The sequence below is a fragment of the Bifidobacterium choloepi genome (genome assembly GCF_010667615.1).
Taxonomy (GTDB): domain Bacteria; phylum Actinomycetota; class Actinomycetes; order Actinomycetales; family Bifidobacteriaceae; genus Bifidobacterium; species Bifidobacterium choloepi.
Genome location: NZ_VYSG01000002.1, coordinates 288356 through 346026, shown reverse-complemented (window position 1 = coordinate 346026; position 57671 = coordinate 288356). Strand labels below are relative to the sequence as shown.

The following is a 57671-nucleotide window of genomic DNA, read 5'->3' as shown; positions in this document are numbered from 1 at the left end:
AACCGCAAACCGGAAGGCTGACCAACGACATCTGTACAATGGAAAAGTTCAATCGTCCGGCCGGCGCCGTCCCGGCGCCACGGACGCACAAGGATGACGGCGAGGCACGATGGCAGACGACATGGACCGCAGGGAACCGGTCGACCTCCTCTTCGACGAGGCGCAGTCGAATTCGGAGAATTCCGAGGGGCTGTCCTGGTGGTTCTCCGGCGACGTCTTCGAGCGCGAGGCCGCCGAGGAGAAGCGGGCACGCAAGCGCAGCTGGACCTATCGTCTCAATTCGCATCCCGGCCGCCTGACGACGCTATACTTCGTCCTGCTGATCACCGTCGTCACGTCGCTGCTGATGCTGCCCTGCGCCACGCAGCCCGGCGACGCCACGCCATTCCACACCGCGTTCTTCACGGCCGTCTCGGCGCTGTCGACGTGCGGCATCGCGATGGTGAACACGACCACCCACTGGACGATGTTCGGCCAGGGCGTCCTGATCTTCGCCGTCCAGCTCGGCGGCCTCGGCGTCATGACGTTCGCGTCGCTGATCGCGCTGGCCGTCAACCACCATCTCAAGGCAACGCAGCGGCTGCTGACGGCCAGCGAGCTGGGCACGAACAAGCTGTCCGAGATCCGCGGCGTCCTGACCGTCGTGCTCGCGACGTCGTTCTCGATCGAAATCATCACGTTCATCGCACTGCTGCCCGGCCTGCTGCACGTCAACAACAACAATGCCGGCAAGGCGCTGTGGGAGTCCCTGTTCTTCGCCGTCATGGCGTACAACAACGCCGGCTTCACGCCGGACGGCGCGGGACTGTATGTCGACAACTGGGCCGTCGGCATGCCGATCGTCCTGTCGGCATTCTGCGGCACGCTCGGCTTCCCGGTCATCCTCAACATCCTGCGCACGGCGCGCAAGCACCAGTCCCCGCGCCGCTGGAACCTGCACACCAAGGTCACGCTCGTCACGACGTTCGCCATCGTCCTGTGCTCGCTTGTCTGGTTCCTCGTCGTCGAGTGGAACAACCAGACGCTGTTCGCCAACGCCGACGTCGAGGCGCACCTGCGCCGCGCCGTCGTCGCCGCCGTCATGCCGAGGTCGTCGGGCTTCGACCTGTCGTGGGTGCCCGAAGTCGGCGAGCCGACGAAGGTCTTCATGAGCGCCGTCATGTTCATCGGCGGCGGCTCGACGTCGACGGCCGGCGGCATCCGCGTGACGACGTTCGCCGTCATGCTGCTCGTGTGCAAGACGTCGTTCTCCGGCCACACCGACATCACCGTCTTCCACCGCCGCATCCACACGAAGGTGATCATGACTGCCGTCTCGATCACGACGGCCTGCTTCGGTCTCGTCTTCGTCGCGTCGCTCGCGCTCATGCTGATCACCGGCGCGTCGTTCACGAACGCGCTGTTCGATTCCTGCTCGGCGTTCGGCCTCGGCGGCTACTCGATCGGCGTGGACACCGCCACGCATCCGGCCGCGCTGTACATCATGGCGGCCACGATGGTCGTCGGGCGTCTCGGCCCGATGACGCTCGCCTACGCGGTCAGCCGCCCCGGCAACATCGAGGCCGTGCGCTATCCGACCGACGAGATCGTCGTCGGCTGAATCGTCGACGGCCGGCCCTGTCCATCCACTTCCTCTTCAATGTCGAGAACCCGGGCTGACGGCCCGGGTTCTCGACATCCTGGAAAGAGTTTGCGTTCGGAAGACTAGCCGCGGATGAAGTTGTCGATCTGGTCCTGCTTGCCCATGATGATGAGTTCGTCGTTGCGGTGCATGACGAGGTCGCGCGAGCCGTATTCGAATTCGTGGCCCGGCGACTTGATGCCGACGACGGTGATGCCGTAGCGCTCGAGGACCTTCGCGTCGCCGATCGTGTAGCCGATCAGGTGCACCGGCGTGTGGATCTTGACGACGTTGTAGGCGCCCTCGAGCTCGATGTAGTCGAGATAGTTGCCGGAGACGAGGTGGCCGACGCGCTTGCCGGCGTCGGTCTCGGCGTTGACGATGTGCCGGGCGCCGATGCGCTGCAGGATGCGGGCGTGCTCCTTCGAGACCGACTTGGCCCAGATGTCGGAGATGCCGGCGTCGAGCAGGTTGCCGGCCGTGATGACGGACGCCTCGACCGAGTCGCCGATGGCGACGACGGCGGTGTCGAAGTCGGAGGCGTTGAGCTGCTCGACGGCGATGACGTCGGTCATGTCCGCCTGGACCGTCGGGATCTGCGACGACCAGCGATTGACGAGCACCGGATCCTTGTCGACGGCGAGGACGTCCTGCCCCATCGAATCCAGGGTGGTCGCCACGGCGCTGCCGAATCGTCCCAGTCCCACCACGAGTACGCTTCTACTGTCGGCCATCGCCAGTCCTTTCGTCGGTTCCTGTCATCTAGTATTCTCCCTCCCCTGCACGATTCGCGCGACGGGCCGCTATTGTCCGTCCTGCGGCTTGCGCACGAGCATCAGGTATTCCGCGTTGCCGTGGGTGCCCTCGATCGGGCTCGGAGCCGTGGCGAGGACTGTCAGTCCGTTGGCCCTGGCGCAGGCGGTCACCTTGTCGAGTGCCGCCAGTCGGCACGATTCGTCCGTCACGATGCCGTTCTTGCCCAGATGCTCGCGGCCGACCTCGAACTGCGGCTTGACGAGGAAGACCATCTGCGCGCCGTCGGCGGCGATCGCCGCGGCGACGGGCAGCACGTAGGTCAGCGAGATGAACGAGACGTCGGAGACGATCAGTTCGGGACGGTACGGCAGGTCGCCGGCCGTCACGTCGCGAATGTTGACGCCGCTCATCTCGATGATCCTGGCATCGCCGGCGATCCTCGGATCGAGCTGTCCGTGGCCGACGTCGAGCGCGATGACGGACACGGCGCCCCGTCGCAGCAATACGTCGCAGAATCCTCCGGTCGACGCGCCGATGTCGAGGCAGCGCAGTCCGGCCGCCGGCTTGAGCGCGTCGGCGGCGGCCAGTTCTCCGGAGGCCTCCAGCGTGCCGCCTTCGCCGAACGCGGCGAACGCGCCCTCGAGCTTCAGCGCGCCGCGGGACACGTAGTCGTCGCCCTTGTTGACGACGAGGTCCTCGGCGGCCACGACGTTGCCGTCCGAGTTCACCACGAGCAGCACCTTGGCCGACGGTTTCGTTTCCACGCGGCCGTCTGGACCGCCGACGCGCACGGCGCCGGCCCTGACGAGGCGCTGCGCCTTGGCGCGCGTCCCGACGAGTCCGAGGTCGACAAGCGCGCAGTCGAGGCGGACCGTGCCGGCAACGGCTCCGGGCAATCCGGTCGGTTCAGTCATTGGGCTCCAGGATGAATTCGGGCAGCGTCAGCGCGGCGACGTCGAGGCCGGCGTCGGCCAGCTCCCAGCACAGCGCGCAGGCGGCGCGCAGGCCGTCGACGGAGTGGGCGTCGGAAACGACGACGGCGCGATCGGCGGCGACGAACGTCGCGCGCGCGTCGCGGCATGTCCACGAGACGCCGTCCATGCCGCTGTCGAGCGAGCCGGAACCGGCGTCGCGCGCGACGGCCGGCGCCGGATCGTTGAGGCCGTCGAGGTCGAGCGAGATGTAGGTCGGGCGCAGCTTCGGCGGCGCCGTCATCAGCATGGCCGGCGACGTGACGCCGGTCAGCACGCACAGCGAATCGTAGCCGCCACGGTTGCCGGCCTCGATGTCGGTGTCCAGCCGGTCGCCGATCGCCAGCGACTGGGCGACCGAGACGAGGTCCTCCCCCGGCGCGGCGGCCAGTTCGCGGGCCTCGTCGTACATCGCCGATTCGGGCTTGCCGGCCGACGAGACCGGTTCGACGCCGGTCGCGTTGACGACGGCCTGGATCATCGAGCCGCAGCCCGGCGCGATGCCGAGCTCGCGCGGAATCGTCAGGTCGCGGTTCGTCACGTAGTAGCGCGCGCCGGCCTCGACGGCGTAGGCGACCTGCGCCATCTGGTTCCATGTCATCTCCGGATACCATCCCTGGATGGCCGCCTCGATGCCGCTGGCCGTCGCCGGGTCGTCGTCGCCGGCCAGCGCGACGGGGTCCTCGAGGCCGTCGACGACGACGAGTCCCTGCTTGCCCACTTCGTCACGCAGGTGCTCCGCGCCGAGGACCAGCACCTTCGCGCCGGGCGTGCACGCCTTGGCGACCATGCGGGCCGCGACGACGGACGACGTGATGACCTGGTGCGGCTCGACGTCGAGGTCGAAGCCGCGCAGCTGGTCGGCGACCGTCGCCTGCATGCGCGACGAGTTGTTCGTCGTGTATTCGATCGTCATGCCGAACGCCTCGGCGGTGCGGATGTTCTCGGCGGCGCGCGGCACCGGGTTCTTGCCGCGGTAGACGACGCCGTCGAGGTCGAGCAGCGCCAGCCGGTACGTCAGCGACAGCGGCTCGTCGGTCGATTTCAATGCCATGTTGTGTCTCCTTGGTCCGGACGGCGTCGGCGGCCGTCCGGCATGCGACGGCGGCGACGGCACGTGCCGTCGCCGCCTCGCGGTCGTGGTCCGGCGGCAGCCGCCGGATATCGTCGAAAACTACTCGAGCTCTTCCTTGATCTGCTCCTCGACGTCGCCGACTTCCGCTTCCTGGCGGATGTCGTCCTCGTCGGACAGGTCGGGATCGCCCATCGTGCCTTCCTCGTCCATCTCGTCGTTGTCCTCGGCCATCTTCGCCGGTTCCTCGTCGAGTTCGGCGCCGGCGAGCTGCTCTTCCTCGTCGTTGCGCGTCTCGTCGTCCATGTTGACGCCGGACTCGTTGTCGAACGGGGCGTACTGCGCGTCGTCCTTCGTCACGCCGAGCTTGGCCTGCAGGTCCTCGGGCAGGTCCTCGACGTCGTAGTCGACGACGAACGTGTCGTCGTTCTCGTCGGGTTCGACGTCGGCGAACTGGTCCTCGAACTTGTCGAGCATCTCGTCGAGCGCGACGGCCTCGTCGGAGCGGCCGGACTGCTCGAGGAAGTACTGCTCGGCCTGCAGCGCGCGCATCTTGTATTCGCCCGGCAGTCCCTTCGAGTGGACGAGCTTCGAGACGATCTCGATGGCCTGGTTCCACATCTCGAGGTCGGCGAGTGCGCCGGCGTAGACGAGGAACATCTCGACCTTCGCCTCGCCCTGCAGCTTCTTCGCGTCGTCGGACTGGGCCAGCTCGATCGCCTTCTTCGGTTCGCCGAGGCCGCGTTCGCAGTCGGCGATGAACGGCAAGTAGTCGAGGTAGCCGTTCATGCGGTAGGCGGTCTTGAATTCGCGCAGCGCGAGCTTGTAGTCGCCCTGGCGGTAGGAGACGAGCGCCAGCGTCTCGCGGGTGAAGTCGATGCGGGAGGCCTGCTGCGCCGCCCACTTGGCATGCGCCAGCGCCCAGTCGGGGTCGCTTTCCTCGAGCGTGAACGCGGCGAGGATGTGCAGGCCGATGTTCTCGGCGTGTTCCTTCGACAGGCCGCGCAGGCGTTCGCGTTCGTCCTTGCTCAGCATGCTCCATTCGAGGCCGGCCGGCATCTTCGGCTCGCCCTGGCGACGGTCGGTGTACGGATTCTGCGACGGGAAGCTGACGGTGCCGTCGGAGTTGCGACGCGAATGCGACATGTACTCGTGGCGCTTCTGCTCGCGGTACTGCTGCTTCTCCTCGGAAGTGAACTCGCGGCGCTGCGGACGATCGCCATGCTCGTTGCGGCGGTCATTGCGACGGTCGTCGCGACGGTCGGAACGACCGCCGCCCTTGCCTCCGCGGTAGCCGCCATTGCCATGATCGTTGTAGTGGCGGTTGCCGCCATTGGAGTGGCCGCCGTAGGAACGGTTGCCGCGCTCGTCGCGACGGTCGCGGTCGCCGCGGTTGTAGTCGCGGCCACCGTCACGACGGTCGTCGCGGTTGAAGTCGCGGTCGTCGTGACGACGCGGGCCGCCGTGGCCGTAGCCGCCACGACCATTGCCGTTGCCGTAACGACGGTTGCCGCCGCGGCCGCCGTTCGAGAAGTCGCGGTTGCCGCGGTTGCCGTACGGACGGTTGCCGTAGGAGCGGCGCTGGCCGCCCTCGCCGTCCTCGGAAGCCGAGTCGCCGCGCTCGTCGCGACGCTGGCCGTTGTTGCGCTTGAAGCCGCCGCCGTTGCGGTGGAAGTTGCCGCCGCGGCCGGAGCCGTTGCGGTTGCCGCCGAACTTGCGGCCGCCGTTGCCGCGACCGCGGTAGCCGCCGTTGCCGCGACCGGAGCCGCCGTGACCGTTGCCGTACGAACGGCGACCGCCGTTGCCGTTGCCGTGACGTCCGCTTTCCTCTGCCATGATGTTCCTTACGTTCTCCGGTGCCGTCCTGGTCCCGTCGCATCCGCGGGGGCCGGCGCCGTCATTGACTTGCTGTAAAACCCTGTGGTTGCCAGTTTAGCGATTCGTCCCGTCACCACGCCGTTTTGCGCGATAAAGGGAACGGCCGGTCGGCCGGAAGAATCGTGTCCGGCGGCAACTGCCGGACAATCGTCGAACGATTCGACGCAAGCCGGGGCGGCCCGTCCGCATCGGCGAACGGACCGCCCCGGCCAATGGTCCGCTCAGAGAGCGGGACCGAACTCGAGGGCGCCGAGTGCCTTCTTGCCGCGGCGCAGCAGCGCGAAGCGGCCCTGCAGGAAGTCGCCGTCGGCGAGCACGGCGTCGACGTCCTCGACGCGCGTGTTGTTCAGGTAGACGCCGCCCGACTTGATGAGCTTGCGGCCGTCGGAAATCGACTTGAACAGTCCGGCGCGCACGCCGGCCTCGGCCACGCGCAGGCCCGGCTCGGCCTTCGCGAAGGCCTTGACGCCGGCCTCGTCCTCGACCTTGAGACCGTCGAGGGCCGCCTCGAGCGTGTCCGCGTCGATCGACGCGAGATCGCCGCGGCCGAACAGCGCCTGCGACGCCTCGATGGCCGCCTCGGTCGCCTGCTCGCCGTGCACGAAGCTCGTGACTTCCCAGGCGAGCACTCGCTGGGCCTCCCTGGCGCCCGGGTTCGTCTTGCTCTCGCCGACGAGACGTTCGATCTCGGCCTTCGGCAGGAACGTGAACGCCTTGAGCAGGCTTTCCATCTCCGCGTCCGGACGGTTGTACCAGAACTGGTAGAAGCGGTACGGGCTGAGCATCGAGCCGTCGATCCAGATCGCGTTGCCTTCGGACTTGCCGAACTTCTTGCCCTGCGCGTCGGTGATGATCGGGCTGGTGAAGACGTTGACGTCGACGCCGCGCACCTTGTGGATGAGATCGAGGCCGCTGGTGAGGTTGCCCCACTGGTCACTTCCGCCGAGCTCGAGCGTGCAGTGGTATTCGTCGTACAGGTGCAGGAAGTCGTTGCCCTGCAGCACCTGGTAGCTGAACTCGGTGAACGAAATGCCCTCGTCCGAGTTGAGGCGGCGGGCGACGGTGTCCTTCGCGAGCATCGTGCCCATGCGGAAGTTCTTGCCGACGTCGCGCAGGAAGTCGATGACGTTCATGTTCGCCGTCCAGTCGTAGTTGGAGACGAACTGGACCGGGTTGTTGCCCTCGGTCTCGAGGATGCCGCCGATCTGGTTCTTCAGGCGCGCGGCCCATTCGGCGACGATGTCCTTCGAGTTGAGCACGCGCTCGCCGGACTGGCGCGGGTCGCCGATGAGACCGGTGGCGCCGCCGACGAGGGCGATCGGATGATGGCCGGCCGCCTGCAAGTGGCGCATGTTGATGAGCTGCACGAGGTTGCCGATGTGCAGCGACGCGGCCGTCGGATCGAAGCCGCAATAATAGGTGATGGGCTCTCCGTTCAACGCCGCGGCGAGTCGTTCCCGGTCGGTCGACTGGGAAACCAACCCGCGCCATTCCAGTTCGTCCAGCAGGGAGTCGAACCCCGCCTCCTTGAAATCGATGACGTGAGCCATGAGTGATGTACCTCTTGTTTTGTTGTAAATCGGGCGGCCGGAACGTCACGTTCCGGCCGCCCCCATTGTGTCAGAGACAGTTGACAGTGTCCGCGCGCCTACTTGAGCAGGCTTTCCGGCGTCTTGTAGGCGCTGCCGTCGCTGCTGCCCTTCGCGAAGACGCGCAGCTGGTCGACTTCGTTGCGGGCGGCGGCGATCTGTTCGCGCACGCGCTGCGGCGACGTGCCGCCCTTGCCGTTACGGGCGGCGACGGAGCCTTCCGTCGACAGCACCGAGCGCACCTGGACGGCCGTCTCGGCCGGCAGGAAGTCCCCGAACACGGAGACGTAGTCGTCGTCGGTCAGGTCCCACAGTTCCACGCCGCGGCCCTCGGCGATCTTGACGCACGCCCCGGAGAGTTCGTGGGCGTGACGGAACGGGACGCCGTTCTTGACGAGCCATTCCGCGATGTCGGTGGCCAGTGCGAAGCCGGTCGGTGCCTCGGCCTCGAGGCGGTCGTGGTCGAAGACCATCGTGCGCACCATGCCGGTGAACGCCGGCAGGACGACCTCGAGCGTGTCCACCTGGTCGAAGACGGCTTCCTTGTCTTCCTGCAGGTCGCGGGCGTACGCGGTCGGCAGGCCCTTGAGCGTGGCGAGCAGGCCGGTCAGGTCGCCGATCAGGCGGCCTGCCTTGCCTCGGGCGAGCTCGGCGATGTCCGGGTTCTTCTTCTGCGGCATGATCGACGAGCCGGTCGAGTAGGCGTCATCGAGGCGCACGAAGGCGAATTCCTGCGTGTTCCAGATGATGATTTCCTCGGACAGGCGCGAGATGTCGACGCCGGCCATCGCGGCGACGAACGCGAATTCGGCGACGAGGTCGCGTGAGGCGGTGCCATCGATCGAGTTGGCCGTCACTTCGGAGAAGCCGAGTTCGCGGCCGACGGCGACCGGGTCGAGGCCGAGCGTGTTGCCGGCGAGGGCGCCGGAACCGTACGGGCTGCGGTCGATGCGCGCGTCCCAGTCGACGAGGCGCTTGACGTCGCGCAGCAGCGGCCACGCGTGGGCCATGAGCTGGTGCGCGAGCAGCACCGGCTGGGCGTGCTGCATGTGCGTGCGGCCGGGCATGACGGTGCGGCCGGCGGCCTGCGCCTGTCCGATCAGAGCGTCGACGAGGTCGAGGAGCTGGCCGGCGATGACGCGAGCCTGGCGGCGCAGCCACATGCGGATGAGGCAGGCGATCTGGTCGTTGCGGGAGCGGCCGGCGCGCAGCTTGCCGCCGAGCTCGTCGCCGGCGATGTCGATGAGTCCGCGCTCGAGCGCCGTCGCCTCGTCCTCGTCGTCCTCGATCGGCGCGAATGCGCCGGAGTCGACGCGGCGCTGCAGTTCGTCGAGCGCCTCCTCCATGCGCTGCAGCTCGTCGGCCGTCAGCAGCCCGGCGCGGCCGAGCGCGCGGGCGTGCGCGCGCGATCCGGCGATGTCGTCGTCAGCCAGGCGCCAGTCGAACTGCGTCGACTTGCTCAGCCGCGCCAGTTCGGGCGACGGGCCGGACGAGAACCGTCCTCCCCACAGTGCGAGGTGCTCCTGCTCGGCTGCATTGTCTGCCATCTCAAACTCCTTTGTTCCGGCCAGCATCTGGCGGAAGAATCGTTCAGTTCCAATACGGTCAACATGATACGGGCCGATTCCTCCGCGAGGAAGAACCGGCCCGCGCGTCGGGACGCCCTGCGGGCCGACGGCTACTCGACGGTGTTCTTCGGCACCTCGATGCCGTTGCCGAACTTGACGTCGCGGGCGGCGGCGACCTTGCTCGGCAGGCCGTAGATTTCGATGAAGCCGTTCGAGGCGTTCTGGTCGAACGAATCGCCGGAATCGTAGGTGGCGAGGCTGTAGTCGTACAGCGAGCTGTCCGAGCGGCGGCCGACGACGACGGCGCGGCCGCCGTGCATGACCATGCGGATCTCGCCGGAGACGTACTGCTGGGTGTCCTCGATGAAGGCGTTGAGCGACTTGACGGCCGGGGAGAACCACTGCGCGTCGTAGACGAGCTCGCCCCAGCGCTTGTCGATCATGCGCTTGATGCGGTGCTGCTCGCGCTCGAGGCAGCAGTTCTCGAGCTCGCGGTGCGCGGTGATCAGCGCGACGGCGCCCGGCGCCTCGTAGAGCTCGCGGGACTTGATGCCGACGAGGCGGTCCTCGATGAGGTCCACGCGGCCGATGCCCTGGGCGCCGGCGCGGCGGTTCATTTCCTCGATGGCCTGCAGCGGCGTGACGTCGCGGCCGTCGATCTTCACCGGGACGCCCTGCCTGAACTCGATGACGACTTCGTCCTCGACCGGCGGGAAGTCCGGATCGTCGGTGTAGGAGTAGCAGTCCTTCGTCGGCGCGTTCCACGGGTCCTCGAGGAAGCCGGTCTCGATGGCGCGGCCCCAGACGTTCTGGTCGATGGAGAACGGCGACTTCTCGGTCTGCGTGATCGGCAGGTCGTGGTCGTTGGCGTAGGCGATCTCGACGTCGCGGGTCAGCGACAGGTCGCGGATCGGGCTGATGGCCTTGAGCGTCGGGTCGATCGACTGGATCGAGACCTCGAAGCGGACCTGGTCGTTGCCCTTGCCGGTGCAGCCGTGCGCAATCGTGTCGGCGCCGAACTGGTGGGCGGCGCGCACGAGGTGCTTGGTGATCAGCGGGCGCGAGATGGCGGAGACGAGCGGGTAGACGTCCTCGTACATCGCGTTGGCCTTGAGGGCCAGCATGCAGTATTCGTTGGCGAACTCGTCGCGCGCGTCGACGATGTAGCTCTCGACGGCGCCGCAGGCCAGCGCGCGCTCCTTGATCGTCTCGAGGCTCTCGCCGCCCTGGCCGACGTCGAGCGAGACGGCGACGACGTCCTTGCCGGTACGGTCCTTGAGATACGGAATGGCGACGGAGGTGTCCAGGCCTCCCGAATACGCCAGCACAATGCGGTTCTTGTCGGTCATCATGTTCCCTTTCGGTATTGATATGCCAAACTATATACAACGCTGTGTATATTTATGCAGTCTTGGTAGTCCGTCGCCGGCGCGCGTCTACGCGATGTTGAGCAGCCAGTCGGCGCGGGCGGCGGCGACGTCGTCGTCGGAGCAGACGATCATCACCGTGTCGTCGCCGGCGATGCAGCCGAGGACGCCGGCGACGGTCTGCCGATCGATGACGGAACCGACGTACTGGGCCGCGCCGCTCGACGTGTGCACGACGATCAGGTTGTTCGCGCGGGCGACCGACGTCACCAGTCCGGACAGGACGCGGGCCATGTGCGCCTCGGCCTTCTCGTCGACGCCGGAGTCGGCGAAGCGCCTCGGCGGCTGGTCGTCGAGCGTGTAGGCGACGGTGCCGTCGGGCATCCTCGTCTTCGTCGCGTTCATCTCGTCAAGGTCGCGGCTCAGCGTGGCCTGCGTGACCTCGATCCCCTGCGCCGCCAGGATGGACGACAGCTGGGACTGCGACGTGACGACGTGCGTCATCAGCGCCTGCTCGATCGCGGACAGCCTCGCCGTCCTCGTGCCGGGCCGGCCGTTGCTGAACGCGCCGGCCGCAGTGGAGCCGTTCGCTTCCGTTGCCGCTGTCATGCTGTCCTTTCGTCGTCGGGAGTTCGTGGTGGATGTCCGGGCCGCGCCGGACGGATGAATCGTGAACGATTCTTCCGTCAGCTCAGCAGCGTGTCGTCGCCGCGCTGCTGGCCGATCAGCCATGTCAGCAGCGCCTTCTGGGCGTGCAGGCGGTTCTCGGCCTCGTCCCAGACGACCGACTGCGGCCCGTCGATGACGGAGGCGGTGACCTCCTTGCCGCGGTAGGCGGGCAGGCAGTGCTGGAACAGCGCGTCGGGCTTGGCGAGAGCCATGAGCTCGTCGTTGACCTGATACGGCCAGAACGGCTTGGAGCGGATGGCGTATTCGCCTTCCTCGCCCATCGAGACCCAGGTATCGGTGAAGACGCAGTCGGCGTCCTTCACGGCTTCCCTCGCGTCGGTGGTCACGAGGATCGAGCCGCCGTTCCCGTCGGCAAGGCGTTCGGCGTCCTCGACGATGTCCCTGCGCGGCAGGAAGCCGTTCGGGCCGGCCACGCGCACGTGCATGCCGGCGACCGCGCCGGCGAGCAGGTAGGAGTTGGCCATGTTGTTCGCCGAGTCGCCGAGGTAGGCGATCGTCATGCCCTCGAGGCTGTCGACGCCGCCCTTGAACTGGGCGATCGTCAGGAAGTCGGCGAGGACCTGGCACGGATGGAAGTCGTCGGTCAGGGCATTGACGACCGGCACGGTCGCGTACTTCGCCATCTCCTCGACGCGGGACTGCTCGAACGTGCGCCAGACAATGCCGTAGGCCATGCGCGTGAGCACGCGGGCGGTGTCCGCGACCGGCTCGCCGCGGCCGAGCTGGGAGCCCGACTTGTCGATGACGAGCGGATAGCCGCCGAGTTCCGCCACGCCGATCGAGAAGCTCGAGCGGGTGCGGGTGCTCGGCTTGTCGAAGATGACCGCGACGCCCTGCGGCCCCTCGAACGGACGATGGTAGAAACGATTCCCGCGGAATTTCATGCCGAGTTCGAGGATCTGCTTCTGCTCGTCGTGGTTGACGTCGTCGTCGCGCAGCATGTGGCGCAGCTGTCCGGCCATGTCATCTCCTTACTTTCTTCACATTCGTCGGAACGGCCATTATTTCGCGTTTCCCGCCGCGATGTCCGTTCCGTTCCAAAAAGGGGCCGCTTCTCCCCCGCCGACGGGCGGTCCCGTCAGTCGTCCGGCAGATCGGCCGGAATCCGGGACAGGATCGCGACGGCGGCGTCGATGTCGTCGGCCGTCACGATCAGCGGCGGGGCGAGGCGCAGCGCGCCCGGCGCGACGGCGTTGACGATGAGGCCGTGCTCGAGGGCCCAGTCGGCGGCGGCGTGGGCGCACGGGTGCGCCAGCACGATCGCGTTGAGCAGGCCGCGTCCGCGGACTTCCCTGAATAGCGGGTTGCCGCATTCGCGCAGCGCCGCGCGCAGCTGTTCGCCGCGTTCCTCGGCGTTGTCGACGAGGCCTTCGGACTCGATCGTGCGGATCGTCGCCAGGCCGGCGGCGGCACCGAGCGGGTTGCCGGCGAACGTCGAGCCGTGCGAGCCGGGCGTGAACAGGTCGGAGGTCTCCTGACCGAACGCGATGATGCCGCCCATCGGGAAGCCGCCGGCCACGCCCTTGGCGAACGAGACGACGTCCGGCGTGACGCCGCCGAGGTCCTCGCGCTGGAACGCGAACCACGAGCCGGTACGGCCGATGCCGGTCTGCACCTCATCGATGATGAGCAGCGCGTGGTTGTCGTCGCACAGCTTGCGCACGCCCTTCACGTAGTCGGCGTCCATCGGCAGCACGCCCGCCTCGCCCTGAACGAGTTCCATGATGACGGCGGCGACGGGTCCCTTGCCGTACGGGCCCTGTCCGGTCCGAGCGAACGCGTCGTGCATGGCGCAGAGCGAACCGGCCTCGACGAATTCGATGTCGGGAACGAGCGGCTGGAACGGGCGACGGATGGCCGGCTTCCACGTCGCCGACAGCGCGCCCATCGTGCGGCCGTGGAAGCCGTGCGTCAGCGCGAGGATGCGGGCCGGCTTCTCGCCGAAGTGCGGGGCGGCGTTGTCGAGCGTGCGGCCGTAGAGCTTGGCGAGCTTGAGCGCGGCCTCGTTCGCCTCGGCGCCGGAGTTGCCGAAGTAGACGTGCGAGCCCTCGGGCGCGCCGGCGATCTCGACGAGCTTGGCGGCCAGTTCGATCTGGACCGGCGTGGCGAAGTAGTTCGAGACGTGGGCGGCCTTGGCGGCCTGGTCGGCGACGGCCTTCACCCAGGCCGGGTGGGCGTAGCCGAGCGAGTTGACGGCGATGCCGGCGAGGAAGTCGAGGTATTCGTTGCCGTCGACGTCCCACAGGTGCACGCCCTCGCCGTGGTCCATCACGCGCAGCGGCGTGCCGAACACGTTCATGTGGACGTCGCGGTAGCTGCCGAGCCATTCGGCGCCGCGCTCGCCCGTCACCTCGATCGCCTCGCGCACGTCGCCGCCCGCGGCCGCGCCGCCGTCCATGCCGGCCACGTCGACGCCGGGCGCTCCGGTCGGTTCGGTGGGAATGTCGTTGATGTCAGCCATGTGGCCCCGCTTTCGCTTGTGTTGTCCAGATTGTCCTGCTGGTTGGTGTCGTTGGCCGACCGGCTAGTCGACGAGGTGCTGGTTGCGCATCTCGACGCCCTCGCCCGGCACGATCATCGTGCCGATGCCGCCGGTCGTGAAGATCTCGTTGAGGATGGAGTGCGGCTTGCGACCGTCGATGATGTGGGCCTGGCGCACGCCGCCGTCGATGGCGCGCACGCACGCCTCCATCTTCGGGCGCATGCCGGTCTCGAGATACGGCAGCATCTCGCGCAGGTCGTCGACGCCGATCTGGCTGATCAGCGAGCTCTTGTCCGGCCAGTCGGCGTAGACGCCCTCGACGTCGGTCAGGATGATGAGCTTGTGCGCGCCGAGGGCCGCGGCGAGCGACGCGGCGGCCGAGTCGGCGTTGACGTTGAGCACCTCGGTCGCGTCGTCCTCGTTCGGCGCCACCGACGAGACGACGGGGATGCGGCCGGCGTTGATGAGGTCCTCGACGGCCGAGGCGTCGACGGAGACGACGTCGCCGACGAGGCCGATGTCGGTCGGCTTGCCGTCGATGACCGGCTTGCGCTGCACGGCGGAGAACAGCGCGCCATCCTCGCCGGACAGGCCGACGGCGAGCGGGCCGTGCGAATTGATGAGGCCCACCAGCTCGCGGGAGACCTTGCCGGTCAGCACCATGCGCACGACGTCCATCGCCTCCGGCGTGGTCACGCGCAGGCCGCCCTTGAATTCGGAATGGATGCCGAGCGCCTTGAGCATGTGGGAAATCTGCGGGCCGCCGCCGTGCACGACGACCGGATGCATGCCGACCTGTCGCAGGAAGACCATGTCCTCGGCGAAGCACGCCTTGAGCCGGTCGTCGACCATCGCGTTGCCGCCGTACTTGACGACAATGCGCTGTCCTGCGAACTGCTCGAGCCATGGCAGCGCCTCGATCAGCACCTCCGCCTTCTGGTCCGCGCTCAAGTCGGTATGGACGTCGAGATGGTATCCCGGTCCGCGCATCTGTGGTGCCAACTTCCTCCCCTTTCACTGGCTGGCCGCATCTGTCGCGCCCCAGCCTACTCCTTCCATCATGGAGCGCCGGGGGCATGTCGGCCCGCGGCGCTCTGGACCGCCGTCAGCTTTCGTAGTCGGCGTTGATATGGACGTATTCGTGCGTCAGGTCGTCGGTCCAGACCGTCGCTTCGGCCTCGCCGGCGTTCAGGTCGATGTCGATGTCGATTTCCCGCGGCGTCATGTCGACTTCGGAGCGGTCGACGCCCGGCTTGCCGCCGTCGCAGATGCGCACGCCGTTGACGTCGACGGTCACGTCGTCCGGATCGTACGGCGCGACGTCGGCGGGCACGATGCCCAGCGACGAGACGATTCGTCCCCAGTTCGGGTCGTTGCCCGAGATCGCGCACTTGAGCAGGTTCGAGGAGGCGACGGCTCTGCCGCAGGCCAGCGCGGCATCGACGGACACGGCGCCGGACACGGTGATCCTGATGGTATGGCTGGAGCCTTCGCCGTCGCCGACGATCTGCCGGCTCAGCGAGGCGCAGCAGTCGGCGACCATCGCGTTGAACTCGTCCGGGTCCGGTTCCACGCCAGAGGCGCCGGAGGCGAGCAGCAGCACGGTGTCGTTCGTCGACATGCAGCCGTCGACGTCGATGCGGTTGAACGTGACGTCGACGCCCCGGGCCAGTGCGGCCTGGCACTGGCCGGCCGTGACGACGGCGTCGGTGGTGATCACGCACAGCATCGTCGCCAGCTGCGGGGCGATCATGCCCGAACCCTTGACCATGCCGCCGACGCGGAAGCCGGCCTCGCTCTCGCGCTCGACGGTCTTCGGCCTGGTGTCGGTCGTCATGATGGCGTGGGCGGCGTCCTGGCCGGCGTCCTCGTCGGCGGCAATCTTCGCGTAGGCGGCCTCGGCGCCGGCGAGAACCTTGTCGAGCGGCAGCAGCTCGCCGATCAGGCCGGTCGAGCAGACGGCGATCCTGTCGGGGTCGGTACCGAGCAGCTCGGCGACCTTCGCGGCCGTCGCGGCGCTCTGGTCGTAGCCGGCCTGCCCGGTGCAGGCGTTGGCGCCACCCGAGTTGAGGATGACGGCGTCGACCCGGCCGTCGGCGACGACCTTGCGGCTCCACTGCACCGGCGCGGCGCAGAAGCGGTTGGTCGTGAACACGCCGGCACCGACTTCCAGCGGGCCGCGGTTGACGACGAGCGCGAGGTCCTTCTTGCCCTCGACGGCGGAAATGCCGGCCTCCACGCCGGCGGCTTCGAATCCCTGTGCGAACGTGACGGTCACGGTGCCACTCCAATCTTCGTCAGGCCGGCGTCTTCCGGCAGTCCCAGTGCGATGTTGAGCGATTCGACGGCCTGTCCGGCGGTGCCGCGGTTGAGGTTGTCGATGGCGGCGAACGCCTGGAGATGCCCGCTCCTGCGATCGGTGACGACCTGGACGTGGGCGGCGTTCGAGCCGAGCACGTTTTCGGTGGCGGGCAGCACGCCCTCGGGCAGCAGGTCGACGAAGTACTGGTCGGCATAGGCCTTCGCGTAGGCGTCGCGGATCTCCGCATCGCTCATCTCGAGCGCCCTGTCGCTCATGACGGCCTTGACCGAGGCGAGGATGCCGCGGGACATCGGCGCGAGGATCGGCGTGAAGTTCAGCCTGAACTGGCTGGCCTCCCCCGCCGGCAGTCCGGCGGCACGGGCGAAGTTCTGCAGCACCTCGGGAATGTGGCGGTGCGTGCCGCCGACGCCGTACGGCACGGCGGAGTTCAGCGCCTCGGCGGCGAGCAGGTTCGTGCGCTTGAGCGACTTGCCGGCACCCGAATAGCCGACGACGAGGTCGGCGACAATGCTCGTCGGCTCGACGAGGCCCTCGGCGATGGCCGGCTGGAACGCCATCGTGATCGCCGTGACGTTGCAGCCCGGGCCGGCGATGCGCTTCGTGCCGACGAGCGCCTCACGCTGGCGTAGATAGGGGTCGGCGGACGAATCGGACGAATCGTTGGCGGAAACCTTCTTGCCGACGATGAGTTCCGGCATGCCGTAGGTCCAGTGCGGATAGAAGTCGCCGCCGTAGTAGTCGTCCCAGGCGGCCTGTTCCTCGAGACGGTGGTCGGCGCCGAGGTCGACGACGACGGCGTTGTCGTCGAGCGAGGCGGCCAGCGCGCCGGACGCGCCGTGCGGCAGCGCGAGAATGATGACATCGTGGCCGTTGAGGTTTTCCGGCGTCGTGTCGACGAGCGTCAGGTCGGCGAGCTGCGGAATATGCGGCATGAACTCGCCGAGCTTGTGACCGACCGACGAGTGGCCGGCCACGCAGGTCACGTCGAACGCCGGATGGGCGGCGAGGATGCGCAACGCCTCGCCTCCGGCGTATCCGGTGGCTCCCGCCACCGCTACCGTATACGGTTTCATGCGATGTCCTGTCCTTTCCCGGCCCTGCGCGCCACCGCGGGCGCCCGGAGAATCCGGAGCCTCCGCCGGCGCGTTGCCCGGCCGCTTGCCTGTGGGTTATCACACAGTATACACATTATGCAGACCAGTGCATATTTATACATCATGACCGTTCCGACGGGGACTGCCCGGTCCATTTCGCGAGACGGCCGGATATGAAAAAGCGGCGGCCAGTGCCGCCGCCGGCCGCTAGGCCTTGACGCTGTTTTCCTCCTGTTGCAGCCATGTCTGCATGTCGCCGAGCAACTCGGACGTGCTGATGCCGTTCTTCATCATCCAGAAGTAGAGAATCGTGTACAGGACGCTGATGACGAGCGCGGCGACGGCGAGGCCGAAGCCCTTCATGTGGAACTTCTTCGTGCGCCACATGCCGAAGATCGCCCACAGCGCCGGCACGATCGGCATCGGGATGATCAGCGCGAACACGAACGCGAAGATCGAGTTCGCGTCCCAGTGGTTGTAGAACGGGTTCTGCGCCGGGTCGTTCACGTCGATGCCGTGGTAGTACTTCGGCGTGTGGCCGTCGTGCGTGACCGGCATCTGGCCGTTGGGATACGGGCCGAACATGCCGAAGCCGAACGGGTACGGGCCGTTCGGGCCCTGCTGGCCGTTGTAGCCGTTCTGCCCGTTCTGGCCATTGCCGTAACCATTCTGGCCGTTGCCATACTGGCCATTCTGGTTGCCGTAGCCGTTGCCCTGGTTGCCGTAGCCGTTCTGCTGGCCGTTGTCGCCGTAGCCGTTCTGGCCATTCTGGCCGTTGCCATACTGGCCATTCTGGTTGCCATAGCCGGCATACGGGTTGAAGAACGGCCATCCGGGTGCGCCGTTGTTGTACCCGTTCTGGTTGCCGTTCGGGCCCTGCTGGCCGTTGTAGCCGTTCTGGCCGTTGCCGTACTGGCCGTTCTGGCCATTCTGGTTGCCGTAGCCGTTCTGCTGGCCTTGCTGGCCGTAACCGGCCTGGTTCGGCTGGCCGTCGGGCTGCGCGGCCTGCGGCTGCGGTTCGGGGTCCGGCTTGCCGTAGATATACGGGTTGTAATCCTTCGGGAAGTCGGAGTCCAGCGCGCCGTAGGCGAGCTTGTCGTCGCCGGAACCGGCGGACTCGGACGTGCGCTCGGAAATGTTGAGCGCCGCCTCGGAGTGGACGTCCTCGTCGTGCTTGCGGGCTTCCTCGACGAGTTCGTCGGACTGCTTCTCGGCGTCGGCGATCTGCGTCGCGGACGCGTAGACACCATAGTCGGGCGCCTTCTTGTAGTCGACGCCGTTGTAATGCTCGTACGGGTCGATCTCGACGGACGTGCGGTTCGGGTCGTTGACGATCTTCTCGTTCTCGAGTTCGACGGCAGACAGGTGCGGCTGGGACGATTCGTCCGCCAGGGCCGGCGCCTGCGACTGGGTGGCGGCCGGCACGGAGGAATCGTTCGGAGTCGGCGACGGGCTGTCGCTGGCTGGGGTCTGTGCTTGCTGGTCCGGCTCGGTCATGTCCATCCTCTTCTTGGCAAATCGGCAGGGTATCCGGATTCTACTCCGGGTACCCTGCCGCCACATCGGTCAGCATGTCGCCGCCGGCCAACCCAACGTTCCGGCCGGCGGGACTGCCGTATCTATTGCGTCAGGCGCGCAGCTGCGCTCCCAACTTGGCTGCTTCTTCGACAATACGCTTGCGCAGCGCTTCGGAATCCGAAGAGTCCAGCGTTTTGTCCGGTGAGCGGAAAGTCACCGCGTAGGCGAGCGACTTCTCGCCCTCGCCGACCTGGTCGCCGTGGTAGACGTCGAACAGGTCGATCGACTCGAGGTCGTCGCCGGCGCCGCGTTCGATGGCGTCGCGCAGCTGCCCGGCCGTCACGGTGTCCTTGACCGTGAAGGCGAGGTCCTGCTTGACGGGCGGGAACGTCGAGATCGGCCTGGCCTGCACCGGCTTGTTGTCGAGCGTGCCGAACAGCGTGTCGAGGTCGAGCTCGAAGGCCGCCGAGTGCTTCGGGAAGCCGAGCTTCTCGTTGACGGTCGGGTGGAACTCGCCCACCCAGCCGACGAACACGCCGTTGGCCATCACCTTGGCGGCGCGGCCCGGATGCCAGCTGGCCGGGATCTCGTCGCCGTCGATCGCGCCGTCGGCGTTGCGGGGCTGGACGAGCTCGATGTCGGCGCCCAGGCGGTCGGCGATGCGGTGGACCGCCTCGACGGCGTCGGTCCAGTCGACGGCGCGCTTGTCGCCGAGCCAGCCGTCGTCGATCGCGTGGCCGGTCAGAATGCCGGCGACGCGCAGCGGCTGCTTCGGCAGGCCGGCGTCGAGGGCCCTGAGCTGGTCGTTGGTCGGGCGCTTGCCGCCGGGCAGCGCCGGGATGGCCGGGGCGTCCGGATCCCACAGGTAGACGTGGCCGATTTCGTAGAGCTTGATGTCGTCGAGGCCGCGGTGGATGTTGCGCTGGACCGTCTGGGCGAGCGTCGGCATCAGGTCGCGGCGAAGGAACGGACGGTCGCCGGCCAGCGGGTTGACGATCTCGACGGAGACCTTCTCGATCGTCTCCTCGTCCTCGAGGAAGTTCCTGTAGTCTTCCTTGCCGACGAACGGGTAGCTCAGCGATTCGACCATGCCGTATTCGGCGAGCTCGTCGGCGACCTGGCGCTGGTGCAGCTGGTCGGCGGTCAGGCCGACATGGCCCTCGACCGGGACGGCCGGCACGGTGACCGGAATCTCGTCGTAGCCGACAATGCGGGCGATTTCCTCGACGAGGTCGCACGGTTCGTCGAGGTCCGGACGCCACGTCGGCGGCGTGACGGACAGCTCGCCGTTGCCGCCGCCGGCGACTTCGCAGCCGATGTCGGTCAGGATGTCGCTGACCTGGTTGATGTCGAGCTTGAGCGCGGTGAGGCGCTCGACCTCGCTCGAGCGGAAGTTGATCGGACGGCGCAGCACCGTGTTGTCGAGATCGCGCGGCGTGTCCGACGGCGTGGCCTCGCCGTATTTCTCGAGCAGGTCGCAGGCGAGCTGGGCGGCGGCCGGCTGCAGGCGGTCGTCGACGCCGCGCTCGAAGCGGCGGGACGCCTCGGACGGGATCTTGTGGCGGCGGGCCGAGCGGGCGATCGTGATCGGGTCGAAGTGGGCGGCCTCGAGCAGGATGTTCGTCGTCTCGGCGGTCACTTCGCCGTACATGCCGCCCATGACGCCGGCGATGCCGAGGATGCGCGAGCCCCGCTCGCCGTTCGGCGAGTCGGTGATGAGCAGGTCCTCGGAGTCGAGGTCGTGGTCCTTGCCGTCGAGCGTCTGGAGCTTCTCGCCCGGACGGGCGCGGCGCACGACGATCGGGCCGGCGACCTTGTCGAGGTCGTAGGCGTGCATCGGCTGACCGAGGTCGAGCATGACGTAGTTCGTCACGTCGACGGGCAGCGACAGCGAGCGCATGCCGGCGCGCGTCAGGCGGCGGCGCATCCAGTTCGGCGTCGGGCTGCCGGGCTGGTAGCCGCGCACGGCGCGGGCGTAGTAGCGGTCGCAGCCGACGACGCCGTGGATCGGGTTGTCGTCGTCGATGACGATCTCGATGTCGGAGCCGTCGGACGATTCGACGTGCGGCGCCCTGGCGTCGAGTTCGATGGCCGGGTCGCGGAATTCGGCGCCGGTCGAGTTGTGGTATTCGCGTCCGACGCCGCGGTACGAGAACGCGTAGCCGCGGTCCGGGGTGACGTTGATCTCGAGGATGGGCTGGTCGAGGTGCAGCAGGTGCATCAGGTCGTCGCCGGGCTTGAGGTTCTCGTACTCTTCCTCGGTGAAGCCGTAGTCCCTGAGCAGGATGATGCCGTCGTGGCTGTCGCCGAGGCCGAGCTCTCGCTCGGACGCGCACATGCCCTCGGAGATGTGGCCGTAGGTCTTGCGCGGTTCGATGCGAAAATCGCCGGGCAGCACGGCGCCTGGCAGCGTGACGACGACCTTCTCGCCGGCGGCCATGTTCGGGGCTCCGCAGACGATGCCGCGGGGCACCTTGTTGCCGTTCTCGTCGACGTCGTTGTACTCGTCGCCGACGTCGACCTTGCACCAGTTGATCGTCTTGCCGTTCTTCTGCGGTTCCGGCGTCGCCTCGACGACGTAGCCGACGACGATCGGGCCGGTGACCTGGGATTCGTGGATTTCCTCTTCCTCGAGGCCGACGCGCACGAGGTCCGCCGCCAGCTGTTCGTACGTCAGGCCCTCCGGGACCGTGACGTGTTCCTTGAGCCAGTCGATATCTACCATTGGCATGTCAGGTTCACTCCCCCATCACAAACTGTTCGCTGAATCGCACGTCGCCCTCGACGAGGTCGTGCATGTCGTTGATGTCGTGGCGCAGCAGTAGCGTGCGTTCCACGCCGACGCCGAACGCGAAGCCGGTGTAGACCTCCGGGTCGAGACCGGCGGACTTGAGGACGTTCGGGTTGACCATGCCGCAGCCGCCCCATTCGAGCCAGCCGGCGCCGCCCTTCTTGTCGGGGAACCACAGGTCGAGCTCGGCGCTCGGCTCGGTGAACGGGAAGTAGCTCGGGCGCAGGCGCGTCTTGGCCTCGGGGCCGAACATCGCGACGGCGAGCTTGTCGAGCACGCCCTTGAGGTCGGCCATCGTCAGGTTCCTGTCGACGGCGAGCGCCTCGACCTGGTGGAAGACCGGCGTGTGGGTGGCGTCGAGTTCGTCGGTGCGGAACACGCGGCCCGGGCAGGCGATGTACAGCGGCACGCCGCGGCCGATGAGGGCGCGGACCTGGTCGGACGACGTCTGCGTGCGCATGACCATGTTGGAGCCGACGAAGCCGGCGGCGTCCCTGGCCTGGTTGCCCTTGACGTAGAACGTGTCCTGCATCTGGCGGGCCGGGTGGTCGGGGCCGAAATTGAGGGCGTCGAAGTCGAACCATTCGGTCTCGACTTCGGGGCCGTCGGAGATCTGCCAGCCCATGCCGACGAAGAAGTCCTCGACGTCTTCCATCAGTTTCGGCAGCGGATGGCGGGCGCCGAGAGGCTTGCGCTTGACGGGCAGCGTCATGTCGACGGTTTCGGCGGCGAGCGCGGCGGCTTCCTCGGCCGCCTTGACTTCGGTTTCGCGGGCGCCGTAGGCGCGGCCGAAGTCGGCGCGCAGCTTGCCCATGAGCTTGCCGGCTTCCTTCTTCTGGTCCTTGTCGAGGCCGCCGATGGCCTTGCTGGCCAGCGTCATCGCCGACTGGGCGCCGGCGTACTGTGTCTTGATGGCTTTCAGCTCCTCCATCGTGGAGGCCTGTCCGATTTTCTCGATGCCTTCGGCGACCGCGGCGGTCACCTCGTCGGCGTCGAAGTGCAAATCTTGTGCCACTTCCAACCCTTTCCTGGTTCGGTTATGTCGTTGACGACAGAATCGGCGTGTAAAAATCGCAGAATTCCAACGTTTAGCGACTTCACATTGTTTCAAACGGCCTAGACGAAGCCGGCGGTTGCGCTCAGTGTTCGTGCATGGCGATCGTCATCAGCATGATCGAGGCGCTCATGGCGAGGTTGAGCGATTCGGCGTGGCCGTAGATCGGGATGGAGACGATGTCGGTGCAGCGTTCGAGCGTTTCGGGCTTGAGGCCGCGGGCCTCGTTGCCGAAGAGGACGATGCGTGGCTGCTTCGGGTCGGCGTCGCGCACGTAGTCGGGCAGGCTGACGGGGACGAGGTCGTCGGTGCCGTGGACGTCGGCGGCGACGATGCGGGCGCCGGCGGCGATGTCGAAGAAGCGGCGTTCGCTGACGTGGAAGACGGGCAGGTGGAACAGCGATCCGGTCGTGGCGCGCACGACCTTGGGGTTGACGGGTTCGACGCAGTCGTCGACGAGGAGGACGGCGTCGCAGCCGGCGGCGTCGGCGGAGCGGATGACGGTGCCGGCGTTGCCCGGGTCGCGCACCTGCCAGAACGCGGCGATCAGCGGGCCGTTGCCGTCGTCGTTGCCGACGAGCAGGTCGGCGATGTCGATGTCGTCGAGCGGGGCTTCGTAGTCGTCGAGGCTGGCGACGGCGAAGATGCCCTGGGCGTCCTCGCTGACGGAGTCGACGACGGCGCGGGTGGCCTTGTGCACGTAGATCGTGGCGCCGGCGCCGGCGTCATGGTCGGCGGCGTGGTCGGCGCCGGAATCGGAGGCGAGCATGTTGGCGGCCTGGAGGGCCTTGCCGGCGAGCCGGGCGACGGTCGGGTTGACGAACATCGCGTCGTCCTCGGCGCCGTCGACGGCGACGTAGACGTCCTGGACGATGTCGGGACGGTAGTCGAGGACTTCGCGCACGGCCTGGGGTCCCTCGACGACGAATCGCCGGTTCTTCTGGCGGCCCTTGCGGGTGAGGAGTTCGCGGACGCGGCGGAATCGCTCGGCCTTGGGGTTGGCGAGCACTTCGGAATACATAGGCATGGTTGCCATCGTAGCCGCCGTGCGCTATTTCGGCATGTTGGCGGCGACGGTCCCGGTGTTGCCGCGCGGCGGAAGCGGAACGGCGCGGGTAGGGTTGGGGGCATTACCGACGAATCGAGGCACGGACATGGGCAAGGCGGCGGACAGGCAACGCGAACACGAGCTGAGGGCCGGATCGAAGTTCTGGCGCGCGGTGGGCCTCAGGGAGGCGTTTCCGGACATGCCGGACAAGCGCGTGGACAACATCGTGCGCCGTTCGTGGCGCGAGTTCCGCACGAAGGACGACTACCGGCGGTTCCTGACGGCGGCACAATGGTTCGCCACGCACGACTGGAAGGGCCTGACGCCGCGGCAGATTCCGCTCGAGGGCACGCATGCGAAGTGGCTCAATCCGTCGCGGCTGTCGGTCATCGCCCATGCGATCGGCGTCCCGTCGATCGACCTCGAGGATCGTCCCGGCATGCTCGTGCTGCACTATGCCGACCCGGAGTGGCTGGATTCGGGCGGCCGGCGCGACGACCTGTGGACGACGCGCGACACCGGTTTCCGTCTGCCCTACCGGCCCCGCATCGTCGTCATCTGCGAGAACAAGGACTGCGCGCAGTCGTTCCCGCCGTTCGACGGCACCGTCGTCGTCGAGGGCGACGGCTATTCGGCCTCCGGCCTGCTGCCGCAGGTGCCGTGGCTGCAGGGCGCGAGGGACGGCGTCGACGCCGCGACCGGCGACGATGAACATCGGCGCCCGCTGCTCGTCTACTGGGGCGACATGGACGAGGCCGGCTACGAGATCGTCGCCAACCTGCGCCGCCGCGGCCTCGAGTCGGTGCGCACGATCCTGATGGATCCGGCCAGCTGGCAGGCCTATGCCAAGTGGGGCACCGACATCGACCGGCGCGGCGAGAAACTGCGCCCGTCGGGACGTCCCGCGCCCGAGGAGCTCACCGGGGACGAGCGCGCCGTCTGGCAGCTGATCCGGCACGAGGACCACGGCGTCACGCGAATCGAGCAGGAGCGCATCCCGAACTCCGCCGTCGTCGACGCGCTGGAACGGCTCTGATTCCTTTCGCCCGTTTCCGTTGCACGTCGTCACTGGCGGACAACGCAGTGTGCGGCGACCATCTGGCATGATGGTCGCCGCACACTGCGTTGGGGGGGTGTTCCGACTGGCAGGTGGAAAACGGTTACTGTCTGGCGGTCCTTCCGGGCGCCTTGCGGGCGGCGGGAGCCGCGTCCACGCGGGCCGAGGCGCGGCCGGCGGTGGCGCTCTTCGGCGCGGCCTTGCCGGCGCGGCGCACGCCGGCGCCCTGGCGCTTGGGCACCGAGTGGCGCAGCGGCGCCAGCTCGAAGACGACGTCGGAGGCCTTGGCGACGGCCGGCGAGTGCGTGACGATGATCACGCAGCGGTCCTGCTCGTGGGCCAGCTCCTGGAAGATGTGGATGATGTCGTCCTGCGTCGTCAGGTCGAGGTTGCCGGTCGGCTCGTCGGCGACGATGATCTTCGGGTCGTAGCTGAGGGCCCGGGCGATCGCGACGCGCTGCTGTTCGCCGCCCGACAGGTGCAGGATGCGTTCGTTCGCGTATTCTTCCGGCAGGTGCACCTCGGCGAGCAGGTCCATGACGATCTCGCGCTTCGGCGCCTCGTACTTCATGCCGCTGGCGTTCATCGACAGCTCGATGTTCTCGGCGACCGTCAGGCCCGGCAGCAGGTTGAAGCTCTGGAAGATCACGCCGATGTCGTGGCTGCGGTAGTCGTACCGGTTGAGCTTGGCCAGGTCGTGGCCGTCGTAGATCACGCGGCCCTCAGTCGGCGTCGTCAGGCCGGAGATCAGCGACAGCAGCGTCGTCTTGCCGGCGCCGGACGGTCCGGTGATCGCGTAGACCTTGCCGGTCTCGAAGTCGTACGAAATGTCCTTGATGACCTTCTTGCCGCCCTTGGTGTAGGCGTAGCTGACCTTCTCGAGCTTGAGGATGTCGAGTCCCGCCGCGGTCGGCGGCTGCTCGATCGGCGCCAGGTCGTTGATGTTCTCGTGTTCGCTCATCGTTGGTTCCTTCACGGTGATGAATGATTCCCGCCCCGGAATCCGGAGCTCGGCCCCGGCGCGGGAATCGTTCGAAATGTTCAATGGACGGCGGCCGTCACGACCGGTCCGCGAGGATCTGCAGTGGCTCGTAGCGCATGACGAAGATGACGGCAACGAGCGCGGAGACCAATGTCAGGCCGATGCCGATCAGCAACATCAGGCCGACGACGGTCAGGTTGACGGTGGCGTTGACCGAACTGACGTAGTTCGTCACCTGCTGGAAGCCGCCCGGCGTGTTCGTCGGCTGCGACGGCGCCGAATTCGTCGTGTCCGTCGACGACTGGCCGGACGAATTCGCGTCGGTGGACGCCGAGCTGTCCGACGAGCTGGACGAGGACGAATCGGTGCTGTCCGTCGACGACGAGCCGCCCATGTCGCCCGGCTGCATCATGTCGCGGCCGAACTGCGCCTGCTGGTTGCTGGCCGACGTCTCCTGCGCGGAGACCTGCGACGAGAGCAGCGAGTTCGAAACCGGCTGCGAGACGGCCGCGCCGATGCCGGTGCCGATGACCAGGCCGATCATCGTGACGATCAGCAGCTCGAGCGTGAACTGCGCGGCGACCTTCGACTTGCGCACGCCGATCGCCGTGAGCACGCCGATCTCGTACTTGCGCTCGCGGATGTTGAACAGCGTGAGCACGATCAGGATGACGGCGCCGACGGCCAGCACGATCCACAGCAGCGTCTTCGCGAAGCTCGCGAGGTTGTTGAGCGGGATGAGGCTGTTCTCGTACGTCTCGATGTCGGTGGAGGACACCGTGTAGTTGTCCGGCAGGCCGGCGGCCTCGACGTCCTTGACGAACTGGTTGTAGGCGTCCTCGTCGGCGAAGACGTAGGTGAACGACAGCGTGGCGGCCGCCGTCTTCATCGTGTCGCCCGAGTTGGTGGTCGCCTCGACAGTGTCGTCGGAGGACAGGCCGATCTTCTGCAGCGTCGCGACGGACGTGTAGATCGCGTTGGCCGGGTCGGACGAGGTGGAGCTCATCGGGCCGAAGGAACCGGTGGACGTCGTCGAGCTGTTCTTGTAGATGCCGACGACGGTGAACGTGTAGGTGGTGCCGGAGTCGTTGGCGTTCTCGAGCGTGATCGTGTCGCCGACCGAGATGTTGTTGAAGTCGGCCAGTTCCTGGCTGATGATGACGTCGTTGTCGTCGGAGGCGGTGTAGTCGAAGGCCTGGCCCTCGACCATCGTGAACGTGCCATTCGGCGCGTTGGCGAGGGCCTCGTCGGACGAGAAGCCGACCAGCGAGAAGTCACCGGACGTCGTCATGCCCATGCCGCCGCCCATGTCGCCGCCGCCCATGCCGCCCTTCATGTCGGCGGACGAATCGGACGAGGAGCTGTCGGAAGAGCTCGAGGACGACGAGGAAGAGGATGACGAGCTGAACGCCGACGACGTGGAATCCTCGACTGGCTGGAAGTCGTCGGTCTCGGCGAGCGACGTCGTCTCGGTGTAGTACGTCGACTTGACCGACGACGACGAGTCGGCGTATTCCTGATAGTCGGTCAGCGTCAGCGCGTCCGTGTTCAGGGCGTCGCGCATCGAGTCGAAGTCCGGCTTGGAATCCGAGCTCGACGACGAGCTGTCCGACGAGCTCGACGTCGACGACGCCGACTGCATCGCGTCCTTCGCGGCGCTGAGCATCTGGCTGCGGTCGATGCCGATCTGGGCCGTGATCGTCGTGTTCTCCAGTCCGGTGTCGCGCGCCTTGATGGCCGCCTGCTGGATGGCCAGGCCGATCGTCGCGGCAGCCGCGATGATGATGACGATGATGGAGATCAGTATGTTTCGACCCTTGTTGCGGGTCACGCTTTTCCACGCGTTCTTGAGCACAAACATGTTGGTCCTCATGAGAGTGATTCGGAACACTCGTTGTCTTGGCTCTCTTCCAAAACGTTCCCTATAGTGACGCAGCGTAAGGAGGCATCCTTGGGGCAACCCCCACAGTTTCCTTGCGCAGGTCTGGACAATTTCTGAAAAGTAGCTGAATTTACGTGATCTGTCCAGTATTCGACCAAACACTCGCCGACGGTGAACACGGCCTCGCTTGTTCGGCGCGGCGCTGTGGACGACCGTCGCGAACGGGACCGTTCTTCCCGGCAGTCCGATCTCGCTTCGGAATCAATCTTTCCTCGGGAAAGAACACCAGATTCCTTCACGAGGCGCCAGGCGTTACTTCATCGAATAGGAACAGTAGATGTACTTGTTCTCCCAGTCCACGTCTTCCTTCGCGACGACGGCGGGAGGATTTTCGGCGAGACTCTTTATTGGAGACACAAGATCCTGCGCCATTGTGTCGACAAGGTCACGCGCCTCGAGATTCGCAAGGAATTCTGCAGGGATGGCATCGACGCCCAGACGAGCGCCGAAGATGTTGCCGGCGACCGCGCCCGTCGAGTCGCTGTCGCCCCGGTGGTTGACAGAAGCCAGTACGCCGGCCCGAAAATCGTTTTCGTGCCTGACCGCGCAGAACACGGCGATCGCCAGCGTCTCCTCGGCAACCCAGCCTTCGCCGAGCTCGTGAATGGCATCGAGGTTGCCGTATGGGTCCGCGTTTTTCAGTTGCCGAAGAACGAGAACGTGCCGTTGACGGCGGTGGCGACGAGGGCGAGGACGGGGATGGCGAGACTCGCGGCGAGGAAGATCCAGTCGCGCACGTGGACTTCGCTGGCGCGGGCGTGGCTGCGTGGGCCGGTACCGCCGAAGCCGCGGGCCTGCATGGCGGTGGCCAGCGTCGTCGAGCGGCGGATCGACAGGACGAGCAGCGCGAAGGCCTGCGGGAAGAATTGCCTGATCTTGCTGTCGTCGCCGAGGCCGCGCGAGCGACGTGACGCCGTCAGAGCGGTCCAGTCGTCCTGGAGTACCGAGAACAGGCGCATGCCGGCGAGGCCGCCGTAGACGAACCGGTCGGGCAGGCGCAGCAGTTCGGAAAAGCCGTCGGCCAGGTCGGTCGCGTCGATGCCGAGCACGGCGATGATCGCAGGCATGCCGATCGCGACGATGCGCAGCGCCGTCGCGACGGCCAGTTCGGCCGAACGGTCGGTCACCAGCATCATCCCCCACTGCCACCAGACGTCGCCGCCCGACTTGCCATACAGCAGCACGGCGAGCGCCGAGCATGGCGCGCCGATGAACACGGGCCATGTCGAGCGGATGGCGCGCCATGGCCGGATGCCGATGGCGGCGAGGACGAGGAATTCGAGCAGGCAGGCGACGCCGGCGGAGACCCAGTCGAGGCTGAGCAGCATCGGCAGCGAGACGAGGAAGGCCCCACCGAGCCGGAAGACGGGGTTGATCGAGGCGAGGCAGGCGGAACGCGACGACGACTTGGGTTCCTCGTAGCGTTCGTTGACCTGCGTGACCGGCACTACCGTTTCCCGGCGGTTCTGTTTCCGGCTGTCCCGTCCGGGACGGTCTTGGCCGCCGGCCGCCGGGACCGGCTCGCGCCCGGCACCGTTCCATTCGGCCGTGCACTGTTCGGGAACGAGTTCGATCACCTTCGCGTCGAGTGCGGTGACGAGGTCGCGGTCGTGGGTGACGACGACGATGCTGACGCCGTCGCCGCGCAGTGAGTGGATGAGTTCGGCGATCTGCATCCAGGTGCGCCGGTCCTGGCCGAACGTCGGTTCGTCGAGGATCAGCACGCGCGGCGCGGCGGCCAGGGCGGCGGCGACGGTGAGCCGTCGCTTCTCGCCGCCGGAAAGCGTGTACGGGTTGGCCGCGGCGTACTGGTCGAGGCGGAAGCGGCGCAGCAGGCCGGTCGCCAGTTGCCGGGCGTCGGCTTCGGCCATGCCGGTGCGGACGGGTCCGAGCATGACTTCGTCGAGGACGGTCGACGTGGCGAACTGGTGTTCGGGGTTCTGGAAGACATAGGAAATGCGCGAGGCGAGCTGGCGGCTTGTCCAGTCGACGGGCCATGTGCCGCGGGCGCCGTCGGCGAGCGATGCGGCCGCGACGACCTCGCCGGTGACCGGTTCGAGCAGTCCGGCGAGCGTAAGCGACAGCGTCGACTTGCCGGCGCCGTTCGCGCCGACGAGCGCGGTGATCTGGCCGGCGCGGAATTCGAGGTCGAGATGCGAGGCGATCGGCTGCCCGTTCCTGCCGATCGCGAGGCCGGACGTCGTCAGGACCGGTTCGCCGGTGCCCCGCCAGGCCGGATAGTCGGGTTCGTCGGCGGTGTGGATGGCGCCGATGGCGTCGCCGGCGCGCCGGTAGCGTTCGGGCACCCAGATGCCGAGGCCGGCGAAGTCGATGGACGGGTCGGCGAAGATGTCTTCGGGCCGGCCGTCGGCGACGACGACGGTGCGGCGGCCGTCCTGTCCGGGAACGATTCCCGCGTCCCCGCCGCCTTCCCCGTCGTCGGTCGCACCGAGGACGACGACGCGGTCGACGAGGTCGATCCACGCGTCGGCGCGGTGCTCGACCATGACCATCGTCGCGCCGGTGAGCTCGAGGGCGTCACCGACGGCGGCGACGACCTGGTCGACGCCGTCCGGATCGAGGTTGGCGGTCGGCTCGTCGAGCAGCAGCACGTCGGGCTGCATCGCGAGCGCGCCGGCGACGGCGAGCCGCTGCATCTGGCCGCCGGACAGGTGCATGACGGAGCGGGTGAGCTGGACGCCGCGCATGCCGACGGCGTCGAGGGCGTCGTCGACGCGGCGCCAGATCTCGTCGCGGGGCACGTCGAGGTTTTCGGGGCCGAACGCGACGTTGTCGCCGAGGCGCTGGAAGACGGCCTGGGCGTCTGGATCCTGCAGGACGAGGCCGACCTTGCCCTGGGCGCGGTGCACCGGCACGCCGGCGACGGCGATCGATCCCTCGGTCACGCCGCCGTCGGCGTCCTCGACGGCCATGACGTCGCCTTCGTCGGTTTCTCGGACCGGCCCCTCGTCGTCGCCGAGCAGGCCGGCGGCGCCGCACAGGATCGTCGACTTGCCGATGCCGGAAGCGCCGAGCAGCAGCACGTGTTCGCCGGGCTGGACCGCCAGGTTCAGGCCCCGGACAGCGAAGTCGCGGCGTGACGCGTGCCGGTAGCCCCAGTTGCGGAACTCGAGCGCCGGCACGGCGCGACGGTGTCCGGCGGTTTTCGCGGAGCCGGCTTCCGCGACGGAGCATACTTCGTCGCCGTCGAGCATGGCGTTGGCGTCGCGGAGCACGGCGGCCGAATCGTCCACCGCCGCCGATTTACGGTCCGTCGGCGTCTCGGTGACGCCGGTCCACTGCTCACGAAGCTGGATGGTCATGATGTCCTTTCCGCGGCGCGGGGCGCCGGCGACGACGATGCGGTTCCGTTTTCCGGCCTCAGTTCAGGCCGCGCACTTCGCGGCCGGACGCGAAGTGGTCGAGCGCGCCGGTGCGTGCGATGGCGCGGTACAGGAACCACATGGCCAGGCCGGCGATCAGCATGCCGGAGATGACGGAGGTGAGCAGGTAGACGACGCCGTAGCTGCCGGTCACGTCGATGGCCTGCAGGTTCGTGAAGAACGAGTAGGCCCAGGAGGCCACGCCCGACAGCGCGCCGGACAGCAGCATCGTGCCGAGATTCCAGGCACGGTAGAGGACGAACAGGAAGGCGAGTTCGGCGCCGACGCCCTCGACGAGGCCGATGAGCACCGTCTCGCCGCCGCCCCACTGGTTGCCGAGCAACGCCTCGAGGACGGCGGCGACGAGTTCGGCGTAGATCGCGGCGCCGGGCTTGCGCACGATGACGGCGGCGAGCGGGCCAGCGAACAACCACAGGCCGTTCATGATGCCGGCGAGGCCCGGCAGGATCGCCTCGAGCAGGTTCCACGGCGCGGCCGTGACGAGCGCGACGCCCCAGTAGATCAGCGCCGAGGCGACGCCGATGACGGAGGCGACGGCGATGTCGACGACGCGCCACTTGAGGCGCGCCCGGGACGTCACCGTGACGGATGTGGCCGGAGAAGTCGGTGAAGTGGAAGTGGACATGATGGTGCCTTTCTGTAAGCGCGGGGCTTCGTCCGGGCATCTGTACGTCGTGGCGCATGGCGCCTGCGGCTGTCAACCCGACCCCGTCGTGGTGGTCAAGGCACGGGAAAGCTCGACGTCCGTGCGCCAGCATTGTCTGGATTCACGTTCAATCGGTCGGGACGGGATGTCCCTCTCAGCCGGTCGCGCGCCGGTAGTCCATGAATATGGTCCGGCAGGCGACAGCCCCCGTGTCAAGGCGCCAGTCTAGGGCGAGGGCGGAACAAGCGGCCCCGTTTGCCGGCGGTGATGTCCGGCATGCGGATGTGACGCCGCATTTCACGGGGCGTCGGACACGCCGTCCGTCACAGTGTCCGCACGGTGCCCTGGAGCTGCGGCGTGACGGTGCCGCGCCACTCGTTGTTCGACAGCGAGCCGCGCACGGCCCACGGGCCGTCGCCGGCCGGCATCGACTGGTTCCAGCACACGAGGTCGAGTCCCTCGTCGAGCCGGATCTTCAGGTGCTGGCCGTCGGCGCCCATCGTGCGCATGTCGTGGATGTCGTCGGCGTGGAAGACGACCTCGACGTCGGGTTCGGGCCAGCCGGGGCCGAACGGCGCGTAGTGGCGCAGCGCGGCCGGGAACTCGACGAACATGCGCCGGTCGGCGGCCGTGAACGGCATGCCGAGGTCGCCGCGGGTGTCGAGGAGAATGGCGGCGCGATCCTCCCCCGTCGCCGCGTCGTCGCCGGCGGGCCTGTGGTCGGCGGCGGTGCGGGCGATGTCGTCGGCGAGCGCGCGCAGCTTCGATTCGTCGGTCGTGAAGCCGAAGGCGTGCTGGTGACCGGCAAGGTCGTGGCCGAGCGGGTTGAGCGTGTCGATCGCGTCGTACCATTCGGGAGCGCGGCCGGATCCGCGCATCAGGTCGCGGTTGGCGACGAGGACAGGCATGCCGGTGTCGGCGAGGACCTTCGTCGCGATGAGGCCGATGATGCCGAGCGGCGCGTCGGTCAGGTAGAGGTTCGGGGCGTATGGCTGCTCGTCGACGCGCAGTTGCGCCACGTAGCCGGCGACGGCCCGCTTGCGCCGCATGTTGACGTCGTGGAGCCATTCGGCGCGGCGGTGCGCGCCACCGGGGTCGGCGAACAGGTCGAAGACTTCGCCGACGGGTTCGCCCATGCGCTTGGGCGCGTTGCACATCGGGGCGATGCGGAAGCCGACGAGCTGTTCGTCGATGCCGTCGGCCGAGTCGAGTTCGCGGTGGTCGGCCAGGCAACGCGTCAGCGCCGCGAGTCCGGTCATCGTCGCGTCGAATTCGCGGCAGCCGGTCGTCGCGTAGACGGCGGGGTTGTCGTGGTTGACGCGCAGCACCTGCAGGCCGTCGCGCATCAGCTGCCGGTTTTCGCCGCTCATGTCCATCTGGTCGCCGACGGTGCCGAGCGCCGCCAGCGCACGCAACGCGAACAGGTAGCGTCGCCGCTCCGGGTCGTACAGTTCGGCGTAGCGGTCGAGGACCATCCACAGCACGTGCGCGCCGCAGATGGACGGATGTTCGTACGATTCGCCCGTCGCGCACGGGTCGACGATGATGTCGGCCCCGAGCGGCCCGAGCTGGGTGTGGTGGTCGGTGACGAGCGTCTTCCATCCCCTGGCGCGGGCCGCGGCGACGCCTTCGTGGCACGTGATGCCGACATCGCAGGTCAGGATCGCCGCCGTGTCCGGGAACCGTTCGGCGATCCGGTCGATGTCCCAGGCGCCGAAGCCGTAGCCGCGCGTGGCGTCGGGGTGGTACAGGCGCACGTCGAAGCCGAGCATCGCCAGGCCGGCGCGTCCGAGCGCGCCGGCCGAGATGCCGTCCATGTCGAAGTCGGGCAGCACGGTGACGGCCGCTCCCCCGTCATGCAGTTCCTTCAATGCCGCGCACAGCTCGTCGAGCCTCGCGAGCGGCCGCGAACTGGGCCGTTCGATCGCGCGCCAGCTGTCAATGGTCAGTCCGCGGTTCCTGTGCCACTGGTCGATGAGGGGATTCTTCGCATTCACGGCCGTCCAGCATACTCGACGGCCCGAAAACTACAGGTTCGTCGGCTCCGGCTTGTGGGCGAGCTTGTCGAGCAACAGCGCCTCGGCGACGACGTCCTTCTCCAGGCCGGAGACGGAGACGCTCTCGTTGGGGCTGTGGGCGTTGGACTGCGGGTCCTCCGGACCGGTCACGAGGACCTCGGCGTCCGGGAAGATGCGCTGCAGTTCCGGGATGAACGGGATCGAGCCGCCCTGGCCCATGTTGACCGGCGCGGTGCCGAACGCCTCGGCCATCGCCGTCTCGGCGTCCTTCGTGGCGGCGCAGTCCGGATCCATCGCCCAGCCCATGCCTTCCTCGAGCATCGTGACCTTGACCTCGGCGCCGAACGGCGCGTGCTCCTCGCAGAACACCTGGATCGCCTCGAGCGCGGCGTGCGGCGCCTGGACCGGCGAGACGCGCACTGACAGGCGGAACGTGCATTCGGGCGCGATGACGTTGAACGAATCCTTCACCGGCGTGGCGTCGAAGCCGATGACGGTCATGCTCGGCTTCGTCCACAGGCGCGAGGCGAGCGAGCCGGTGCCGGCCAGCTCGTACGAGTCGACGACGCCGGTGTCGGCGCGCAGGCCGAGCTCGTCGACGTCGCGTTCCAGTCCGCCGATCGGCTCGCAGCCCTCGAGGCCCGGCACGGCCAGGTTGCCCTCGCGGTCGTACATCGACGAGATCAGCATCGCGGCGACGGTGTTCGCGTCGAGGATCGGTCCTCCGTACTGTCCCGAGTGGACGGCGTGACCGAGGACCCTGACATGGACGTCGCATGTCGCGTTGCCGCGCAGGCTCGTCGTCAGCGACGGGATGTCGGGAGCCCAGTTGCCCGAGTCGGCGACGACGATGACGTCGGCCTTGAATTCCCCGCGGTGGGCCTCGATGAACGGGATGAAGCTCGGCGAGCCCATTTCCTCCTCGCCCTCGATGAAGACCTTGACGTTGACGCCGAGGTCGTCGCCGAGCGCCTCGAGCGCGCCGTAGTGGATCGCGATGCCGGCGCCATCGTCGCACGAGCCGCGGCCGAACAGCCGGTCGCCGACGACGGTGCCGACGAACGGGTCGGTGTTCCATTCGGCCGGGTCGGGCACCGGCTGCACGTCGTGGTGAGCGTACAGCAGCACCGTCGGCGCGTCCGGATCGACGATCTTCTCGCCGATCACTTCCCACGCGCCCGGCTTGCCGTCGGCGCCGGTCGCCTGCTCCACGCGCGCGTCGACGCCGACCTTGCGCAGCGTGTCGGCGACGAACCGCGCGGATCGTTCCATGTTCTCGCCGGCGATGCCCTCGGCCGAGACCGACCTCAACGCGATCTTTTCGTCCAGCACGTCGACGATGCCGTTCCAGTCGGCCGCCACGCGGCGCCGCACTTCCTCCACAGACAGGCTCACTGTCCCCTCGCTTCCGTCATTCCGATGACCTAGTTGTGTGAATCTTGCTGGAAAGTTCCAATCAAGCGACGATTATAACTCGCCCTTTTTCCCGAATTTGCAACGATTCGCCCGACTCGCTGCGGCCCACGGCCGTCCAGTGCAATCCGTAGTCTTCCATTCATGGCTTTGAACAAGAAAGAAGAGCAGGAGCAGGCCGCCGTCAAGGGCGGCGGGACGGCGAAGGCGACGCAGGCCCCCTCCCCGGCGCCGACCCCGGGCAAGGGCAAGCCGACGCCGAAGCGCAAGGAAGCGCAGGCGAAGAACCTGAGGCCCCTCGTCCCGCAGGACACGAAGGCCGAGCGCAAGCGCGCCAAGGAACGCATCCGCGAACGCGAAAACGTCGAGTACGAGGCGATGCGCACCGGCAACGTCAGCAAGATGCCGAAGGCCGAGCGCCTGCCGTGGCGCGTCTACATCCGCGACTACGTCGACGCCCGCTTCAACATCGGCGAATACTTCATCCCCGTCGCGATCGTCATCCTGCTGCTGTCGATCCTCGTCTCGTTCCTGGCGCCGGGCGCCGCCTACCTGTCGCTGATCCTGATGATCGTCATGTACGTCTACCTGTTCGTCATCATCATCGACGTCGCCGTCATGTGGCACCGCCTCAAGAAGCGGCTCGCCGAGCGCTACGGCGAAAGCTCCGTGGCCCGCGGCTCGCGCTCCGGCACCTACGCCTGGTCGCGCGCCATCCAGCTGCGCCGCTGGAGGCTGCCGAAGCCGAAATACAAGAAGCGCAGCCAGTATCCGGCCGACGTGCGCGGCAAGTGAGCCGCCGCGAAACGCGAACGTTTTCCATCGACGGGCCCCGGTTGCGCAGCCAATGACATGGCTGCGCAACCGGGGCCCGTCGCGTACTGCCCGACATCGCCGCGCGATGTTCTCCCTCCGAGGAGGAGGTTTCGGTAGGGTGGTGACCGGTAACCGCCACATGAAGCGAAGGGGGCAACCGTGGCACAGGGGAACATGTTCGATCTCGTCATCATCGGAGGGGGTCCCGGAGGATATTCGACGGCATTGCGGGCGGCGGAGCTCGGCAAGTCGGTCGCCATCGTCGAGCGCGACGTCACCGTCGGCGGCACGTGCCTGCTGCGCGGCTGCATCCCGACGAAGTCGCTGATCGCGGCGACGAGGATCATCGACGACATGAAGCATGGCCGCGAAATCGGCATCGACGCCGACCTGCGCGACATCGACTTCGGCAAGCTGCGCGACTTCCGCGTCTCGACCGTCGACACGATGACGAAGGGGCTCGAGGGACTGCTCGCCCACCGCGGCGTCGTCGTCTTCCGCGGCGAGGCGGCGCTCGAGACTGGTGCGTCGTCGGAGGCGTCGGTCAGCGGCGACGATCCTTCCCTCGACTCGCCGGCCGTCACGCTTGGCGACGGCACGTTCGCCGACGCCGACGAGCGGCCCGTCACCGTGACCGTGACGCCGGTGGCCGGCCACGACGCCGTCGAGACCGGCAAGTCCGCCGCGCGGATGACACCGGTCGCCGAGGCCGTGGCCGCCGGCGACATGGAGGGCGCGGGATCCGATGGCCAAGGTGCCGTGCGGCTGCTCGACGACGGCACCGTGCGGCTGACGGCGCGCGACGTCGTCGTCGCGACCGGCTCGCGGCCGCGGCCGCTCGACGGCATCGGCTTCGCCGGCGCGCTGATTGACTCGTCGCAGGCGCTGTCGCTCGACACGATGCCGCAGTCCGCCGTCATCATCGGCTCGGGCGCCGTCGCCCTCGAATTCGCGTCGATGTGGAACGCGGCCGGCTGCGACGTCACGATGCTGATCCGCCGCGAGCGCGTCCTGTCGCACGCCGACCGGCGCGCCGCCATGGCACTGACCCGCGAGCTCAAGCGGCGGGGCGTCCATGTCGTCCCCGGTGTCCACGTCACGGCCGTCGACACCGGCGTCAACCTCGGCGCGACGGTCCATTACGCTGACGCCGACGGCCACGCCGGGCAGGTGTACGGCGAGATCGCGCTCGTCGCCGTCGGCCGCGAGCCGAACACCGACGAGCCGTGGTTCGCCGGCCGCGGCGACGACGGCCGCAGCGGCGGCGCCGGCATTGCGCTCGATGCCTCCGGCTTCGTCGTCACCGATCCGTTCGGCCGCACTTCCCTGCCGCATGTCTGGGCGGTCGGCGACATCACGGCCGGACCGCAGCTCGCCCATCATGCGTTCGAGCAGGGCATCGTCGTCGCCGAGGAGATCGCCGGCCTGGCACCGAAGCCCGTCGACGAGCGCACGGTGCCGACCGTCATCTTCTCGAATCCGGAGTTCGCGTCGGTCGGCATGACGCTGGCCGGGGCGCGCGCCGACGAACGCTATGCGAACGTCGACGAGACCGCGATGCCGGTCATGGCGAACGCCAGGATGCTGATCGCCGGGTCGAATGGCTCGTGCTCGGTCGTCTGCGGCGAGCTGGCCGCCAATCCGGGCGTGCGCATGGTCCTCGGCGTGCACATCGTCGCGCCGGACGCCAGCGACCTGATCGCCGAGGCGCAGCAGATTGTCGCCAACCGGGTACCGCTGTCCGACGCCGCGCGCAACATCCATCCGCATCCGACGTTCAGCGAGCTGCTCGGCGAGGCGCTGCTCAAGGCCGACGGCCGGCCGCTCAACACGAGGTGACGGCCCGCGGCCGCATTGTCGTCCGGCCGCCGTGTCGATCGGCACGGCGGCCGGCGCATGCGACGCCCGGGAATAATGGCGTCCCTGTTATGCTTGATTCCTGCCGTAACGACAGCAACGACGCCGACGACGGCACCGTTGCTGGTACAGTAGTGATGTTTAGTGATGTTCGAGACACCACATGAGATTCGAGTGAGGAAGTTCATGGCGAAGGAAAAGCAGGACAAGCCCAGGAAGCCGAAGAAAAAGGGCATGTTCAAGCAGCTGATCGAGATTTTCAAGTTCACGTATCGCGATGACAAGGCGCTGCCCTGGCTGACCGGCGTGGCCGGCATCGCCCCGATCGTCGTCTTCATCATCCTCGGCATCTGCCTGCACTGGTCGTGGCTCGGCTGGATCTGCTCGATGATCCTCGCCGTCATGATCGGCCTGCTGCTGTTCACGATCGTGCTGACGCGTCGCGCCGACGCCGTCGGCTACCGCCAGATCGAGGGCAAGCCGGGCGCCGCCGTCAGCGTGCTCGGCAACATGAAGAACGCCGGTTTCTCGTTCCCGCAGGATCCGCTGTGGGTCGATCCGCGCACGCAGGACGTGATCTGGTACGGCACGAGCTACAACGGCATCTACCTGATCGGCGAGGGCGACTACGGCCGCGTGCACAAGGCGATGGACCGCATCGAGAAGCGCCTCAAGGGCGTCACCGCCGGTTCCGACATCCCGATCTTCCGCATTTCCGTCGGTCAGGGTCCCAAGCAGGTGCGCATCCAGGACCTGCGCAAGAAGATCGTCGGCATGAAGGCGTACGTGCCGACCGAGCACAAGAACGCCATCGCGAAGAAGGTGCACGGCAAGCGCCGCTTCATGATGAACAAGTACCAGCTCGGCATCCTCAACGAGCGCCTGCGTACGCTGCAGAAGAAGAACATGATGGGCGCGCCGAAGGGCATGGACCCGAATCACCCGCCGAAGATGAGCCGCCGCGCGATGCGCGGCCGCTGACCGGCAAGGGCGCATTCCCGCCAACAGTCTTTCCGATGGGCCTCCGTTCCGACATGGACGGAGGCCCATCGGCATATTTGCGTACCCGATACCGGCTGCTCTTCACTGGCTGCTCTCCCCGCTCCCCGGATGTCGCCAGCACGAGCCGGGAGCTCGGGTTGGCGACATCCAGAAAACCGGCATCGAGACGGGTTCTGTCCAGTTGGCGATCGTGCGCCATGACGCGCGAATCGTCTCCGATATCCGCGAGAACATGGGTATTTCGCCGTCATGGGGGCATCGTCCGGCGATGACGAAACATTTTCGTAACCCAACGAACAATTCGGCGAAACTCGAGAACCTATTCTTTTATCCCGTAAGCAACTTTTGAAAGGAGCGGTCCCGTGGCAGAACTCAAGTCCAAGGAAGATGCCGAGGCCCTTATCAACACCGAAGGCATCGAGTATGTCTCCGTTCGCTTCACCGACCTGATCGGTGTCCAGCAGCACTTCACGGTGCCGGCCAGCGAGTTCCTCAAGGATGCGTTCGACGAGGGCATGCCGTTCGACGGCTCCTCCATCGAGGGATTCCAGGCCATCAACGAGTCCGACATGAAGCTCGTGCCGGACATCGAGACGGCGTTCGTCGATCCGTTCCGCAAGCACAAGACGCTCGACGTCGCGTTCTCGATCGTCGACCCGCTGACCGACGAGCCGTACTCGCGCGATCCGCGCCAGGTCGCCGCGAAGGCCGAGGCCTACCTGAAGTCGACCGGCATCGCCGACACCGCGTCGTTCGCGCCGGAAGCCGAATTCTTCATCTTCGACAAGGTGCGCTTCGAGAACAGCATGCAGCGTTCGTTCTACGAGGTCGACTCGATCGAGGCCCCGTGGAACTCCGGCCTGGACGTCGAGGACGACGGCACGCCGAACATCGCCTTCAAGAACCGCGTCAAGCGCGGCTACTTCCCGGTCCCGCCGGCCGATCACACGCAGGACCTGCGCGACGACATGGTCGCCAACCTGCAGAAGGTTGGCCTGATCCTGGAGCGCGCCCACCACGAGGTCGGCGGCGCGGGCCAGCAGGAAATCAACTACCGCTACAACTCGCTGCAGCACGCCGGCGACGACCTGATGAAGTACAAGTACGTCATCCACGAGACCGCCGCGCAGGCCGGCAAGGCCGCGACGTTCATGCCGAAGCCGATCGCCGGCGACAACGGCACCGGCATGCACTGCCACCAGTCGCTGTGGAAGGACGGCAAGCCGCTGTTCTACGACGAGAAGAACTACGGCGGCCTGTCCGACATGGCCCGCTGGTACATCGGCGGCCTGATCAAGCACTCGTCGTCGGTGCTGGCGTTCACGAACCCGTCGCTGAACTCCTACCACCGCCTGGTGCCGGGCTTCGAGGCGCCGGTCAACCTGGTCTACTCGGCCCGCAACCGTTCCGCGGCCATCCGCATCCCGCTGGCGGGCACGTCGCCGGCCGCCAAGCGCATCGAGTTCCGCGCCCCGGATCCGTCCTGCAACCCGTTCCTGGCGTTCTCGGCCCAGCTGATGGCCGGCCTGGACGGCATCCTCAACCACATCGAGCCGCCGGAGCCGATCGACAAGGACCTCTACGAGCTGCCGCCGGAAGAGCACGCCGGCATCAAGCAGGTCCCGTCGTCGCTGGCCGAGGCCATGGACGCGCTGGAAGAGGACAACGACTTCCTCACCGCCGGCGACGTCTTCACGTCCGACCTGATCGAGACGTGGATCGACCTCAAGCGTTCCGAGATCGACCAGGCCCGCCTGATGCCGACCCCGCTGGAATACGAGCTGTACTTCCACATCTGATTCGCCGGTTCGGCAATCGCTGACAACGAGGCCGGAAACCAACGCAATCGCAATGATTGCGGCGGTTTCCGGCCTCGTTTCCTTTCACCGGCGCCGCCCGTCGCGAGGATGTCCGGGAATTGTTCCGGAACAGCGCGGGCAACATGCGGACGGCACACGGGCACGGCGAGACGCCGCCGGACGTCCGGATCCGGAATCCGTGTCCGGACGTCACTCGTCCATCAGCCGGTGGACAATCTGGGCGAAGACGGTGCCCATGCCGTCGGCGCGCAACGAGCCGTCGGGGTTGAGGACGGCCGGGCGGCCGTCCATCTCCCCCGCCTCGCGCACTTCCGGTTCGAGCGGAATCCGGGCGAGCAGCGGCACGTCGTAGCCAAGGTCGCGGGTCAGCTGCGAACTGACGCGGGCACCGCCACCCTCGCCGAAGATCTTCAGCCGTTCGCCGTTGTGCTCGTAATAGCTCATGTTCTCGATGACGCCACGCACCTTCTTCATCGGCATCTGCAGCGCGACGAGTCCGGAGCGCACGGCGATGTCGGAAGCCGACGGCTGCGGCGTCGTCACGACGACGAGTTCGGTGTTCGGCAGCGCCTGCGCCACCGAGATCGCCATGTCGCCGGTGCCTGGTGCCAGGTCGAGCAGCAGCACGTCCGGCTCGCCCCACCACACGTCGGACAGGAACTGTTCGAGCGACCGCTGCAGGCGCGGACCGCGCCACAGGATCGCCCGGTCGGAGCCGGCGAACATGCCGATCGAGATCAGCTTCACGCCCCATGCCGTGACCGGCATCAGCATGCCGTTGAGGTTCGTCGGCTGCGCATGCGTGCCGAACAGCCGCGGCAGCGAGAAGCCGTAGATGTCGGCGTCGATGACGGCCGTCGAATAGCCCATCGCTGCGAACGTCGCGGCGAGGTTGGCCGTGACCGACGACTTGCCGACGCCGCCCTTGCCGGACGCGATCGCGAAGATCCGCGTCTTCGATTCCGGCTTCGTGAACGGGTTCTCGCGGCGTTCGGCCTTGAGGTCCGCGACGAGACGGTTGAGCTTGTCCGGCGACATCGAGCCGACGTGGATGTGCGGAATCAGCGTCGCGTCCGGATAGGTGGAGACGGCGCCGTTGATCTGGTTCGTGATCGTGCCGGACAGCGGGCAGCCGGGCACCGTCAGCTCGACGTCGATGTCGACGTCGTAGACGGGAGAATCGTCGCCGTTGACGACGGAAGAATCGTCGCCGGCAATGTCCCCGTCCGATCCGTCCGATCCGTGGACCGGGGCGTCGGAGCGGGAATCGTCCGGCATGCCGGTGGCGGTCCGTTCGGTGACGTGGATGCCGGAGATCATCCCGAGGTCGGTGACGGACCGGCCGAGTTCCGGATCGATGACCTTCGTCAGGCGCGTGTAGATCTGCTCTTCAATCGGATTCATGCAGCTTGGCTCCCTTCGCAACTTCTTCACTCTAGCGTGAGGGATGCAGCGACGCGAGCGGCCTGTGGACCGCCGGCATTCAACGCGATTCGTCCGCTCCGATCGCGATGTGATGTTGATCCGTCGTGTCCGCGGAAGCCTGCAGGAGGGTTCGGGACAGCGTCGGGCATGTCATGTCGCGCCTGGCGGGCGCACCGGTGGCGACGATGGAATGGCGCTCCGGGACGGCACCCCGCGATGTCATTGCCGGCAGCTGTCGACGAAGGCGGCGACGATGGCCCGGCTTGGCCGGTCGCCGCCGGCGTAGCAGAATTCCGGATGCCACTGGATGCCGAGGAAGAACCTGCCGCCGGGCATCTCGAGCGCCTCGACGAGGCCGTCCTCGGCGACGGCGGCGACCGCGAGCGCCGGCGCGACGTCGCGGACGCCCTGGTGATGGTAGCTGTTGACGCCGATGACGAGCGGAGCGGACTCGCCGGACGATGCGATGGCGGCGCGACCGGCGGAATCTTCCCGCGCCGTCACGCCGCTCCGGCGCAGCAGCGTGTCGAGCCGGCTGCCGGCGACGACGGCGACTCCGTGAACCTCGCGGTCGTATGGCGCGCTCATGCGATGCCGCCGGCCCAGGCCGTCCGGCTGTTCGGTGGGCAGGTCCTGGTAGAGCGTGCCGCCAAGGGCGGCGTTCATGACCTGCAGGCCACGGCAGATGCCGAGGACCGGCTTGTCGAGGTCGGCGAGGCGTGGCAGCAGGTAGCCTTCCATCGCGTCGCGGACCGGACTGCCCGCGTGGCATGCCGGTGTGCGTCCGGCCCCGTACATGCCCGGGTCCACGTCGGGACCGCCGGTGAACAGGAAACCGTCGCAGGTGTCGAGAAGGTAGTCGAGCGTGTCGCGGTCGTCGGTGGGCGGCGGCATCAGCGGGATGGCGCCCTCGGCTTCCAGCATCGTGAAGTAGCCGGTCAGCATCCAGTAGCTGTCCCTGGCCTCGTCGATCAACGGCATGACGCCTATTACCGGTTTCATCGTTCCCGTTCTCCTTGCCCGATTCAAGTCGATGGGAGCACCGTAACGGACCAATGTTTCTCCGTCGTGTTTCATGTCCGGAATGGACTTCGCACTTTTCATGAGGTCACCGGGAAAGTGCGACGTTTCCTGGCGATCAGGGCCTTGGAAAAGGACCGAATCCCGCCATTTTCCCATTGCGGGCATGCCTGATCGCGGCCGGAATTCCCGCACTTTTCAAGTGACCGTCCGGAACGTGCGGGGTCATTCCGCTTTCCCGGTCTCCAGGAGTTCCCTGAACTGGGCCTCATTCAGCATCGGGATGCCGAGGTCCTCGGCTTTCTTCGCCTTCGAGCCGGCGTTGGCGCCGACGACGACATAGTCGGTCTTCTTGCTGACGGAGCCCGCGGCCTTGCCGCCGCGGTCGGTGATCGCGTCCTTGGCGCTGTCGCGCGTGAAGTCCTCGAGCGAGCCGGTGACGACGACGGTCTTGCCGGCCAGCGTCTGCGGCAGCTTCTCCTTCGTCTCGGCTTCAGAGCCGACGCCGGCGGCGCGCCACGCGGCGATGATCGAGCCGTGCCAGGTCGTCGGGTCGTCGGTGTCGGCGAACCATTCGACGATGGCCTGCGCCATTTCGGGACCGACGCCGTCGACGGCCTCGAGCTGCTCGGCCGTGGCGTGGGCGATCTCGTCGACCGATCCGAACGCCTTGGCCAGCGTCTTCGCGGTCGGCGGTCCGACGTGCCTGATCGACAGCGCGACGAGCACGCGGTCGAGCGTCGCGTGCCGCGCCTTCTCGAATTCGTCGAACATCGCGCGCGTCGTCTCGGTGGGCTGCGCGATGACGGGCCTGACCGTCACGTCGCCGTTGCGGGAGGTCTTCGTCTCCTCGCTCACGACGACGGCGTCGGCCGGAATCCGGTACTCCGGATAACGCACCGAGTATGCCGATACGCGGGATTCCTCCGTGGCGACGGCGGCGCCGCCGTCCAGCACGGCAGCCTGGCGTTCGTCATAGGCGTGGTCGAGCGCGACGTCGACGGCGGGTTCGGCGGCGAGTTCGGCCTTCGTCTTCTTCCTGGCCGGCGCCGGCGTGGTCCAGAATGCGGGGACGCGGTGCCACAGGCCGGAGCCTCCGATGCGCTTGCGGGTCTTCTTCGTGCGCCCGGTGGCCTCGTCGACCTGTTCGCGGATCTCGATGATCGGGGCTTCGCGCCAGACCATGACGTCGCGCAGTTCGTCGGCGGTCAGCGCGAAGATGCCGGCTTCGGACAGCAGGACGGGCTGCTGTCGCGCCGGCAGCTCGAGACCGTCGACGGGTTCGTAGGGCGCCGGTTCCTCGCCGGGGGCGACGGTGATCTCGCGGATCGCCGGCGCGTACGCCTCGACGGTCGTCGGCCGGTTGTCTTCGGGGTTGGTCAGCGCGATGGCGCTCTGGTCGCCGAGGTGCTCGATGTCGAAGGCCTTGCGGGCGGCGAGGTTGATGACGCGTTCGGACAGCTGCGCCGGGCAGCCTTCGGAGTTCGGACAGCGCAGGTCCTTGTCGCCTTCCTTGGCGGGGGCCAGCACGGCGCCGCACGACGGGCAGCGGGTCGGCATCGTGAATTCGCGCAGCGACGATTCGCGTCCCTTGCGCCGTTCGAGGACCGGGCCGACAAGCTCCGGGATGACGTCGCCCGCCTTGCGCACGACGACGGTGTCGCCGATGAGGATGCCCTTGCGGACCACTTCGAAGCCGTTGTGCAGCGTGGTGCGGGAGACGGTGGAGCCGGCCACGTAGACGGGCTTGAGGACGGCGACCGGCGTGATGCGGCCGGTGCGGCCGACCTGGACGCGGATGTCGAGCAGTTCGGTGTTGACTTCCTCGGGCGGATACTTGTAGGCGATGGCCCAGCGCGGCGCGCGCGACGTGGCGCCGAGGCGCCGCTGCAGCGCGAGGTCGTCGACCTTGACGACGATGCCGTCGAGCGCGTGTTCGATGTCGCCGCGGTGTTCGCCGTAGTAGTCGATCATGTCGAGGATCTCGTCGAACGACCGGACTTCGCGGTTGTGCGAGGAGACCGGAATTCCCCACTGTTCGTAGAGGGCGTAGGCTTCGGACTGCTCGCGGATCTCGTCGGCGGCGTCGACGGGCTTGCCGGCGCCCCAGTCCAGCGTGCCGATGCCGTGCGCGTAGAAGCTCAGCGGTCGCGTCGCCGTGATCCTCGGGTCCTTCTGGCGCAGCGATCCGGCGGCCGCGTTGCGCGGGTTGGCGAACGGGGCACGGCCGGCGTCTTCCTGCCGTTCGTTGAGCGCGGCGAAGTCGTCCCAGCGCATGAACACTTCGCCGCGGATCTCGACTCCGTGCGGAATGTCGCCGCTCGGACCGGATAGCTGCGCGGGAATCGTGCCGATCGTGCGGACATTCAGCGTGATGTCCTCGCCGGTGACGCCGTCGCCGCGCGTCAGGCCCTGAACGAGCACGCCGTCGCGGTAGATGAGGTTGAGGGCCAGGCCGTCGATCTTGACCTCGCAGGTCATCGGCAGCGGCTCGCCGGCGGCGAGGCCGAGGTCGGCCCGGACGCCGTCGTACCATTCGCGCAGTTCCTGGATGGAGAACACGTCGTCGAGCGACATCATGCGCGACGGGTGGCGCACCGACGCGAATTCGTTCGAGAACGTGCCGCCGACGCGGTGCGTGGGCGACTGGGGGTTGTCGAGGGACGGGAACGCGAGCTCGAGCGCCTGCAGGAACCGCATGCGCGCGTCGTAGGCGGCGTCGGACGAGACCGGCGCGTCGTCGATGTAGTAGGCGATCTGGTCGCTTTCCACCCAGGCGGCGACCTTCGCCCACAGCTTGGCCGCGCGTTCGGCGGACAGCGCCGGGATGTCGACCTGCTCGAGCTTCATCGCGTCGGCGTCGGTCGGCTGCAGCGACTGGATCCACCGGTCGGAGCCGGGCTCGCCGTGGGCGCCGCGGCCGTCCGGAGTCGCCGGCGCGTCCGGAGTCGCCGGCGCCGCCGGCTTCTTCGCGGCCGGCGTCGTCACCGGCGACGATTCGCCGGTGCTGCCGAATCCGTCGCCCAAGTCCAGCGTCATCTGATCGTTCACGGCCTGTCCTTCCCCACGATGGCGTCGCCGGGAAACGGCGACTATCGACAAGGATAGTACCGGCGAGGCCGGAACCGCGGCCGCGCCGGCGGACTACTCCCCCAGCGAGCGCAGGAACTGGATGTGCCGGAAATCGAGGCCCTCGGCGCTGCCTTCGGTCAGGCGCACCGACGCGACGGCGAGCGTGCGGGCCGGCACGAACATGCCCCGGTCGACGGTCGCGCGGGCCGCCTGGCGCACGAGGTCGGCGATGTCGCGGCTCGGCCAGACCGGAATGTCGTGACGGGCGAGCACGTGGGCGGCGTCGCCGACCGACGTCGGCACGGCAATGCACTGCGACTTGCATCGGGCGACGAGTTCGGCCAGTTCGTCGCCGGCGCCCGGCACGGCGTGCGGCGACAGCGCCGTGCACATCACGTAGGCGGCGACGGCGACCTGGAAGTCGTCGCGCATCCACAGCGCCTGGGCGAGCCTGTAGTAGGCGAATGCCGCGTCGGAGCTGTCGAGGGCCACGCGCAGCGCGTTGAGGCAGGCGGCCTTCGCCGAGTCCCAGTCCTCGTCGCGGGCGAGCTGGCTGGCCAGCTTGAGATGCGACAGCGGGTAGGCCGGCGCGTAGGCGACGGTCGCGTTGAGGTGGTCGAGCGGCGTGCGGTCGCCGCCGACCTGCGCGAGGAGGTCGGCGAGTTCCATGTGCGCGTAGAACAGGTTGTCGGGAATCAGCACCGTCTTCTCGCCGGGCGTGGCGAACATGCGGTTGTAGACGACACGTTCGGCGTACGAGTTGAAATAGCGCGGCACGCCGTCGACGGACGCGAAGCGCCGGTCGAGGTCGGCGACGGCGTGTTCGGCCGTGTCGAGGGCGCGGTCGAGCTGGCCGGAGAACAACAGGTCGTGGGCGCGGCGGCGTTCGTCGTCGAGCCCGGGCGCGTCGACGAACTCGAGGTCGGGCGTGTCGGTGCCGTCGATCAGCGCGGCCGTCACCGACGGCGCGAGCGCCGTCAGTTCCGGGTCGTTGATGCGCTCGACGAGCCGCATCGCGCGCTGCGCCTTCTCGACCGACGGCATCGACTCGTCGGCGGCGAGCCGGTGGAACGTGTCGGTGGCGTGGGCGAGCAGGTCGTCGCGCTGGATGGACAGGCCGAACATGTCGTCGGTGCCGAGGATCCGGGCGACGGGCCTCGGCAGCTGCCGGTCGTCGTGTTCGGGCAGCGTCTGCGCGCCGTCGGGCGCGAAGCGTCCGTCGGACAGCGCGAACCGCGGCGTCGTCGGCCTGAGGCCGTCAGCCGGGTCGATGTCCATCGTCGCGCCGAACAGCCGGTAGGTGTCGATCGGATGGGCCAGGCCGTCGGCGGCGAGCCGGCCGAGGAACTCGTCGCGCGTGAACTCGACGGTCACCATCGTCGTCATCGACGGCTGCGGCGTCAGCGGGTCGGCCGCCGGCGCGTCGTCGGCGCCGGACGGGGACGATTCATCCGCCTCGGCCGGCGTGACGGGTTCGGGCGACGCGAATGCCACCTCGTCGATGCCGGAGTCGCGCATCAGCGCCTCGAATTCGTCGTCGCGGACGCCCGTGTCGGACGCGGCGTCGTCGGCGCCGTGCCGCTCGTTGTGGCCGAACTGGGCCGACCATTGCGGGTCGCCGTGGTAGTCGCCGTCCTTCGGGTCGGCCTTGCCGCCGCCGAATTCGAAGTCGGACAGCTTGAGATGCTCGAACTGGCTGATCGCCTCGCCGATCATCGCCTTGATGGCGCTGTCCTGTTCGGCGAGCGCCTCCTCGACGCCGTACGAGTCGATCTTGAGGCAGACGTGTTCGACGTCGTCGCCGGCGCCGAACGCGAGCGCGGCGGCGACGAGTCCGACGCGCAGCGAGTAGGCCGCCGAGGCGGCGGCCTTGCGGTGGTCGTCGAGCGCCACCCATTCATGCCGGTCGGCCGAGTATTCGCTGTCGGGCATCAGCGCCGGACCGGCGCCGGTCACGGCGACGGCGACATCGCCGGCGGCGAGGTTCGACCGGAAGTCGGCGTCGAAGCGGTATGGCAGCCGGATTTCGCGCAGCATCGTGGCCAGCGTCTGCCGGTACACCCATTCTCCGGTCCGCGACATGTCCGCGCCGGCGTCCTGCCCGTCGAGTGCCGTGGCATCCGGGGAGGAGCCCGGGCGGGAGGACGCCAGTCGTCGGGCGACATCGCGGGCGAGTTCGACGAGGTTGTTGACGGCGAGGAAGCCGTCGCCGTGCTGCAGGTCGAGATAGGCATTGTCGTCGGCGGGCGTGAACGCGAGCAGGGCCGGGTTGGCGAGCAGCGCCTGGTCGATCTGCGCGGCCTCGGCGCGCGTGACGGTGTCCTCGATCGGAAGGCGGCCGGTGCGGCCGTTGAATTCGAGCCAGCTGCTGACGGCCGAGAACCGGTTGAGGTTGCCCTCGATCTTCATCAGCGGCAGGACGGCGTCGAACGGAATGCCGTTGCCTTCGACCAGGCGCAGGAAGTAGCCGCCGGAGTAGGCCGACGTGAACAGGCGCGCCGGTTCGCGGCCGTGGACGGCCTCGAGTCCGGTCACGCGGTCGAGGGCTCCGGCTTCCTTCATCAGGTCGGCGAAGTGTTCCTCGAGGCCGGAGGCGCGCAGCCCGTGGGCACTGGCCGTCAGCGTGTCGCCGATGGCGCGCCGGATGGCGCCGAGCGGCGCCTCGCGGTTGAGCCGGCGGAAGATGTTGCCGGAGCCGAAGCCGGTGAGCAGGCCGCGCACGCGCGGCACGAGGTAGGTGGCGAAGAAGGCGGTGGCGATCGCGTCGCGGAATTCGAGGTCGGTGCGCATCGTCCGCGGCAGCGCGAGCCGCATCTGCTCGAGCGTGTAGCGGTTGCCGGTCTTGAGCCAGGACGCCAGCCAGAGCATCTGGCCGTCGTCGCCGCGGCCGACGATGTTGCCCTGGACGACGTCGAGCACCGTCCCGTCGGCATGGTCGTGGCCGAACCGCGGGCCGTCGGGCAGCCTCGCGTCGCCTTCCTTCGTGAACGCGAATTGCGGTTCGCGGTCGTGGGTGTCCATCGTCGGTTCGAAACCGGAGAAGACGCGGCCGCGGTCGTCGGCGTAGGCGACGGGCACGAAGTGGCCGGCGTCGGGGAACAGGCCGAGCGAGAAGCCGCGGCCCTGCGTGGCCGGCAGCTGGGCCCAGCCGAGGCGGATGCCGTCGGGCACGAGCGGCATCGGGTCGAGGACATGGCGGCGCACGGTGGCGCCGAGCGCAATGCGCCGGTCGGCGCCGATCAGCGCCAGGATCGCGTCGCTCGCCTCCCGTGCGGCGTCGCCGCCGTGGACGTCTCCGGGACGGGTGGCCTTGGCACGGGCAGTCCCGGAGCGGACGTCGCTTTCCGCCGCGCTTCCCCGCGCGGCCTTGCGCGTGCCGCCGCCGCGTGCGCCGGCGGCACCGGAAGCGGACGGGGACATGCCGGACCGTCCGCCCCGCGCGGCGGTGTCGGCATGCGGCCGGCGCAGCCTGGCCGTCGCATGCGACGCCGACTGCCTGGCGGCCTCGACGGCGCCGCCGGCGACCTGGCGGGCCGTCTCGGCCGCCGCGCCGGCGCGGTGCAGCACCGAGGCGATCGTGCGATGCGGACGCTTGCCGCCCCGCCGCTGCTGGTCCTGCTGGTCACTGCCGTGGTCCATGTCCCGTGCCTCCAATCGTTCCATTTCAATCTACTCCGGCGCCGCCGGACCGGGGACGCCCGTCCATGCCCATGGTCCTTCAACATGGCCTCACGTTAGAATGGCGTCCGTGGTCCTTCATCGACATCAGTCTTTCCCGTTCCGCGACGGTACCGCCGGCGACAGCACTGCCAGCGTCAACACCGCCGGCACCCGCGATTATTCCGGCGCGGCCGGCGCGCGCACGGCCCGTCTTGCCCGCGCGCTGCCGACACTGGCCGGAGCGGCGGTCGCGGCGCTGCTGATCGCGCTCGTCGAGATCGTCGGCTTCAACCTGCCGTACTGGACGTCGATCGCCGCGAGCACCGACTCGGCGTCGGCCAACAACGCGCTCGGCTCCGGCCTCGAACGGCTGCCGAACGGCATGGTCAAGGTGACCGATCCGACGCAGGCGTACTTCACCGTCGTCGCCGACGGCTCGAGCGACTACTACCATGCGATCGGCTCGAGTCCGCGGGCCATGCAGGATGTCGCCGACCTCGACACCGACAGCGGCACCGAGACGCTCGTCAAGACCGTCTACCTGCGCGCCGTCGTCGACGAGGCGGCCACGGCGGCTTCCGGCGGACAGGATTCGACCGGCCGGGATTCCGCCGACCAGTCGACGACGGCGACGGCGTCGGTATGTCCGTACTCGGCGATGTCGATGTATTTCAAGGCGCCGTCGAGCGGCACCGTGCGCGTCTGGGTCGAGGAGCCGGCCGGATCGATCGTGCCGATCTCGAACATCCGCGCGAACGTGCGCGTGCCGTTCAACTTCAACTGGGCGCGCGTCGCCGTCATGGCCTTCGTCGTCCTGCTCGTCTGGCTCTGGCGCCCGGGATCGCGGCTGTGGCGCATGCGCCTGGACACGTCGAGCGTCCGCCAGCGCTGCTGGCTCGCCGGCATTCTCGGCGTCGCCGGCGCCGTCTCGCTCGCCGTCGTCGTCCAGCAGATCGCGACGTCGTTTCCGCTCGCGTTCCATCTCGACGGCGGCTACACCTACGACTTCGACCAGTACGGCCACGTCGCCGACGCGTTGCTGCACGGCCATGTCTGGCTCGACTTGCCGGTGCCCGACCAGCTGGCGGCGCTCGCCAACCCGTACGACGTGACGGCCCGCGAGGCGCTCAAGGCGCAGGGCGTCACGCCGATCTACTGGGACTACGCGTTCCACGACGGCCACTGGTATTCGTATTTCGGCGTGCTGCCGGCGCTGCTGCTGTTCCTGCCGTTCCAGGCCGTCACGTCGCTGTTCGGCCTGGGCACGGACGGCGCCGGCATGATGCTGCCGGCCTCCTGCGCCGAACTGCTGCTGATGTTCGGCTTCCTCGTCTTCGCCACGCTGCTCGTCGTGCGGCTGCTGCGCCGCTGCTGCCCGCGGATCTCGCTGGCCGCGACGTCGATGACGTGCGCGCTGTTCCTGTTCGGCTCGAACGCCGTCTACCTGTGGTACCGCACGAATTTCTACTCGATTCCGTTCGCCGCGTCGCTGTTCCTGTGCACGATGGGCCTGTGGTTCTGGCTCGGCGCCGCCCGGCCCGCGCCGACGAGGCGACGCCGCAACGGCACCGTGCACCGGTACTGGAGCGTCCCCGGCTCCGACGCGCCGGCGCTGTCGCTCGCCCGCGTGGGCGCCGGCGCGCTGTGCATCGCCGCGACGGTGGGTTGCCGGCCGACGTTCGCGCTGACGGCCATCCTCGCGTTCCCGGTGTTCTGGCCGCAGATCAGGGCGATGTGGCGGCTGGCGACCGGCGTTCGCCGCCGCGCCGTGGCGGCCGGATCGTCCGCGAACCGGCACGATCCGGCCGGACGGACGGGCGAATCGTCGACGGCAAGGACCGTCGCCGCGACGATCGCGAAGCCGCTCGTCGCCGTCCTGCTGCCGGCCGTCGCCCTCCTCGCCGTCGTCTGCTGGTACAACATCGCGCGATTCGGCTCGCCGTTCGACTTCGGCAACGACTACCAGATCACCGTCACCGACATGACCGTCTTCTCGACGCCGCTGAAGAACATGGCCGGCACGCTGTTCTACTACCTGCTGCTGCCGCTTAGGTTCACCTCGCGATTCCCGTTCCTCGAGATCTCGCCGACGCCGCTGCCCGAATGGTCGTTCACCGAGCCGTCCGTCGGCGGCCTGCTGCTGCTCGCGCCGGCCGTCGTCTTCGCGCTCGCCGCGCCGTTCGTCCGGAAACGGTTCGCCCGCACGGGCTGCTGGGGACTGATGGTCTGGTCGCTCGCGCTCGGCGTCGTCCTGCTGCTGTTCGACGCGCGCGTCGGCGGCTTCGGCTGGCGCTACATGTGCGATTTCGGCTGGCTGTTCATGATCGCCGCCGTGCCGGTCATCGGCTGGCTACTCGGCACCGACCATGCCGCCGTCTCCCCTGCCGGCACGCTGGCCGGCGACGATTCCCGCGACCGAGCCGGCGCCGTGGCCGCGCGCCGACGCTGGCTGACGTGGCTGTGCCGGGCGTTGCTGCTGGCGCTGACACTGTTCTCGCTGGCCATCGCCGTGCTGTCGCTGTTCACGATCGGCCGCGACGACAGCATGGTCAACAACAATCCCGGCCTGTACGCCGGGGTGGCGAGCTGGTTCACGCTGCTCTAGGCGACATCGCGATCGGCTGTCTACAATGAGGCCATGAGCTTTTCGTGGTTTGGCAGGCATCTCAACACCGTCGACTCGGCGAACTTCCATCTCGACGACGTCTCGTACGCCTACGAGGACGGCCGCGTCGGCATGGTCGGCGTCAGCGTCGACCTGTTCGCGCAGGACGGCCACACCGCCGTCATCGGCCTCAACGGCGCCGGCAAGTCGACGCTGCTCAAGGTGCTGACCGGACGGTTCGCGCCGACCGGCGGCCTGATGACGGCGACGGCGCGCGACGGCGCGGACAGCGGCGCCGAGGAGACATTCCGGTCCGACTCGAAACGCGACCGGCGGCGCATCGGCATGTTCGCCGGCTACGTCGAGCGCGAGGAAATTCCCGGCGAATTCAACACGTCGATGTCGATCCACGACGCGCTTGGCGCGCTGCTGAAAAAATACCGTCTCGGCGAAACCGAGCGGCTCGCCGTCATCGGCAACATGTTCGCCCACTTCGACCTGACCCACGTCGCCCGCACGCCGGCCCGCGAACTCGACACCGAGCAGCTGCACATGCTGGCGCTGGCGATCGCCTGCGCGCTGAACCCGGCCGTCCTCGTCGCCGACGAGCCGACTCGCGGCCTCGACGAGATCAGTACCGGCCATGTCGCCCAGGCGCTGTTCTCGTGCGAGAAGCCCGTCATCTTCGCCACGCACGACGTCGACCTGCTGACGCGGCCGGAATACCACATCGCGCGCACGCTCGTCATGGACGACGGCGACGTCAGGTTCGACGGGCTGCCCGAGGACGCGGCCGCCTTCTACGCCGACCTGATCCGCGGCAAGTACCGCGCAATGCGGCAGTAGCGCAATGCCCCGCGCCGGCCGCCTTTCCCCGCTCCCTTACTGCCCGAGTTCCGCGGCGACGGCCTCCAGCACCGTCCCGACGTTGCGGCGGAAGTCGCCGGGCTCCGGCAGCAGCGAGATCGCGAGGTAGCCGTTCGACGTCATGTCGAAGAAGTAGCCGGGCTGGCCGCTCGTGCGGAAGTCGCGGATCATGCGCAGCACGAGGTCGTTCTCGTCGATGACGGACGGGAAGCGCAGCAGCACGTTCCAGCCACCCTCGGCGCGCAGCACGTCGACGACGCCGAGGTCGTCGGCGGCGAGCATGGCGTGCAGCGTCGCGAGGTTGCCGCGCACGCGGTCCCGCACCTTCGCGGTCTGCGCGGGCGCCTCCTGCAGCATGCCGGGAATTGCCGCGGCGATCATCTCGCCCATCGGCAGGAAGTCGTCGGCGATGACGTCGAGGCGGCGCTGCGCCTCGGCGACGTCGTCGTCCGGCCCGCTTGTCTCGATCCAGCCGACCTTGGCGTGCGGCGCGGCGAGCGTCTTCGAGAAGCCGTCGAGTGCGAACGTGAGCACGCGGTCCTCGCCGGCGAACCGGCGGTTGACGACGTCGCCGGCCGTGTCCGTGAACGGTTCGAGCGCGTAGTCGAAGAAGACCTCGTCGGCGATGATCGCCAGGCCGTGGCGGCGGGCGACGTCGACGATCGCCTCGCGTTCGGCCGGCTTGGCGTACGAGCCGGTCGGATTGTTCGGGTTGATGACGACGATGGCGCGCACCGGATGGCCGTCGGTCTCGCCGGCCTCGACGAGCGCCTCGATTTCGGGGATGTCGATCGTCCACGAGCCGTCGAAGCGCAGGTTGTATTCGACCGGTTCCACGCATTCGATCCGCGCGATCGACTCGATGAGCGGATAGCCGGGCTTCGGCGCGAGAATGGCGTCGCCGGCGTCGCACAGCAGTTTCATCAGCCATGCGTAGGCTTCGGACGTCGAGCTCAGCAGGTAGAGCCGATCGGGATCGACCGGCGGGGCGAGCCGGCCGTCGCCGTTGACGTGGGCGGCCAGCGCCTCGCGGGCGGCATGCTGGCCGCGGGGCTCGGCGCCGTAGACGGCGGGCAGGCTCGCCGGCGCCAGGCCGTGGCGGGTGGGATTCGAATCGTTGAGCTTGTCAAGGACGATGCCGGCAGTCTTCATGTCGCGTTCGGCGACGGCGATCGGGTTCGGCTCGGAAATGTCCACGCGGGAGGAAAAATGCACGATGCCCACGATAATCGCCGCCGCCTACAGTCCTGCAGGACCGTCGCGGCGGCCGGACGACAACAATCGGGAAAGCCGGGAAAAATAATCGGATGTCACGAACCGGGCTACCGGTTCGTGACATCCGACATGAAAGGATCGCGGCGGCCGGACCTTGCGTCCGGGATTGCCCTGCGGCTTGGTCTGCCGCGCCTGCCGCCAGGTCCCCTGCTCAGGCCTGCTTCTGGACGCTGGCGTAGTAGGCGGCGCCGATGATGCCGGCCTCGTTGTGCAGCGTGGCCGCGACGATCGGCGTCTCGATCTCGATGTACGGGATGAACTTTTCGGAGACGCGGGACACGCCGCCGCCGACGACGAAGAGCTGCGGGTTGAACAGCATTTCCATCTGGCCGTAGTACTTGGTCAGGCGCTTCGCCCACTTCTTGTAGCCCATGTCGAGCTTCTCGCGCACCGACGAGGCGGCGTACTTCTCGGCGTCGCCCTTGCCCTTCGGCAGTTCGATGTGGCCGAGCTCGGTGTTCGGGATCAGCACGCCGTTGTAGATGAGGGCCGTGCCGATGCCGGTGCCGAGCGTCGTCGCGATGACGAGGCCGTCCTGGCCCTTGGCGGCGCCGAACTGCTGCTCGGCGAGGCCGGCGGCATCGGCGTCGTTGACGACGGTGACCGGACGGCCGCAGGCCTCCGAGAACACCTCGGTGACGTCCACGCCGATCCACGACTTGTCGAGGTTGGCCATGAAGTGCAGTTTCTCGCCCGGCTTGATCGGGGCCGGGAACGCGATGCCGACCGGCGCGTCTTCGGGCACCTCGAAATGCTCAAGCTGCTGGCGGACGATGTCGCCGACGGCCTTCGGGGTCGAGTTCGCCGGGGTGGCGATCTTCAGTCGGGGTTCGGCGAACTCGCCCTTCTCGAGATTGACAGGGGCGGCCTTGATGCCGGAGCCGCCGATATCCACGCCGAATGCCTGAGCAGTATCAATCATCGTTGACCTTTCTTTCCTTCCGTCGCTGGTCGCGAAGTCGGGCGCTGCACGACGCCCGTTTAAGAAAACGTTTGCATAACCGAGCATAGCCCACCCCCCGGGATGATTTTCCGGGGAACAACTCCCATCCTACTATAGTTTGATGACTTTACTAAGAGGTATCGCCACGAAGGAATTTATTCGCACGGACTTTTTGCAAAACCGTTGCGACCACATATGTCGCGGAACGGCGCGGCCGCCGGCGCATCCATCTTCCGGATCTCCCCCGCCGGCGCGCTGCGCGGTGCCGGCCGACGTCTCACATCGACCGGAGAGCCGCCGCTGTCCACCCTGCGGACAGCCCCGGTCCGGCCTCCGTCCGTTTATCCAGAGGTCCACGTAGGAAGGGAACTGCAAGTTTCAGGGAAGGTGCAATTCCTTACTGGCGGTAACGGCGTCCCCGGCAGACAACGGGGCAGGCGCCGCAGCCCGCGACCCGCGGCGGTCCAGTCCGTCGCGGCCGATCCGGTGCGAGACCGGAGCCAACGGTGACAGTCCGGATGGAAGAAACAAGGAGTCCCGCCATGGGCAAGCGCACGCATGACATCCGGCCGGCCGGCCGGCCATCCGGCAACGCAGCCGACCATTCCACCCATTCCACCCGTTCCACGTCGCATTCGGCGTCCCGTCCCGACAGCGCCCATTCGACCGGCGTCGGCTCCGAGGGCCGCTGGTCGACGAAACGCATCGCGATGTACGCGCTGTTCGTCGCGCTGGCGATGGCGACGAGTTTCATCGAATTCCCGATCTTCCCGGCAGCCCCGTGGCTCAAGTACGACCCGTCCGGCATCGTCTGCCTCGTCGCCGGCTTCGCGTTCGGCCCGTCGGCCGCCGCGATCGTCTCCGTCCTCGGCTTCCTGCCGCACCTGTTCATCGATCCGTGGGGCACGCTGATGGCCGTCGTCGTCGCGCTGGGCCTGTCGGTGCCGGCCGCCGCCGTCTACCGGCGCCACCGCTCGCGCGCCGGCGCCGTCGCGGCGCTTGCCGTCGGCACCGTCGTCGCGCTCGTTGCTGCAATCGTTTGCAACCTGTTCGTCACGCCGGTCTACGCCCACATGACGGTCGCGCAGGTCGCCGCGATGATCGTGCCGGTCCTGCTGCCGTTCAACCTGCTCAAGTTCGCCATTCACGACATCGTCACGTTCGTCATCTACAAGCCGATTTCCAACCTCGTCGGCGACTGAGTGGAACAATGAAAGCCGTGAACGATCCCTCCCCCACTACCGACGGCCCGGCCGGCGACGATGTCATCGCGCTCGACGACGTGCGCTTCAGCTACGACGGCGGCGCCACGTGGGCGCTCGACGGCATCACGCTGCGCGTCCGGCGCGGCGAGCGCTGCTGTCTCGTCGGCGCGAACGGCTCCGGCAAGTCGACGCTCTCGAGGCTGATGGCCGCGCTGGCGGCGCCCGATGGCGGCACCGTCCGCCTGGCCGGCCGCACCGTCTTTTCCGACGCCGACGGCGCGCGCCCCGACGCCTATCGGCAGGCGCGCCGCCTGATCGGCGCCGTCTTCCAGAATCCGGCCGACCAGATCGTCACGACGACAGTCGAGGACGACGTCGCGTTCGGCCCCGAGAACCTCGCCGTGCCGGCCGGCGAAATCGGCGAACGCATCCGGCGTTCGCTGGCCGACGTGTCGATGGGCGACGCGCGCCGCGCCGATCCGACGAACCTGTCCGGCGGCCAGCAGCAGCGCGTCGCGATCGCCGGACAGCTGGCGATGGATTCGCGCACGCTCGTCCTCGACGAGCCGACGGCGATGCTCGACCCGGACGCCCGCCTCGAGGTCCTCGCCACGCTCGACCGCCTCCAGGAACATGGCGTGACGATCGTCCTCGTCACGCATCACGACGACGAAATCAGGCCGACCGACCACGTCGTCCGTCTCGACCATGGCCACGTGGTCTTCGACGGCACCGGTGCCGATCCGTGTCCGGTCGCCGGCGCGGGCGATCCGGCCGTCAGGGCCCCCGAAGACACCGGCGCCCCGGTGACGACGCCGCT

General features: G+C 68.0%; 39 protein-coding genes, 1 pseudogene and 1 riboswitch (1 of these 41 cut by a window edge). Of the genes and pseudogenes, 10 read left to right on the top strand and 30 right to left on the bottom strand.

Features of this window, described 5'->3' with window-relative positions; all coding sequences use genetic code 11:
* Positions 1-109 precede the first annotated feature (109 nt).
* On the top strand, positions 110-1600 hold the full coding sequence (locus F6S87_RS06510; RefSeq protein ID WP_231129409.1) for a TrkH family potassium uptake protein: 1491 nt from the start codon (positions 110-112) through the stop codon (positions 1598-1600).
* A 104-nt stretch (positions 1601-1704) separates the two neighbouring features.
* Here the strand turns inward: F6S87_RS06510 and F6S87_RS06505 are convergent, their stop codons facing one another.
* The 17 genes from F6S87_RS06505 to F6S87_RS06425 all read right to left on the bottom strand — a co-directional run bounded on the left by F6S87_RS06505 (position 1705) and on the right by F6S87_RS06425 (position 23801).
* Entirely contained in the window at positions 1705-2355 is a 651-nt protein-coding gene (locus tag F6S87_RS06505; protein WP_163227833.1) for a potassium channel family protein, read from the bottom strand.
* A 69-nt stretch (positions 2356-2424) separates the two neighbouring features.
* Positions 2425-3291, bottom strand: a complete 867-nt coding sequence (locus tag F6S87_RS06500; RefSeq protein ID WP_163227832.1) for a TlyA family RNA methyltransferase — start codon at positions 3289-3291, stop codon at positions 2425-2427.
* Complete coding sequence (locus F6S87_RS06495; RefSeq protein WP_163227831.1) at positions 3284-4402, bottom strand: HAD-IIA family hydrolase; 1119 nt, start codon at positions 4400-4402, stop codon at positions 3284-3286. Before F6S87_RS06495 ends, F6S87_RS06500 begins: the two co-directional genes overlap by 8 nt.
* 120 nt (positions 4403-4522) lie before the next feature.
* Positions 4523-6256: a midas domain-containing protein gene (locus tag F6S87_RS06490; protein ID WP_163227830.1), complete on the bottom strand. Its 1734-nt coding sequence runs from the start codon at positions 6254-6256 to the stop codon at positions 4523-4525.
* A 263-nt stretch (positions 6257-6519) separates the two neighbouring features.
* Positions 6520-7848 (bottom strand): tyrosine--tRNA ligase, encoded by a 1329-nt coding sequence (tyrS, locus tag F6S87_RS06485; RefSeq protein WP_163227829.1) that lies wholly within the window; start codon positions 7846-7848, stop codon positions 6520-6522.
* Between the two features lie 98 nt (positions 7849-7946).
* Positions 7947-9434: an argininosuccinate lyase gene (argH, locus tag F6S87_RS06480; RefSeq protein WP_163227828.1), complete on the bottom strand. Its 1488-nt coding sequence runs from the start codon at positions 9432-9434 to the stop codon at positions 7947-7949.
* Between the two features lie 131 nt (positions 9435-9565).
* Positions 9566-10804 (bottom strand): argininosuccinate synthase, encoded by a 1239-nt coding sequence (locus F6S87_RS06475; protein ID WP_163227827.1) that lies wholly within the window; start codon positions 10802-10804, stop codon positions 9566-9568.
* Between the two features lie 87 nt (positions 10805-10891).
* A complete protein-coding gene (locus tag F6S87_RS06470) occupies positions 10892-11431 on the bottom strand; it encodes an arginine repressor (protein ID WP_163227826.1) in 540 nt (179 codons plus the stop codon).
* A gap of 77 nt (positions 11432-11508) precedes the next feature.
* Positions 11509-12474 carry an ornithine carbamoyltransferase gene (gene argF, locus F6S87_RS06465; protein WP_163227825.1) on the bottom strand — a complete coding sequence of 322 codons (966 nt, stop codon included), beginning with the start codon at positions 12472-12474 and terminating at the stop codon, positions 11509-11511.
* 116 nt (positions 12475-12590) lie between these two features.
* A complete protein-coding gene (locus F6S87_RS06460) occupies positions 12591-13910 on the bottom strand; it encodes an acetylornithine transaminase (protein ID WP_163227870.1) in 1320 nt (439 codons plus the stop codon).
* A gap of 126 nt (positions 13911-14036) precedes the next feature.
* Entirely contained in the window at positions 14037-14984 is a 948-nt protein-coding gene (argB, locus tag F6S87_RS06455; protein WP_407925114.1) for an acetylglutamate kinase, read from the bottom strand.
* Between the two features lie 115 nt (positions 14985-15099).
* Positions 15100-16272: a bifunctional glutamate N-acetyltransferase/amino-acid acetyltransferase ArgJ gene (gene argJ / locus F6S87_RS06450; protein WP_163227823.1), complete on the bottom strand. Its 1173-nt coding sequence runs from the start codon at positions 16270-16272 to the stop codon at positions 15100-15102.
* A complete protein-coding gene (locus F6S87_RS06445; RefSeq protein WP_163227822.1) occupies positions 16269-17390 on the bottom strand; it encodes an N-acetyl-gamma-glutamyl-phosphate reductase in 1122 nt (373 codons plus the stop codon). Before F6S87_RS06445 ends, argJ begins: the two co-directional genes overlap by 4 nt.
* A 228-nt stretch (positions 17391-17618) precedes the next feature.
* A complete protein-coding gene (locus F6S87_RS06440) occupies positions 17619-18908 on the bottom strand; it encodes a hypothetical protein (protein ID WP_163227821.1) in 1290 nt (429 codons plus the stop codon).
* Between the two features lie 130 nt (positions 18909-19038).
* Positions 19039-21660 carry a phenylalanine--tRNA ligase subunit beta gene (gene pheT, locus F6S87_RS06435; RefSeq protein WP_196779136.1) on the bottom strand — a complete coding sequence of 874 codons (2622 nt, stop codon included), beginning with the start codon at positions 21658-21660 and terminating at the stop codon, positions 19039-19041.
* 7 nt (positions 21661-21667) lie between these two features.
* Entirely contained in the window at positions 21668-22735 is a 1068-nt protein-coding gene (gene pheS, locus F6S87_RS06430) for a phenylalanine--tRNA ligase subunit alpha (protein WP_163227820.1), read from the bottom strand.
* A gap of 124 nt (positions 22736-22859) precedes the next feature.
* Positions 22860-23801 (bottom strand): TrmH family RNA methyltransferase, encoded by a 942-nt coding sequence (locus F6S87_RS06425; protein WP_163227819.1) that lies wholly within the window; start codon positions 23799-23801, stop codon positions 22860-22862.
* 220 nt (positions 23802-24021) lie between these two features.
* Here F6S87_RS06425 and F6S87_RS06420 point away from each other — a divergent pair, with 220 nt between their 5' ends.
* The gene (locus F6S87_RS06420; RefSeq protein ID WP_407925113.1) at positions 24022-24858 is read left to right on the top strand and encodes a Wadjet anti-phage system protein JetD domain-containing protein; all 837 of its coding nucleotides are present in this window, start codon (positions 24022-24024) and stop codon (positions 24856-24858) included.
* Between the two features lie 268 nt (positions 24859-25126).
* On the opposite strand, the pseudogene F6S87_RS06415 reads toward F6S87_RS06420, so the two are convergent.
* The 7 genes and pseudogenes from F6S87_RS06415 to F6S87_RS06385 form a co-directional block, all read right to left on the bottom strand.
* Positions 25127-25840: pseudogene (locus F6S87_RS06415) on the bottom strand (ABC transporter ATP-binding protein); the annotation flags it as partial.
* Positions 25841-25937: 97 nt separating this feature from the next.
* Positions 25938-27692, bottom strand: coding sequence for an ABC transporter permease (locus F6S87_RS06410; RefSeq protein WP_331270769.1), 1755 nt, complete (start codon positions 27690-27692; stop codon positions 25938-25940).
* Between the two features lie 363 nt (positions 27693-28055).
* On the bottom strand, positions 28056-28409 hold the full coding sequence (locus F6S87_RS06405; RefSeq protein WP_331270773.1) for an ADP-ribosylglycohydrolase family protein: 354 nt from the start codon (positions 28407-28409) through the stop codon (positions 28056-28058).
* Between the two features lie 32 nt (positions 28410-28441).
* Positions 28442-31126, bottom strand: a complete 2685-nt coding sequence (locus tag F6S87_RS06400; RefSeq protein ID WP_231129408.1) for an ATP-binding cassette domain-containing protein — start codon at positions 31124-31126, stop codon at positions 28442-28444.
* Positions 31127-31184: 58 nt separating this feature from the next.
* A complete protein-coding gene (locus F6S87_RS06395) occupies positions 31185-31832 on the bottom strand; it encodes an ECF transporter S component (RefSeq protein WP_163227815.1) in 648 nt (215 codons plus the stop codon).
* A 344-nt stretch (positions 31833-32176) separates the two neighbouring features.
* On the bottom strand, positions 32177-33850 hold the full coding sequence (locus F6S87_RS06390; RefSeq protein WP_163227814.1) for a DHH family phosphoesterase: 1674 nt from the start codon (positions 33848-33850) through the stop codon (positions 32177-32179).
* 30 nt (positions 33851-33880) lie between these two features.
* Positions 33881-35266, bottom strand: coding sequence for a dipeptidase (locus F6S87_RS06385; RefSeq protein ID WP_163227813.1), 1386 nt, complete (start codon positions 35264-35266; stop codon positions 33881-33883).
* A gap of 162 nt (positions 35267-35428) precedes the next feature.
* On the opposite strand from F6S87_RS06385, the gene F6S87_RS06380 reads away from it, so the two are divergent.
* The 4 genes from F6S87_RS06380 (at position 35429) to glnA (ending at position 40758) form a co-directional block, all read left to right on the top strand.
* Entirely contained in the window at positions 35429-36079 is a 651-nt protein-coding gene (locus tag F6S87_RS06380) for a DUF3043 domain-containing protein (protein WP_163227812.1), read from the top strand.
* 195 nt (positions 36080-36274) lie between these two features.
* Entirely contained in the window at positions 36275-37939 is a 1665-nt protein-coding gene (locus F6S87_RS06375; protein WP_231129424.1) for an FAD-dependent oxidoreductase, read from the top strand.
* Positions 37940-38143: 204 nt separating this feature from the next.
* Positions 38144-38938 carry a DUF4191 domain-containing protein gene (locus tag F6S87_RS06370; protein ID WP_163227810.1) on the top strand — a complete coding sequence of 265 codons (795 nt, stop codon included), beginning with the start codon at positions 38144-38146 and terminating at the stop codon, positions 38936-38938.
* A gap of 383 nt (positions 38939-39321) precedes the next feature.
* Positions 39322-40758, top strand: a complete 1437-nt coding sequence (gene glnA / locus F6S87_RS06365) for a type I glutamate--ammonia ligase (protein ID WP_163227809.1) — start codon at positions 39322-39324, stop codon at positions 40756-40758.
* 210 nt (positions 40759-40968) lie between these two features.
* Here the strand turns inward: glnA and F6S87_RS06360 are convergent, their stop codons facing one another.
* From F6S87_RS06360 to F6S87_RS06345, 4 genes are all read right to left on the bottom strand, one after another.
* Positions 40969-42183, bottom strand: coding sequence for an Mrp/NBP35 family ATP-binding protein (locus tag F6S87_RS06360; protein WP_163227808.1), 1215 nt, complete (start codon positions 42181-42183; stop codon positions 40969-40971).
* A 240-nt stretch (positions 42184-42423) separates the two neighbouring features.
* Entirely contained in the window at positions 42424-43206 is a 783-nt protein-coding gene (locus tag F6S87_RS06355) for a gamma-glutamyl-gamma-aminobutyrate hydrolase family protein (protein ID WP_163227807.1), read from the bottom strand.
* A gap of 243 nt (positions 43207-43449) precedes the next feature.
* Entirely contained in the window at positions 43450-46275 is a 2826-nt protein-coding gene (gene ligA / locus F6S87_RS06350) for an NAD-dependent DNA ligase LigA (protein WP_331270768.1), read from the bottom strand.
* A 93-nt stretch (positions 46276-46368) separates the two neighbouring features.
* Positions 46369-49935, bottom strand: a complete 3567-nt coding sequence (locus tag F6S87_RS06345) for a tetratricopeptide repeat protein (protein WP_163227806.1) — start codon at positions 49933-49935, stop codon at positions 46369-46371.
* A 109-nt stretch (positions 49936-50044) separates the two neighbouring features.
* On the opposite strand from F6S87_RS06345, the gene F6S87_RS06340 reads away from it, so the two are divergent.
* Positions 50045-52561 (top strand): hypothetical protein, encoded by a 2517-nt coding sequence (locus F6S87_RS06340; RefSeq protein ID WP_331270767.1) that lies wholly within the window; start codon positions 50045-50047, stop codon positions 52559-52561.
* A 33-nt stretch (positions 52562-52594) separates the two neighbouring features.
* Positions 52595-53407: an ATP-binding cassette domain-containing protein gene (locus F6S87_RS06335; RefSeq protein WP_163227805.1), complete on the top strand. Its 813-nt coding sequence runs from the start codon at positions 52595-52597 to the stop codon at positions 53405-53407.
* A 36-nt stretch (positions 53408-53443) separates the two neighbouring features.
* Here F6S87_RS06335 and F6S87_RS06330 read toward each other — a convergent pair whose 3' ends face one another.
* Both F6S87_RS06330 and ppgK read right to left on the bottom strand, forming a co-directional pair.
* Positions 53444-54643, bottom strand: coding sequence for a pyridoxal phosphate-dependent aminotransferase (locus tag F6S87_RS06330; RefSeq protein ID WP_331270766.1), 1200 nt, complete (start codon positions 54641-54643; stop codon positions 53444-53446).
* A gap of 211 nt (positions 54644-54854) precedes the next feature.
* Entirely contained in the window at positions 54855-55625 is a 771-nt protein-coding gene (gene ppgK / locus F6S87_RS06325; protein WP_163227804.1) for a polyphosphate--glucose phosphotransferase, read from the bottom strand.
* A 391-nt stretch (positions 55626-56016) separates the two neighbouring features.
* Positions 56017-56180: riboswitch (FMN riboswitch) on the top strand.
* Positions 56181-56188: 8 nt separating this feature from the next.
* Between ppgK and F6S87_RS06320 the strand changes: the two genes are divergently transcribed.
* On the top strand, positions 56189-56848 hold the full coding sequence (locus F6S87_RS06320) for an ECF transporter S component (protein ID WP_231129407.1): 660 nt from the start codon (positions 56189-56191) through the stop codon (positions 56846-56848).
* Positions 56849-56865: 17 nt separating this feature from the next.
* A protein-coding gene (locus tag F6S87_RS06315) for an energy-coupling factor transporter ATPase (protein WP_331270765.1) crosses the window boundary here: on the top strand, positions 56866-57671 show its 5' end (the start). 1867 nt of this gene lie beyond the right edge of the window; the window shows 806 of its 2673 coding nt (coding positions 1-806); the start codon lies at positions 56866-56868; its stop codon lies off the right edge, out of view.

What these genes read in the sequence shown, in the direction of transcription:
- F6S87_RS06510 (WP_231129409.1), top strand. Translation starts at nt 110, where the DNA reads ATGGCAGACGACATGGACCGCAGGGAACCGGTCGACCTCCTCTTCGAC.
- F6S87_RS06505 (WP_163227833.1), bottom strand. Translation starts at nt 2,355, where the DNA reads ATGGCCGACAGTAGAAGCGTACTCGTGGTGGGACTGGGACGATTCGGC.
- F6S87_RS06500 (WP_163227832.1), bottom strand. Translation starts at nt 3,291, where the DNA reads ATGACTGAACCGACCGGATTGCCCGGAGCCGTTGCCGGCACGGTCCGC.
- F6S87_RS06495 (WP_163227831.1), bottom strand. Translation starts at nt 4,402, where the DNA reads ATGGCATTGAAATCGACCGACGAGCCGCTGTCGCTGACGTACCGGCTG.
- F6S87_RS06490 (WP_163227830.1), bottom strand. Translation starts at nt 6,256, where the DNA reads ATGGCAGAGGAAAGCGGACGTCACGGCAACGGCAACGGCGGTCGCCGT.
- tyrS (WP_163227829.1), bottom strand. Translation starts at nt 7,848, where the DNA reads ATGGCTCACGTCATCGATTTCAAGGAGGCGGGGTTCGACTCCCTGCTG.
- argH (WP_163227828.1), bottom strand. Translation starts at nt 9,434, where the DNA reads ATGGCAGACAATGCAGCCGAGCAGGAGCACCTCGCACTGTGGGGAGGA.
- F6S87_RS06475 (WP_163227827.1), bottom strand. Translation starts at nt 10,804, where the DNA reads ATGACCGACAAGAACCGCATTGTGCTGGCGTATTCGGGAGGCCTGGAC.
- F6S87_RS06470 (WP_163227826.1), bottom strand. Translation starts at nt 11,431, where the DNA reads ATGACAGCGGCAACGGAAGCGAACGGCTCCACTGCGGCCGGCGCGTTC.
- argF (WP_163227825.1), bottom strand. Translation starts at nt 12,474, where the DNA reads ATGGCCGGACAGCTGCGCCACATGCTGCGCGACGACGACGTCAACCAC.
- F6S87_RS06460 (WP_163227870.1), bottom strand. Translation starts at nt 13,910, where the DNA reads ATGGACGGCGGCGCGGCCGCGGGCGGCGACGTGCGCGAGGCGATCGAG.
- argB (WP_407925114.1), bottom strand. Translation starts at nt 14,984, where the DNA reads ATGCGCGGACCGGGATACCATCTCGACGTCCATACCGACTTGAGCGCG.
- F6S87_RS06445 (WP_163227822.1), bottom strand. Translation starts at nt 17,390, where the DNA reads ATGAAACCGTATACGGTAGCGGTGGCGGGAGCCACCGGATACGCCGGA.
- F6S87_RS06440 (WP_163227821.1), bottom strand. Translation starts at nt 18,908, where the DNA reads ATGACCGAGCCGGACCAGCAAGCACAGACCCCAGCCAGCGACAGCCCG.
- pheT (WP_196779136.1), bottom strand. Translation starts at nt 21,660, where the DNA reads ATGCCAATGGTAGATATCGACTGGCTCAAGGAACACGTCACGGTCCCG.
- F6S87_RS06425 (WP_163227819.1), bottom strand. Translation starts at nt 23,801, where the DNA reads ATGCCTATGTATTCCGAAGTGCTCGCCAACCCCAAGGCCGAGCGATTC.
- F6S87_RS06420 (WP_407925113.1), top strand. Translation starts at nt 24,022, where the DNA reads ATGCCGGACAAGCGCGTGGACAACATCGTGCGCCGTTCGTGGCGCGAG.
- F6S87_RS06400 (WP_231129408.1), bottom strand. Translation starts at nt 31,126, where the DNA reads ATGACCATCCAGCTTCGTGAGCAGTGGACCGGCGTCACCGAGACGCCG.
- F6S87_RS06395 (WP_163227815.1), bottom strand. Translation starts at nt 31,832, where the DNA reads ATGTCCACTTCCACTTCACCGACTTCTCCGGCCACATCCGTCACGGTG.
- F6S87_RS06380 (WP_163227812.1), top strand. Translation starts at nt 35,429, where the DNA reads ATGGCTTTGAACAAGAAAGAAGAGCAGGAGCAGGCCGCCGTCAAGGGC.
- F6S87_RS06375 (WP_231129424.1), top strand. Translation starts at nt 36,275, where the DNA reads ATGTTCGATCTCGTCATCATCGGAGGGGGTCCCGGAGGATATTCGACG.
- F6S87_RS06370 (WP_163227810.1), top strand. Translation starts at nt 38,144, where the DNA reads ATGGCGAAGGAAAAGCAGGACAAGCCCAGGAAGCCGAAGAAAAAGGGC.
- F6S87_RS06360 (WP_163227808.1), bottom strand. Translation starts at nt 42,183, where the DNA reads ATGAATCCGATTGAAGAGCAGATCTACACGCGCCTGACGAAGGTCATC.
- F6S87_RS06355 (WP_163227807.1), bottom strand. Translation starts at nt 43,206, where the DNA reads ATGAAACCGGTAATAGGCGTCATGCCGTTGATCGACGAGGCCAGGGAC.
- F6S87_RS06345 (WP_163227806.1), bottom strand. Translation starts at nt 49,935, where the DNA reads ATGGACCACGGCAGTGACCAGCAGGACCAGCAGCGGCGGGGCGGCAAG.
- F6S87_RS06335 (WP_163227805.1), top strand. Translation starts at nt 52,595, where the DNA reads ATGAGCTTTTCGTGGTTTGGCAGGCATCTCAACACCGTCGACTCGGCG.
- ppgK (WP_163227804.1), bottom strand. Translation starts at nt 55,625, where the DNA reads ATGATTGATACTGCTCAGGCATTCGGCGTGGATATCGGCGGCTCCGGC.
- F6S87_RS06320 (WP_231129407.1), top strand. Translation starts at nt 56,189, where the DNA reads ATGGGCAAGCGCACGCATGACATCCGGCCGGCCGGCCGGCCATCCGGC.